At 73.0% G+C, this 55,233-nt stretch carries 54 protein-coding genes (2 of these 54 running past the window's edge); 24 read left to right on the top strand and 30 right to left on the bottom strand.

Annotated elements, in window-relative coordinates; genetic code table 11:
- The 4 genes from ACIQGQ_RS32480 to ACIQGQ_RS32465 all read left to right on the top strand — a co-directional run.
- A protein-coding gene (locus tag ACIQGQ_RS32480; RefSeq protein WP_402402754.1) for a FecCD family ABC transporter permease crosses the window boundary here: on the top strand, window positions 1-598 show its 3' portion. The gene continues 467 nt to the left of window position 1, outside the view; only the last 598 of its 1,065 coding nucleotides appear in the window; the start codon falls outside the window, past its left edge; its stop codon occupies window positions 596-598.
- A 156-nt stretch (window positions 599-754) separates the two neighbouring features.
- Window positions 755-1,633, top strand: a complete 879-nt coding sequence (locus tag ACIQGQ_RS32475; RefSeq protein ID WP_402402752.1) for a YndJ family protein — start codon at window positions 755-757, stop codon at window positions 1,631-1,633.
- The gene (locus ACIQGQ_RS32470; RefSeq protein WP_402402749.1) at window positions 1,630-2,133 is read left to right on the top strand and encodes a DUF1990 family protein; all 504 of its coding nucleotides are present in this window, start codon (window positions 1,630-1,632) and stop codon (window positions 2,131-2,133) included. The genes ACIQGQ_RS32475 and ACIQGQ_RS32470 overlap by 4 nt, the downstream gene beginning before the upstream one ends.
- Before the next feature lie 37 nt (window positions 2,134-2,170).
- On the top strand, window positions 2,171-3,607 hold the full coding sequence (locus tag ACIQGQ_RS32465) for a lipase maturation factor family protein (RefSeq protein WP_402402747.1): 1,437 nt from the start codon (window positions 2,171-2,173) through the stop codon (window positions 3,605-3,607).
- Between the two features lie 15 nt (window positions 3,608-3,622).
- Here the strand turns inward: ACIQGQ_RS32465 and ACIQGQ_RS32460 are convergent, their stop codons facing one another.
- Genes ACIQGQ_RS32460 through ACIQGQ_RS32420 form a run of 9 tightly spaced genes read right to left on the bottom strand, consistent with a single transcriptional unit; the run spans window position 3,623 to window position 11,765 of the window.
- Window positions 3,623-4,972, bottom strand: a complete 1,350-nt coding sequence (locus ACIQGQ_RS32460; RefSeq protein WP_402402744.1) for an ammonium transporter — start codon at window positions 4,970-4,972, stop codon at window positions 3,623-3,625.
- A gap of 27 nt (window positions 4,973-4,999) precedes the next feature.
- Window positions 5,000-5,959 (bottom strand): urease accessory protein UreD, encoded by a 960-nt coding sequence (locus ACIQGQ_RS32455; RefSeq protein WP_402402741.1) that lies wholly within the window; start codon window positions 5,957-5,959, stop codon window positions 5,000-5,002.
- A gap of 1 nt (window position 5,960) precedes the next feature.
- Window positions 5,961-6,581 carry an urease accessory protein UreG gene (gene ureG / locus ACIQGQ_RS32450; RefSeq protein ID WP_352274564.1) on the bottom strand — a complete coding sequence of 207 codons (621 nt, stop codon included), beginning with the start codon at window positions 6,579-6,581 and terminating at the stop codon, window positions 5,961-5,963.
- Between the two features lie 42 nt (window positions 6,582-6,623).
- Window positions 6,624-7,400 carry an urease accessory protein UreF gene (locus tag ACIQGQ_RS32445; RefSeq protein ID WP_402402738.1) on the bottom strand — a complete coding sequence of 259 codons (777 nt, stop codon included), beginning with the start codon at window positions 7,398-7,400 and terminating at the stop codon, window positions 6,624-6,626.
- Between the two features lie 18 nt (window positions 7,401-7,418).
- Complete coding sequence (gene ureC / locus ACIQGQ_RS32440) at window positions 7,419-9,143, bottom strand: urease subunit alpha (protein WP_402402734.1); 1,725 nt, start codon at window positions 9,141-9,143, stop codon at window positions 7,419-7,421.
- Window positions 9,143-9,613 (bottom strand): urease subunit beta, encoded by a 471-nt coding sequence (locus ACIQGQ_RS32435; protein WP_402402731.1) that lies wholly within the window; start codon window positions 9,611-9,613, stop codon window positions 9,143-9,145. The genes ureC and ACIQGQ_RS32435 overlap by 1 nt, the downstream gene beginning before the upstream one ends.
- Complete coding sequence (locus ACIQGQ_RS32430; protein WP_402402728.1) at window positions 9,610-10,455, bottom strand: cobalamin biosynthesis protein CbiX; 846 nt, start codon at window positions 10,453-10,455, stop codon at window positions 9,610-9,612. The genes ACIQGQ_RS32435 and ACIQGQ_RS32430 overlap by 4 nt, the downstream gene beginning before the upstream one ends.
- Before the next feature lie 5 nt (window positions 10,456-10,460).
- Complete coding sequence (locus ACIQGQ_RS32425) at window positions 10,461-10,766, bottom strand: urease subunit gamma (protein ID WP_376688282.1); 306 nt, start codon at window positions 10,764-10,766, stop codon at window positions 10,461-10,463.
- A 36-nt stretch (window positions 10,767-10,802) separates the two neighbouring features.
- Window positions 10,803-11,765 (bottom strand): urea transporter, encoded by a 963-nt coding sequence (locus ACIQGQ_RS32420; protein ID WP_402402725.1) that lies wholly within the window; start codon window positions 11,763-11,765, stop codon window positions 10,803-10,805.
- 179 nt (window positions 11,766-11,944) lie between these two features.
- On the opposite strand from ACIQGQ_RS32420, the gene ACIQGQ_RS32415 reads away from it, so the two are divergent.
- Window positions 11,945-12,421 carry a fluoride efflux transporter FluC gene (locus ACIQGQ_RS32415; protein ID WP_402402723.1) on the top strand — a complete coding sequence of 159 codons (477 nt, stop codon included), beginning with the start codon at window positions 11,945-11,947 and terminating at the stop codon, window positions 12,419-12,421.
- Window positions 12,418-12,792, top strand: coding sequence for a fluoride efflux transporter FluC (locus ACIQGQ_RS32410; protein WP_402402720.1), 375 nt, complete (start codon window positions 12,418-12,420; stop codon window positions 12,790-12,792). Before ACIQGQ_RS32415 ends, ACIQGQ_RS32410 begins: the two co-directional genes overlap by 4 nt.
- A 146-nt stretch (window positions 12,793-12,938) precedes the next feature.
- Here ACIQGQ_RS32410 and ACIQGQ_RS32405 read toward each other — a convergent pair whose 3' ends face one another.
- Window positions 12,939-13,115, bottom strand: coding sequence for a hypothetical protein (locus ACIQGQ_RS32405; RefSeq protein WP_352274572.1), 177 nt, complete (start codon window positions 13,113-13,115; stop codon window positions 12,939-12,941).
- A gap of 442 nt (window positions 13,116-13,557) precedes the next feature.
- The gene (locus ACIQGQ_RS32400; protein WP_402402717.1) at window positions 13,558-15,042 is read right to left on the bottom strand and encodes an SDR family NAD(P)-dependent oxidoreductase; all 1,485 of its coding nucleotides are present in this window, start codon (window positions 15,040-15,042) and stop codon (window positions 13,558-13,560) included.
- Window positions 15,043-15,331: 289 nt separating this feature from the next.
- Here ACIQGQ_RS32400 and ACIQGQ_RS32395 point away from each other — a divergent pair, with 289 nt between their 5' ends.
- Entirely contained in the window at window positions 15,332-15,787 is a 456-nt protein-coding gene (locus ACIQGQ_RS32395; RefSeq protein WP_402402715.1) for an ATP-binding protein, read from the top strand.
- Between the two features lie 34 nt (window positions 15,788-15,821).
- On the opposite strand, the gene ACIQGQ_RS32390 is transcribed toward ACIQGQ_RS32395, so the two are convergent.
- Complete coding sequence (locus ACIQGQ_RS32390; RefSeq protein WP_402402713.1) at window positions 15,822-16,502, bottom strand: (2Fe-2S)-binding protein; 681 nt, start codon at window positions 16,500-16,502, stop codon at window positions 15,822-15,824.
- A gap of 209 nt (window positions 16,503-16,711) precedes the next feature.
- Here ACIQGQ_RS32390 and ACIQGQ_RS32385 point away from each other — a divergent pair, with 209 nt between their 5' ends.
- A complete protein-coding gene (locus tag ACIQGQ_RS32385; protein ID WP_402402710.1) occupies window positions 16,712-17,755 on the top strand; it encodes a DMT family transporter in 1,044 nt (347 codons plus the stop codon).
- On the opposite strand, the gene ACIQGQ_RS32380 is transcribed toward ACIQGQ_RS32385, so the two are convergent.
- The 3 genes from ACIQGQ_RS32380 to eat all read right to left on the bottom strand — a co-directional run bounded on the left by ACIQGQ_RS32380 (window position 17,745) and on the right by eat (window position 21,453).
- Window positions 17,745-19,094, bottom strand: coding sequence for a transglycosylase family protein (locus ACIQGQ_RS32380; protein WP_402402707.1), 1,350 nt, complete (start codon window positions 19,092-19,094; stop codon window positions 17,745-17,747). The two genes, ACIQGQ_RS32385 and ACIQGQ_RS32380, sit on opposite strands and share 11 nt — an antisense overlap.
- Window positions 19,095-19,229: 135 nt before the next feature.
- Window positions 19,230-19,949, bottom strand: coding sequence for a gamma-glutamyl-gamma-aminobutyrate hydrolase family protein (locus tag ACIQGQ_RS32375; protein WP_402402704.1), 720 nt, complete (start codon window positions 19,947-19,949; stop codon window positions 19,230-19,232).
- Between the two features lie 46 nt (window positions 19,950-19,995).
- Window positions 19,996-21,453 (bottom strand): ethanolamine permease, encoded by a 1,458-nt coding sequence (gene eat / locus ACIQGQ_RS32370; RefSeq protein WP_402402702.1) that lies wholly within the window; start codon window positions 21,451-21,453, stop codon window positions 19,996-19,998.
- A gap of 328 nt (window positions 21,454-21,781) precedes the next feature.
- Between eat and ACIQGQ_RS32365 the strand changes: the two genes are divergently transcribed.
- The 4 genes from ACIQGQ_RS32365 (at window position 21,782) to ACIQGQ_RS32350 (ending at window position 26,049) form a co-directional block, all read left to right on the top strand.
- A complete protein-coding gene (locus ACIQGQ_RS32365; protein WP_402402699.1) occupies window positions 21,782-23,146 on the top strand; it encodes a glutamine synthetase family protein in 1,365 nt (454 codons plus the stop codon).
- A 44-nt stretch (window positions 23,147-23,190) separates the two neighbouring features.
- On the top strand, window positions 23,191-24,600 hold the full coding sequence (locus tag ACIQGQ_RS32360) for an aldehyde dehydrogenase family protein (protein WP_402402696.1): 1,410 nt from the start codon (window positions 23,191-23,193) through the stop codon (window positions 24,598-24,600).
- A gap of 5 nt (window positions 24,601-24,605) precedes the next feature.
- A complete protein-coding gene (locus ACIQGQ_RS32355) occupies window positions 24,606-25,391 on the top strand; it encodes a 3-oxoacyl-ACP reductase (protein WP_402402693.1) in 786 nt (261 codons plus the stop codon).
- A gap of 148 nt (window positions 25,392-25,539) precedes the next feature.
- Window positions 25,540-26,049 carry a hypothetical protein gene (locus tag ACIQGQ_RS32350; RefSeq protein WP_402402690.1) on the top strand — a complete coding sequence of 170 codons (510 nt, stop codon included), beginning with the start codon at window positions 25,540-25,542 and terminating at the stop codon, window positions 26,047-26,049.
- A gap of 22 nt (window positions 26,050-26,071) precedes the next feature.
- On the opposite strand, the gene ACIQGQ_RS32345 is transcribed toward ACIQGQ_RS32350, so the two are convergent.
- Window positions 26,072-27,082, bottom strand: a complete 1,011-nt coding sequence (locus ACIQGQ_RS32345; protein ID WP_402402779.1) for a hypothetical protein — start codon at window positions 27,080-27,082, stop codon at window positions 26,072-26,074.
- A 116-nt stretch (window positions 27,083-27,198) separates the two neighbouring features.
- Between ACIQGQ_RS32345 and ACIQGQ_RS32340 the strand changes: the two genes are divergently transcribed.
- On the top strand, window positions 27,199-27,837 hold the full coding sequence (locus ACIQGQ_RS32340; protein ID WP_402402687.1) for a TetR/AcrR family transcriptional regulator: 639 nt from the start codon (window positions 27,199-27,201) through the stop codon (window positions 27,835-27,837).
- A gap of 73 nt (window positions 27,838-27,910) precedes the next feature.
- Here ACIQGQ_RS32340 and ACIQGQ_RS32335 read toward each other — a convergent pair whose 3' ends face one another.
- The 5 genes from ACIQGQ_RS32335 to ACIQGQ_RS32315 form a co-directional block, all read right to left on the bottom strand.
- Window positions 27,911-29,056 (bottom strand): glycosyltransferase family 4 protein, encoded by a 1,146-nt coding sequence (locus ACIQGQ_RS32335; protein ID WP_402402684.1) that lies wholly within the window; start codon window positions 29,054-29,056, stop codon window positions 27,911-27,913.
- A gap of 204 nt (window positions 29,057-29,260) precedes the next feature.
- On the bottom strand, window positions 29,261-29,929 hold the full coding sequence (locus ACIQGQ_RS32330; RefSeq protein WP_402402682.1) for a response regulator: 669 nt from the start codon (window positions 29,927-29,929) through the stop codon (window positions 29,261-29,263).
- Complete coding sequence (locus tag ACIQGQ_RS32325) at window positions 29,926-31,290, bottom strand: sensor histidine kinase (RefSeq protein ID WP_402402679.1); 1,365 nt, start codon at window positions 31,288-31,290, stop codon at window positions 29,926-29,928. Before ACIQGQ_RS32325 ends, ACIQGQ_RS32330 begins: the two co-directional genes overlap by 4 nt.
- Before the next feature lie 25 nt (window positions 31,291-31,315).
- Window positions 31,316-32,476 (bottom strand): acyltransferase, encoded by a 1,161-nt coding sequence (locus tag ACIQGQ_RS32320; RefSeq protein ID WP_402402676.1) that lies wholly within the window; start codon window positions 32,474-32,476, stop codon window positions 31,316-31,318.
- The gene (locus ACIQGQ_RS32315; RefSeq protein WP_402402673.1) at window positions 32,469-33,446 is read right to left on the bottom strand and encodes an alpha/beta hydrolase; all 978 of its coding nucleotides are present in this window, start codon (window positions 33,444-33,446) and stop codon (window positions 32,469-32,471) included. Before ACIQGQ_RS32315 ends, ACIQGQ_RS32320 begins: the two co-directional genes overlap by 8 nt.
- A gap of 254 nt (window positions 33,447-33,700) precedes the next feature.
- Here ACIQGQ_RS32315 and ACIQGQ_RS32310 point away from each other — a divergent pair, with 254 nt between their 5' ends.
- Window positions 33,701-34,186: an Lrp/AsnC family transcriptional regulator gene (locus ACIQGQ_RS32310; protein ID WP_402402671.1), complete on the top strand. Its 486-nt coding sequence runs from the start codon at window positions 33,701-33,703 to the stop codon at window positions 34,184-34,186.
- A gap of 226 nt (window positions 34,187-34,412) precedes the next feature.
- Entirely contained in the window at window positions 34,413-35,645 is a 1,233-nt protein-coding gene (locus ACIQGQ_RS32305; protein ID WP_402402776.1) for a serine/threonine-protein kinase, read from the top strand.
- Window positions 35,646-35,664: 19 nt separating this feature from the next.
- On the opposite strand, the gene ACIQGQ_RS32300 is transcribed toward ACIQGQ_RS32305, so the two are convergent.
- The 3 genes from ACIQGQ_RS32300 to ACIQGQ_RS32290 all read right to left on the bottom strand — a co-directional run bounded on the left by ACIQGQ_RS32300 (window position 35,665) and on the right by ACIQGQ_RS32290 (window position 36,978).
- The gene (locus tag ACIQGQ_RS32300) at window positions 35,665-35,856 is read right to left on the bottom strand and encodes a hypothetical protein (protein WP_402402668.1); all 192 of its coding nucleotides are present in this window, start codon (window positions 35,854-35,856) and stop codon (window positions 35,665-35,667) included.
- A gap of 5 nt (window positions 35,857-35,861) precedes the next feature.
- Entirely contained in the window at window positions 35,862-36,089 is a 228-nt protein-coding gene (locus ACIQGQ_RS32295) for a hypothetical protein (RefSeq protein ID WP_402402665.1), read from the bottom strand.
- Window positions 36,090-36,474: 385 nt separating this feature from the next.
- Complete coding sequence (locus ACIQGQ_RS32290) at window positions 36,475-36,978, bottom strand: DUF6924 domain-containing protein (RefSeq protein WP_402402662.1); 504 nt, start codon at window positions 36,976-36,978, stop codon at window positions 36,475-36,477.
- A gap of 206 nt (window positions 36,979-37,184) precedes the next feature.
- On the opposite strand from ACIQGQ_RS32290, the gene ACIQGQ_RS32285 reads away from it, so the two are divergent.
- The 3 genes from ACIQGQ_RS32285 (at window position 37,185) to ACIQGQ_RS32275 (ending at window position 42,440) form a co-directional block, all read left to right on the top strand.
- Entirely contained in the window at window positions 37,185-37,694 is a 510-nt protein-coding gene (locus ACIQGQ_RS32285; RefSeq protein ID WP_402402659.1) for a GNAT family N-acetyltransferase, read from the top strand.
- 476 nt (window positions 37,695-38,170) lie between these two features.
- Window positions 38,171-38,716 (top strand): hypothetical protein, encoded by a 546-nt coding sequence (locus ACIQGQ_RS32280; RefSeq protein ID WP_402402656.1) that lies wholly within the window; start codon window positions 38,171-38,173, stop codon window positions 38,714-38,716.
- A 238-nt stretch (window positions 38,717-38,954) separates the two neighbouring features.
- The gene (locus ACIQGQ_RS32275; protein ID WP_402402773.1) at window positions 38,955-42,440 is read left to right on the top strand and encodes a M28 family peptidase; all 3,486 of its coding nucleotides are present in this window, start codon (window positions 38,955-38,957) and stop codon (window positions 42,438-42,440) included.
- Window positions 42,441-42,510: 70 nt separating this feature from the next.
- Here ACIQGQ_RS32275 and ACIQGQ_RS32270 read toward each other — a convergent pair whose 3' ends face one another.
- Window positions 42,511-43,956, bottom strand: a complete 1,446-nt coding sequence (locus tag ACIQGQ_RS32270) for a helix-turn-helix domain-containing protein (RefSeq protein WP_402402653.1) — start codon at window positions 43,954-43,956, stop codon at window positions 42,511-42,513.
- A 542-nt stretch (window positions 43,957-44,498) separates the two neighbouring features.
- Between ACIQGQ_RS32270 and ACIQGQ_RS32265 the strand changes: the two genes are divergently transcribed.
- Together ACIQGQ_RS32265 and ACIQGQ_RS32260 are read left to right on the top strand one after the other, a co-directional pair.
- Window positions 44,499-45,452, top strand: coding sequence for a DUF3048 domain-containing protein (locus tag ACIQGQ_RS32265; RefSeq protein ID WP_402402650.1), 954 nt, complete (start codon window positions 44,499-44,501; stop codon window positions 45,450-45,452).
- A 399-nt stretch (window positions 45,453-45,851) separates the two neighbouring features.
- Window positions 45,852-47,183, top strand: coding sequence for a geranylgeranyl reductase family protein (locus ACIQGQ_RS32260; protein ID WP_402402647.1), 1,332 nt, complete (start codon window positions 45,852-45,854; stop codon window positions 47,181-47,183).
- 51 nt (window positions 47,184-47,234) lie between these two features.
- Here ACIQGQ_RS32260 and ACIQGQ_RS32255 read toward each other — a convergent pair whose 3' ends face one another.
- Window positions 47,235-48,023: a LysR family substrate-binding domain-containing protein gene (locus tag ACIQGQ_RS32255; RefSeq protein ID WP_402402644.1), complete on the bottom strand. Its 789-nt coding sequence runs from the start codon at window positions 48,021-48,023 to the stop codon at window positions 47,235-47,237.
- 58 nt (window positions 48,024-48,081) lie between these two features.
- Here ACIQGQ_RS32255 and ACIQGQ_RS32250 point away from each other — a divergent pair, with 58 nt between their 5' ends.
- Entirely contained in the window at window positions 48,082-48,486 is a 405-nt protein-coding gene (locus ACIQGQ_RS32250; protein ID WP_402402641.1) for a DUF5997 family protein, read from the top strand.
- 95 nt (window positions 48,487-48,581) lie between these two features.
- Here ACIQGQ_RS32250 and ACIQGQ_RS32245 read toward each other — a convergent pair whose 3' ends face one another.
- Window positions 48,582-49,103, bottom strand: coding sequence for a nucleoside deaminase (locus tag ACIQGQ_RS32245; protein WP_402402638.1), 522 nt, complete (start codon window positions 49,101-49,103; stop codon window positions 48,582-48,584).
- Window positions 49,104-49,171: 68 nt separating this feature from the next.
- On the opposite strand from ACIQGQ_RS32245, the gene ACIQGQ_RS32240 reads away from it, so the two are divergent.
- On the top strand, window positions 49,172-50,440 hold the full coding sequence (locus ACIQGQ_RS32240) for an MFS transporter (RefSeq protein ID WP_402402636.1): 1,269 nt from the start codon (window positions 49,172-49,174) through the stop codon (window positions 50,438-50,440).
- Window positions 50,441-50,469: 29 nt separating this feature from the next.
- Window positions 50,470-51,657 (top strand): amidohydrolase, encoded by a 1,188-nt coding sequence (locus ACIQGQ_RS32235; protein WP_402402633.1) that lies wholly within the window; start codon window positions 50,470-50,472, stop codon window positions 51,655-51,657.
- Window positions 51,658-51,894: 237 nt separating this feature from the next.
- Here ACIQGQ_RS32235 and ACIQGQ_RS32230 read toward each other — a convergent pair whose 3' ends face one another.
- From ACIQGQ_RS32230 to ACIQGQ_RS32220, 3 genes are all read right to left on the bottom strand, one after another.
- Window positions 51,895-53,178 (bottom strand): MFS transporter, encoded by a 1,284-nt coding sequence (locus ACIQGQ_RS32230; RefSeq protein WP_402402630.1) that lies wholly within the window; start codon window positions 53,176-53,178, stop codon window positions 51,895-51,897.
- A 158-nt stretch (window positions 53,179-53,336) separates the two neighbouring features.
- Window positions 53,337-53,957 (bottom strand): L-threonylcarbamoyladenylate synthase, encoded by a 621-nt coding sequence (locus tag ACIQGQ_RS32225; RefSeq protein WP_402402627.1) that lies wholly within the window; start codon window positions 53,955-53,957, stop codon window positions 53,337-53,339.
- 62 nt (window positions 53,958-54,019) lie between these two features.
- Entirely contained in the window at window positions 54,020-54,652 is a 633-nt protein-coding gene (locus ACIQGQ_RS32220; protein WP_402402624.1) for a TetR/AcrR family transcriptional regulator, read from the bottom strand.
- An 89-nt stretch (window positions 54,653-54,741) separates the two neighbouring features.
- Between ACIQGQ_RS32220 and ACIQGQ_RS32215 the strand changes: the two genes are divergently transcribed.
- Window positions 54,742-55,233 carry the start of a purine-cytosine permease family protein gene (locus tag ACIQGQ_RS32215; RefSeq protein WP_402402621.1) on the top strand. The gene runs 942 nt beyond the window's last position, so only the first 492 of its 1,434 coding nucleotides appear in the window; the start codon lies at window positions 54,742-54,744; its stop codon lies off the right edge, out of view.

Here is a 55,233-nt window from a genome sequence, read left to right as displayed (position 1 = left end):
CGTGTCGACCGGCACCGGCTTCCGCGACCCGGCCCGGCTGGTGATCGCGGGCATCGGGGTGGCCGCGATCGGCACCGCGATCACCCAGTACGTCGTGTACGCGATGGAGCGGGACCGGGCGGCCGTCCTCACCGCCTATGTCAACGGCAGCCTGTCCGCGCGGTCCTGGACCGACGCCGCGACGATCGGTCTGGTGCTGCTGGCCGTCGCCCCGTGCGCCGCGCTGGTCTCGCGGCGGCTGGACATCGGGGAGATGGGCGACGACATCGCGCACGCGCTGGGGGCGCGGCCGCGTGCCACGAAGACCGTGGCCGTGGTCCTGGCGATCGTGCTCTCGGCCGGAGCGGTGAGTGTCGCCGGACCGATCGCGTTCGTCGCGCTGACGGCTCCGCAGATCGCCCGGCGGATCACCCGGCTCCCCGGCCCGCATCTGACGCTGTCGGCGCTGACCGGTGCGGTGCTGCTGGTGCTGGCCGATCTGTGCGCCCAGCAGTCGCCGCTCTTCGGCAATCTGCCGGTCGGCATCTACACGATGGCCGTCGGCGGGGCGTACCTGGGCTGGCTACTGGTCCGGGAGTGGCGCCGAGGGGCTCTCTGACCCCGCCCGGAGCAGCCGGAAGGGGGTGGTCCCGCGAGCCGGGACCGCCCCCTTCCGGCTGCCCGCCCACCCCCTTCTTGAACACGTTCAAAAGAAGCCGTAGAGTCACCGCCAGACGGACTTGAACACGTTCAAGTCGAAGGGGGCGGTGCGGCGATGTCGTCGTTGGTCAACGCGATCGTGATGCTGGGCATGCTGGTGGTGGTCCCGATGGGACTGCGGCTGGTGGGGGCGCCCGAACTGGACCGGATACGGCGGCTGTGGCCGCTGTTCGCGATGCCCGGCGCCGTCGCCCTGTGGCTGCCGCGCGGACCGGCGGCCACCGCGCTCGCCGCCTGCTACGCCCTCGGGACCGTACTGCTCGCGCTGCACGCACCGGCGCGGCTGCTGCGCGAACCCCGGGCCCGCCGGGCACCGGCCGAGATCGCCCTGCTCACCGCCCTGGTCATGCCGTCGATCGCGGCCACGGCCCTGGTCGCCGAGCGCTCGGGCCACCGGCTCTTCGGCTTCGGGCTCGGCATCCTCGCGCTGACCGTGCCACACTTCCACTTCGCGGGCTTCGCCGCGGCCCTGGTCTCCGGGCTCGTCTGCCGGATCGCCGACACCCCGGCGGGCCGGTTCGCCGCGCTGAGCGTGCCGCTGGGCACCCTGCTCGTCCTGGGCGGCTACTTCGTCGGCGACTGGGCCGAGCTGGCCGGTGCGCTCGTGCTGACCGCGGGGATGTGGGCCGTCGCCCTGCTCACCTGGCGTGCGGTCCGCGGGCCCGACCGGGACCGGACCACCCGGCTGCTGCTCGCGGTCTCCTCCGGCGTACTCGCCGTCACCATGGTCCTCGCGCTGAGCTGGGCGCTCGGCGAGGCCACCGGAATCCCCCATCCCACCCTGGGCTGGATGGCCGCCACCCACGGCCTCGGCAACGCGCTGGGCTTCGCGCTCTGCTCGCTGCTCGCCTGGCGAAGGCTCCGGGAGACACCGGCCGCCCGCGGCCGGACGGTCCCCCGGCACGACACCCACCACGAAGGACGGACCGCGTGAACGCATTCTCCTACCCGGAGGTCGGGACCACCCGGCTCGGCCCGCTGCCCGACGGGTACCACCACCTCCACCACCGGACCCGGGTCGGCCGCGGCCGGACCGACCTCGAAACGGTCGGCGCCGCCATCACCGGCTGGGGCATGCACCGCGGCTCCGGGGCCCGGGTCGAGACCTCGGCGGACCGGGCCGAGCCGGGGACCGCCCTGACCGTCTCACTCGGGATCGGACCGCTCCGCTTCCACGCCCCCTGCCGGGTCGTCTGGACCGCGTACGAGCCCGACCGGATCGGGTTCGCGTACGGGACGGCCCCCGGACACCCCGAGTCCGGCGAGGAGTCCTTCGTGGCGGAGCTGGCGGACGACGGGACGGTGTGGTTCACCGTCACGGCGTTCAGCCGGCCGGTCGCCTGGTACGCCCGGCTCGCGGGGCCGGTCGTACCGGTCCTCCAGCGCTGGTACGCCCGCCGTCTCGGAGCCACGCTGCGCCGGGCCGCCGCCTGAGAGCCTGCCGGGCGGCCTCTGACCGATACTGGAGGCGATGCAGTGGTTCACCGCGGACGGGTACTGGCTCAGCCGGCTGGTCTTCCAGCGGGCGCTGGCCTCCGTGTACCTCGTCGCCTTCCTGGCCGCCGCGCTCCAGTTCAGGGCGCTGATCGGCGAGCGCGGCATGCTGCCGGTGCCGGCGTTCCTGCGGCGCACCGACTGGCGCGACGGCCCCGGCCTCTTCCGGCTGCACTACAGCGACCGCTTCTTCGCCGCGACCGCCTGGACCGGCTGCGCGGTCGCCGTGGCGCTGCTCGCCGGGGCCGACGCGTACCTGCCGCTCTGGGCGGGGATGGCGCTCTGGGCGGTGCCCTGGGCGCTGTACCTGTCGATCGTCCAGGTGGGGCAGACCTGGTACGGCTTCGGCTGGGAGTCGCTGCTGCTGGAGACCGGCTTCCTCGCAGTCTTCCTCGGCACCGGGCACACCGCCCCGCCGGTGCTGGTGCTGTGGCTGCTGCGCTGGGTGCTGTTCCGGGTCGAGTTCGGCGCCGGTCTGATCAAGATCCGCGGTGACGCCTGCTGGCGGAAGCTGACCTGTCTCTACTTCCACCACGAGACCCAGCCGATGCCGGGGCCGCTGAGCTGGTTCTTCCACCGGCTGCCCCGGCCCCTGCACCGGGCCGAGGTCGCGGCCAACCATGTCACCCAGCTGCTGGTGCCGGTGCTGCTCTTCACACCGCAGCCGGTGGCGAGCGTGGCGGCCGGGCTGATGGTGGTCACCCAGCTGTGGCTGGTCCTCTCGGGCAACTTCGCCTGGCTGAACTGGCTGACGATCACGCTGGCCCTGTCCGTCGTCGACTGGTCGCCCCTCGTCACGCCGCCCGCCCAGACCGTGCCGCCGCTCTGGTACGAGGTGGTGGTACTGGCCGTGACCGCGCTGGTGCTGTTCCTCAGCTACCGCCCGGCCCGCAACCTGGTCTCCCGCCGCCAGGTGATGAACCGCTCGTTCGACCCGTTGCACCTGGTCAACACGTACGGCGCGTTCGGCAGCGTCAGCCGGGTCCGGCTGGAGGTGGTGGTGGAGGGCACGGACGAGCGGGTCCTGCACGAGGGCACGCGCTGGCAGGAGTACGGTTTCCGCGGCAAACCGGGCGACCCGCGCCGGCTGCCCCGCCAGTTCGCCCCGTACCATCTGCGGCTGGACTGGCTGATGTGGTTCGCGGCGCTCTCCCCCGCGTACGCCCGGCCGTGGTTCGGGCCGTTCGCGGAGCGGCTGCTGGAGAACGACCGGGACACCCTGCGGCTGCTGCGGCACAATCCGTTCCCCGACGCCCCGCCCACGCACGTCCGCGCCCGGGTGTACCACTACCGGTACACCACCTGGCGCGAGCTGCGGGCGACCGGACGCTGGTGGCACCGGACCTACGTGCGCGAGTTCATGCCACCGGTCTCGCTCGGCCCGGCCCGGACCGGACCGGCCCGGCGGTCCTGAGCCTCCGGGCACGGGTCACTTGGACTCCTCCCGGGCCCGCAGCAGCCGGGTGATCTGCTTGACGAGCTCGTCGTCGCTGGTCACCCGCTTGCCGGAGACCAGGGCGCCGAGGCGTTCGGCCGTCTGGAAGTCGTAGGCGCGCTCCCGCTCCGTGCCGGGGACCTTCTCGTACTCGTCCTTCGCCCGGAAGCCGACGGCCACGTCGACCAGTTTCGCGATGATCCAGGTGAGCAGGAAGGAGAACGCGATCACGCAGACGACGGCGAGGAGCTGCTTGCCCAGCAGTCCCCAGCCGCCGCCGTAGAACAGCCCCTTCTTGCCGCTGATCCGCGCGGTGGCGAACAGCCCGACCATGATCAGCCCGACCAGTCCGCCGACCCCGTGCACCCCCACCACGTCGAGGGTGTCGTCCACGGAGAACCGGTACTTGAGCGTGATCGCGAAGGCGCAGACCGCGCCGACCACCAGTCCGGTGACGACCGCGCCCAGGGGGTCGACCTCGCCGCAGGCCGGGGTGATGGCGACCATGCCCGCGACGGCCGAGGAGACCACGCCCATGGTGGTGACGGTGCCGGTGCGCCACTTCTCCACCAGCGGCCAGGTGACCATGGCGCCCGCGGCACCCAGCTGGGTGTTGAGGAACGCGGCACTGGCGGCGCCCTGGGTGGTGAGCGCCGAGCCGGAGTTGAAGCCGAACCAGCCGAACCACAACAGCCCGACGCCGATCACCACGAGCGGGATGTTGTTCGGGCGCTCCTCCCGGCGGGCGAAGTCGCGCGGGGCCCGCAGCACCAGGGCGACGGCCAGTCCGGAGACCCCGGAGTTGAGCTCCACCGGCAGCCCGCCCGCGAAGTCCAGCGCCCCCAGGTGCTTGACGATCCACCCGTCCTGGTCGAACACCCAGTGCGCGAGCGGGACGTAGACGACGAGCAGCCACAGCGGGACGAAGACGAGCCAGCCCCGCATGGTGGCGCGGTCCGCGATCGAGCCGCTGATCAGGGCGACCGTGATGATCGCGAAGCCCATCTGGAAGGTGCTGTAGACATAGGTGGGGATGTGGCCGGTGAGGGTGGTCAGCCCGATGTCGTGCATGAACACGTGGTCGAGGTTGCCGATGAGTCCGGCGCCGCCGACGTCCGGCCCGAAGGCCAGCGAGTAGCCGATGATCCACCAGACGAGCGTGCCGAAGGCGAGTGCGGCGAAGCTCATCTTGATCATCATCAGGATGTGCTGGGTGCGCACCATACCGCCGTAGAAGAACGCCAGTCCCGGCGTCATCAGCAGCACCATGGCGGTGGAGGCGAGCAGCCAGGCGGTGTCACCGGAGTCGTACGCCGGCGGCATCGGTGCGGGGGCGAAGTTCATCGGCGGATCCCTCGTCGTGGTGGGGTGTCAGGGCTTGCGCAGGGCGGGGGCCGGGTGGCCGGTGAGCAGCCGGCGTACGGCGTCCCAGGCGGCGTTGTGCGCGGCGGCGACCCGTACCGGGCTGTCGTCCAGCAGCCGCAGCCAGGCGCCGCAGTCCCGGGGCAGCACGCTGACCCCGTACAGGACGCCGAGCCCGGCGAGCGCGGTGTGCAGGGTGTCGGCCAGCTCGCCGGCCGGGGCCCGGTCGGTGACGACGAAGAGCGAGGCGACGTGGTCGTGCCCGGCGAACACCCCGGGGCCGAGGACGCCGCCGTCCGCGGCGCCCGGCGTCAGGCGCAGGGTGTCGAGGGCGAGGAGGGTGCCGTCGGGGCGGGTGACACGCAGATCGGTGGCGAGCGTCCGGTAGGCGTGGCGCTCGCCGCGGGCGAGCCGCCCGGCGGTCACGGTGTCGCCGAGGAGCACGGTGGCGCCGGGGGCGACGGTGACCTCGGTGCGCTGGTAGAAGCGGGAGTCCGCGAACGGGATCAGCGGGTCGGGCAGGTACTCCACGTAGGCGCCGTCCTCCGCCGTGATGTGCACGCGCTGGCTGGCGTAGTCGTGCTCCATCCGGAAGATCTTGGTCGCCGCCTGGGTGGTCAGGTGGACCTGGGTGCCCGGCCCGCAGCGGAAGTCCGTGCGGTAGCGGTCGGCCTGGGCGACCCCGCCTCCGGTGGCCATCAGGTAGACGTAGCTCATGCCGGGCATCGCCGGGTCGATCCAGAGCGGCCGCATGATCTGGAGCGGGGTCTTCTGGTAGCGCTCCACGAGTTCGGTGCGCCCACCCCGTACGGCGAAGGCCAGGTCGAGGATGCCGACCTTGGCCGGTGCGCCGGGCCCCAGCGTGTCGGGCACGGACGCCAGGGCCGCCACCTCCGGGGGGAGGCGGTCCACGGTGTAGTGGCCGGGGGCGAGCCGGTCCGGCCGGGGCGGTGACGGGGTGGGCCGCATCTCAGATCAGCGCCTTGCGGCGGGATTCCAGGTAGCCGGCGACGTCCTCGACCCCGATGCCGGTGAGGCAGTCGGTGAGGACGACCGGTCCTTCGCCGCGCACCCGGTGGGCGTCGGACTCCATGACGCCGATGTCGGTGCGCACGTACTTCGCGATGTCGATCTTGTTGATGACGAGCAGGTCGGAGTCGGTGATGCCGGGGCCCCGTTTGCGCGGCATCTTCTCGCCCTCGGCGGTGTCCAGGACGAAGACGAAGAGGTCGACGAGGGCCGGGCTGAACGTGAGGGTGAGGTTGTCGCCGCCGGACTCGTAGAGCAGGGTGTCGGTGTCCGGGAAGCGTTCCAGCATCTCGGCCCCGGCGGCCAGGTTCATCGTGGGGTCGTCGCGGACGGCGGTGTGCGGGCAGGCTCCCGTCTCCACGCCGACGACGCGCTCCGGTTCGAGGACCCCGGCGAGGGTGCGGCGGATGTGCTGGGCGTCCTCCTGGGTGTAGATGTCGTTGGTGATGACGCTCGGGCGGTGGCCGCGTTCGATGAGCACCGGCACCAGCGCCTCGATGAGCGCGGTCTTGCCGGAACCGACCGGTCCGCCGATGCCGACCCGCAGTACGTTGTCGTCCATGGTGTTCCCTTTTCCTCGCGTCGTTGGGGGGTGGGGTGGGGATCAGCTGGCGAACAGCCGGGCCTCGGCACGTTCGTGACGGCCCGACATGATGTCCGAGGCGAAGACGGTGGCGCCGACGTCGGCCAGTTCGCGCCGGAGCGCCGCCTCGGTGGTCTCCTCGACGACGGGTGCGGCGTTCCGCAGCAGGACCTGGGCCCCACGGTGGTCGGTGAGCCGCAGCCGCAGCGCGGCGCCCGCGAAGCTCGCGCAGAACGCGAACAGGTCGCAGGCCACCGCCTGGCGGACCGGGACCCCGGCCGCCGCGTGGACCACTCCGGCGGCCACCGCCTGGGTGCCGGGCGACTCGCCCCGTACGACCCGGCCGAAGTGCTCGGTGATCTCCGGCCGGTCGAACACCTCGGCGGCGAGGTCGAGGAGCTGCCGCCCGGTCCGGGTGGCGGCCTGGCGCATCTCGCGCCCGAGTTTGGTGGCGAACAGGTGCTCGTCGATCCGGACGACGGCCGCCGCGTCGCCCGCCCGGGTGGCCCGGTGGGCGAGCGCGAGCGCGGTGGCGTCGGCCGGGCCGACCCCGTGCCGCAGCAGGTCCGCCAGCAGCGCCGGGAGGCTCTGCCGGTCGACCGCCCCGGCCTGCGCGAACCCCTCCAGGCTGTGCGAGAGCGTGTAGAAGCCGCTGGGGAACGCCGAGTCGGTCAGCTGGAGGCCGACCAGCAGCGGCCCGAGCGCCGGTCCGGCCTCCGCCCCCGTCTTCGTCCTCGCCTTCACCTTCGCCGGGGCGGGCGCCGTCCCGCCCCGGATCTCTTCCTCGTCCTGGTACACGGCCGCGGTCCTCGCGCCCTAGACCAGGAAGTACAGATGGTTGAGCGGGAGCTCCTCGGCCGGGTCGATGGTGGCGACCTTGCCGTTGAGGGTGACCTTGAACGTCTCGGGGTCGACCTTGATGTCGGGCAGGGCGTCGTTGCGCACCATGTTGTGCTTTCCGATGGTCCGGGTGCGCCGGACCGGCAGCACCTTGCGCTCCAGGCCCAGTTCGGCCGGGACCCCGGCGGCGATCCCGGCCTGGGACATGAAGGTGACGTGGGTGCTGGCCTGGGCCTTGCCGTACTGCCCGAACATCGGCCGGTAGATCACCGGCTGCGGGGTCGGCAGCGAGGCGTTGGGATCGCCCATCTGCGCCCAGGCGATGATGCCGCCCTTGATGATCATCTTCGGCTTGGCGCCGAAGGAGTGCATGGGCCAGAGCACGATGTCGGCGAGCTTGCCCTTCTCGATGGAGCCGACGTGGTCGGAGATCCCGGTCGCGATGGCCGGGTTGATGGTGACCTTCGCGAGGTAGCGCAGCACCCGCTGGTTGTCGTTGCGGGCGGAGTCGCCCTCCAGGGTGCCGAGCTTGTCCTTGCAGTGGTGGGCGATCTGGAAGCACCGGGTGACGGACTCGCCGACCCGGCCCATCGCCTGCGAGTCCGACGAGATCATGCTGATCACGCCGAGGTCGTGCAGGACCGACTCGGCGGCGATGGTCTCGGCCCGCACCCGGCTGTCGGCGAAGGACACGTCCTCGGGGATGTCGTGGCTCAGGTGGTGGCAGACCATGACCATGTCGAGGAGTTCGTCGACCGAGTTCCTGGTGTACGGGAGCGTCGGGTTGGTGGAGGACGGCAGGATGTTGGGCTCCCCGGCGACCCGCAGGATGTCCGGGGCGTGTCCGCCGCCCGCGCCCTCGCTGTGGAAGGTGTGGATGGTGCGGCCGTCGATCGCGGAGCGGGTGTCCTCGAAGAATCCGCTCTCGTTGAGGCTGTCGGTGTGGATGGCCACCTGGATGTCGTGCCGGTCGGCGACCTTGAGCGCGTTGTCGATGACGGCGGGCGTCGCGCCCCAGTCCTCGTGGACCTTCAGCGCGCAGACCCCGGCCCGGACCTGCTCCTCCAGCGCCTCGGGGAGGCTGCCGTTGCCCTTGCCCATGATGCCGAGGTTGATGGGGACGCCCTCGGCCGCCTGGAGGAAGCGGGCGATGTTGAAGGGGCCGGGCGTACAGGTGGTGCCGTTGGTGCCGTCGGAGGGGCCGGTGCCGCCGCCGATGAGGGTGGTGATGCCGTTGGTGAGCGCCTGCTCGGCCTGTTGCGGTGCGATCAGGTGGACGTGGGTGTCGATGGCGCCCGCCGTGGCGATGAGGTGCTCACCGGCGATGGCCTCGGTGCCGGGGCCGACGACCAGGTCCGGGTGGACGTTGTTCTGCGTCTGCGGGTTGCCGGACTTGCCGATGCCCGCGATGAAGCCGTCCTTGATGCCGATGTCGCACTTGACGATGCCGACGACGGGGTCCATGACCACCACGTTGGTGATGACGGTGTCGAGCGCTCCCTGGGCGGCGGTGGCCTGCGGGTCGGCGGCCATGCCGTCGCGCATGGTCTTGCCGCCGCCGTAGACGACCTCGTCGCCGTAGAGGCCCTCGCTGTAGTCCTTCTCGACCTCGACGACGAGGTTGGTGTCGGCGAGGTGGAAGCGGTCGCCGACCGTCGGGCCGAACATGTCGGTGTACTGCTTGCGCGGCAGGATGGGCATCAGCGCGAACCCTTCTTCTTTTCCTTGGCGTCCTTCGCGGCCTTGGCGCTCTTGGCGTCCTTGGTGTTCTTGGTGCTCCTGGCGCCCCCGGCCTTCTCCTGGGCCCCGGCGAAGCCCAGCTCGATCGCCCTGCGGACCGCCTCGATCCGCACCGGTTGCGAGGCGAGGCTGCCGTTGAACAGCCCGCTGAAGCCGACGAGCCGGCCCGTGCCGGCGTACGCGCACAGCTCCACCTCGCGCGTGCCGCCGGGCTCGATGCGCACCGAGGTGCCCGCGGGGATGTCGAGGTGCATGCCGAGCGCCTGCTGCCGGTCGAACGAGAGCGCCGAGTTGACCTCGAAGAAGTGGTAGTGCGAACCGACCTGGACGGCCCGGTCCCCGGTGTTGCGGACGGTGAGCTTCACCCGGCGGCGCCCGGCGTTGATCTCGATCGGTTCCTTGCCGTAGATGTACCTCTGGCGGGGTGTCATGCGGTGCTCCTGATGACTCGGCCCGCACCGTGGACATGCGGGTGCGGATGCGGGTGCGTGTGCACGGCCCCGTGGGGGTGGCCGTGCCCGTGGCCATGGGGGTGGCCCTCGCCCGGGGGGTGGGTGTGGGCGTGGCCGTGGTGGTCGGCGGCGGTCAGCCCGGCCGCGATGCCGTCGTCGCCGTGCTCGGCCCGGTGGCGCCGGGCGTCGGCCACCCGCTCGGCGAGCACCCGGCCCAGCGCCGCCGGGGAGAGCAGTGGACCGCCGTCCGTGATCCGCGCGCCGGGTACGTCCGGCAGCGGCGGCCGGGCGAACGCGGCCGGGACCAGCACCACCTCGCGGGCGCCGAGCAGCAGGCAGCGCCGGACGCCCTCGGCGGGGCCGGGGTCTCCCCCGGTGAACGCGACCTCGACCAGTTCGTGGCTGCCGTAACGGCGCACCAGGCTGGCGACGCGGTACAGCTCGGCGTCCTCGAAGGGGTCCCCGGCCGGGGCGGTGACCAGCAGTGCGGCCGCTCCGGGGGCCCGGCCGGCCGCCGCGCGGAGCCAGGCGGTCAGGTGCTGCGCGGTGCCGAACGGCTCGGTCAGCAGGGTGCGGGCACGGGCGGCGGGCGGCAGCGCGCGCAGGGTGCGGGCGGTGTCGGCGACGAGTTCCGGGTCGCGGCCGAGGGTCATCGGTACGACACAGCTCTCCTCGCCGCGGCGGGCGAGGGCGGTGACCGTCCTGAAGAGGCCGCGCCCGTCCCGTACGACGGTGGTCCCGGTCTCCGCGAGATCGTGCAGGGCGGCGCCGTACGCGGCTTCGTGGCCGCAGACGGCGATCACCCGGCGGTTCGCGTCCACCGGGTTCAGCCGCCGATGGGGTCGTGGCAGGAGACCAGCTTGGTGCCGTCCACGAACGACGCCTCGATCTGGAGCAGGCCGAGCATCTCCCGTACGCCGGGCATGGTGTCGTCCTCGCCGACGACATGGCGGCCGAGCTCCATGCAGTCGGCGACGCTCCTGCCGTCGCGGGCCGCTTCCAGGATCGCCTCGCTGATCAGTGCCACGGCCTCGCTGTAGTTGAGCTTGAGGCCGCGGCCCTGGCGCTTGCGGGCCAGGTCGGCCACGACGTAGACCAGCAGTTTGTCGATCTCGCGGGGGGCGAGGTTCATCGTCAGTACCTCTCTGGGGTGAGGGGGAACGGGCGGTCAGCCGCTTTTCCGGAACCGGGGCAGCAGCGGCACCGCCGCCATGAACGCCCAGGTCACGAGGATGAAAGGCCAGGTGAAGGTGTGGCCGCCGAAGGGTTTGAAGAACGAGGTCAGGGAGGCCGTGAGGCCCGTGGAGGCGGCGGCGCCGAAGAGCGCGTACGCCCCGTTCCACACCGTCGGGGTGAGGAAGACCGCGCCGATGGCGATGGCGACGAGCACGGCGTTGTATCCGTAGATCCCGTTCGCGATCAGTGCGCTGGGGGCGCCCAGCAGCCAGGCGGCGAGGATCCCGACGACGCTGCCCCCGGCCGCGAAGAGCACCACCCGCACCCCGGCGCAGGCCAGGCCGACGAGCATGATGAGCCCGACGTACCAGGCGTCGACCAGGAAGATCTGCGAGACGTTGGTGAAGAACCCGTGCCACAGATCGCTCCAGGAGAGCGCGGTGGCGCCGCTGGTGGTGCTGGACACCTCCTTCGGGGCACCGTGCCAGACCCGCGCGAAGGACGGCGCGCCGAGCACCATGACGCCGGAGACCAGGCAGAACGGTGCCGTGAGCGCGGTCAGTCCGTACGGCTTCAGCAGGGTCGTCAGTGCCATCGTCAGCACGGTGCACATGATCGAGCCGATCACCGCGAGGACGTAGGTGGCGGGGTGGTTGCCCAGCGAGGTGACCAGGGCGATGCCGGTGAGACAGCCGGAATACCCGTGCAGGCCGAGGGCGATGGAGGCGCGGTCGACGCCGAACGCGTAGGCGGTCAGCGTCGAGAGGGCGGTGCCCAGGGTGGCGAAGAGACCGATCTGCCAGCCGGCCGCCCAGAGCCCGGCGAGGATGAACGCCCCGGTCCACAGGCACGACTGGAGGTCGACCTGCCCGACCCCCCGGATCGTGGCCAGCAGGAACGCGGTCGGCTGCCGGTTCTCCAGCCTGCGGACGGCGGTCGGCTCGGCGAGGGACAAGGGGGACTCCAGCGCATAGCGGATCAGGGGCGGAACGCTGCTCGCGGTCTGCCGCCATCAACGCACAGGACGGCGGGCTCTTCTCGCGGTGCGGCGTCCGGCTCCGCTGTTGGGGTCGTGAACTGCGCCATTGAGCGTGGGAAACGAGGATGTCCGGACCGGCTCGTTAGCTTCGGTGGATGTCCCCGCAGATGCGCCTGCACCATCGCACCCACCCCGATCACCACCCCGGGGCCCAGCCCGCCGTCGTGGCGGCGGTCGCGGTCGGCGGCGCCGTCGGCGCACTGGCCCGCTACGCCGCCGAGCGCCTCTGGCCCAACGGCCCCGAGGCGTTCCCCTGGACGGTGCTCCTGATCAACGCCGTGGGCTGTTTCCTCATGGGCATCCTGATGGTGACCCTGAAACTGCGGTTCCCCGGCGCGCCCCGGCTGATCAGTCCGCTGCTGGGCACCGGGGTGCTCGGCGGGTTCACCACGTTCTCGCACTACACGGACGGGGTGCGGCAGCTCTTCACGGAGGGCCGGACCGGTGACGCGGTCGGCTGTCTGCTGCTGACCGTCGTGGCGGCGCTGGCCGCGGTGACGGCGGGTGCCTTCGCCGCGCATCTGGTGCTCGGGCGGCGCGGTTACGCACAAGAGCCGGAGAGTGCCCGATGACCGACTGGCTCCTGGTGCTCGTCGGCGGGATGGTCGGCGCTCCGCTCCGCTACCTGCTCGGGGTGGACGCGAAGTTCCGCCTGCACACCGCCTTCCCGTGGGGCACGTTCGCGGCCAACGCGGGGGCGGCGTTCTTCCTCGGCTACGTCTCCGAGGCGGTGACCGACGGGGAGCTCGGGCCCCGCCTCCAGCTGCTGCTGGCCACCGGATTCTGCGGGGCCCTGTCGACCTGGTCGACGTTCTCGTACGAGCTGCTGACCTTCGCCTCGGCCCGCCGGACGGCGCTGGCCGCCGGGTATCTGACGCTCACCGTCGCGGCGGGCATGGGGCTTTCCTTCGCCGGGGCGGCCCTGGCGGACGCGGTCCGATGAGCGCGGGCGCGGCGGGGAGGGCGCGGGCGGCGACCGGTCCGCTCGTCGGCGGGGCACGGCCGGACAACGGGTTCGGCCTCGGCCCGCGCGGAGCGGACCGAGGCCGAAAAGAGTTGGTTCCCCCGGGGTACCGGGGTGGAGCGGGGTCAGTCGATACCGGGGAGGATGTGCGGCTCGGCGAGGTCGTCCTCGTAGCCGGCCAGCCGGATCGGGGCGGACCGTGCCCACACCTCGATGTTGCGGAGCTTCTCGGGCCTGCGGGCCGGGCCCGTGTGCCGATCGGCAGGGCGCTTCTCGTGCTTCGTCAGTTCCGGTGTCGTCACCGCGCACTCCTTTGTGTCGCATAGCCCCGGACGTCGCCGAAGCTCCGGTCTCACTGCCGGAATCGGCCGCCCGTGCGGGGCAGGGGCAGAGAATAGCTCGGTCGCGGTGGCGCCGGGTACGGGGCGGGACGGCGACCTGGTTGACAAGTCTGTCCCGGGACGGTCGAGGAGGGTTTGTGGACTTCTCGATGACGTCCGTTCACATCAGAGTAACCAAATGAGCGCTTCCGCGCTCGATAGAACGTGTGCAGTAGGTCACTTTCAGCCACTCCGCAGGGAAAAGACCCGTCCGCGATCACGGCCCGGAGAGCGGCCGTGACGGACAGCATGGCACCGCGCCCCGCGCGTCCGGGACGGCATGTCAGGAAGCTGCCGGTTGCCCGCCGGGCGAAGCCGCACCACACGGCCCGCCCCGGGGCGGGCCCGGGGCGGATCCGGACGGCTACCAGTTGGCCGGGGCGTAGTCCTTGAGGAAGCAGCCGTAGAGGTCCTCGCCGGCCTCGCCGCGCACGATCGGGTCGTAGACCCGGGCGGCACCGTCGACCAGGTCGAGCGGGGCGTGGAAGCCCTCCTCCGCCAGACGGATCTTGTCGGGGTGCGGGCGCTCGTCGGTGATCCAGCCGGTGTCGACGGCGGTCATCAGGATGCCGTCGTTCTGGAACATCTCCTGCGCGCTGGTGCGGGTGAGCATGTTCAGGGCGGCCTTGGCCATGTTGGTGTGCGGGTGACCGGCGCCCTTGTAGCCGCGGCTGAAAACGCCCTCCATCGCGGAGACGTTGACGACGTAGGCCCGCTTGGCCGCCGTGGCCGCCATGGCCGGGCGTAGCCGGCTGATGAGGATGAACGGGGCGGTCGAGTTGCAGAGCTGGACCTCCAGCAGCTCGATCGGCCCGACCTCGTCGACCGTCTGCACCCAGCTGTTCGTGTCGTGCAGGTCGGGGACGAGCCCGCCCGCGTCGATCGCGGTCCCGGCGGCGATCCGCTCCAGCGAGGCGGAGCCGGTGACCAGGGCGAGCTCGGTGACGTCCTGGGCGCTCAGCCCCTCCTTGCGGGCGGACGGCAGGGCGGCCACCCGGTCGACGGTGCCGCTGCCGAAGGTGCCGATGACCTCGGCGGCGGGCAGCTCGCCCGCCGGGAGCGGCGCGGACTCGGCGTTGACCAGCTCGCTGTAGGCGTTGGCGGAGCGGCGCACCGTCTGGGCCGCGTTGTTGATCAGGATGTCCAGCGGGCCCTCGGCGGCCACCGAGTCGGCGAGGGCGACGACCTGGGCGGGGTCGCGCAGGTCGATGCCGACGATCTTCAGCCGGTGGATCCACTCGTCGCTGTCCGGCATCGCCTTGAAGCGGCGGATCGCGTCGTTGGGGAAGCGGGTGGTGACGGTGGTGTGGGCGCCGTCGCGCAGCAGCCGCAGCGCGATGTACATGCCGATCTTGGCCCGGCCGCCGGTCAGCAGGGCCCGCTTGCCCGTGAGGTCCGTCCTGGCGTCGCGACGGGTGCGGTTCTCCTGCGCGCACGACTGGCAGAGCTGGTGGTAGAACGCGTCCACCTCGACGTACCGGGTCTTGCAGATGTAGCAGGACCGGGGGCGCTGGAGCACGCCCGCGATCTCGCCGCGGCTGGACGACGACGGCAGGACGCCCTGGGTCTCGTCGTCGATCCGGTCGGCCGAGCCGGTCGCGGTGGCCTCGGTGACCGCCTTGTCGTGGGCGGTCTTGGCGGCGCGGCGCTCCTGACGGCGGCGCTGCTTCACCGTCCGGTAGATCCCGGCGGTGGCACGGCGTACGGCGACGGCGTCGGGGTGGTCGACCTCGATGCGGTCGAGCTCGTCGAGCACACTGAGGCAGACGGCAAGCCGCTCCGGGTCGATCCCGGGGCCGAACTCCTCCGTACCAAGAGCGAGCTCCTGGCTGTCCTCTGTCACCGTCATCGCCGTTCCTCTGCCGTCCGTCTCTCGTGGCGGCCGACCGCCGTACCTGCTTGTGCCGGGCCGAAACGCCCCGGTCAAGTCTGCCATGCACCCGATGCTGCTCCGTTCGCGTGATGTGGTGGCACCGGCCGTACCCGGGGGCGGTACTCTTCGCTGCGGCGTCGTGGCCGACCGGTGCGGTGGTGGCCGGGAACTGCCGGGTTTCCGCCGGAGTGGGACCGTGGTTCGCGGGTAGGCGGACACCGAGAAGCCGTCACCGAACACCCCTGCGTCGCCCTGGCTGGAGCACATGAACGAACAGGTCACCTCACGACCGGTCGACGGGCCGTGCCCGGACCGGCCCCCGGAGGTTCTGCACAGCGCCGAGGTGTTCGACGGCGAGCCGGGCTGCATCGCACAGGCCCGCGCGCTGGCCGACCGCTTCCTCGTCCGGCTGGCCGCCGAGTGGCTCGCGGTCCTGGGCGAGCGCACCCGCGGCGATCTGCTGCTGGCGGTGAGCGAACTGGTCACCAACGCCGACCGCTACAGCCAGGGCCCGTACCTGCTGGAGCTGGAGGGCACCGCGGAGCGCGTCAGTGTGACGGTGTACGACTCCAGCACCGCGCTTCCGCTCTTCTACTCCCCCGACCCGGCACGCCCCGGTGGCCACGGCATGGAGATCGTGGTGGCGTTGTGCGACCGGCTGACCGCCGAGCGCGTGCCGGTGGGCAAACGCATCCGGGCCGAGTTCGAGCTGAGCAGCTGAGCCGCCGGGCACCCGGACCGTGGGGCGGGCGGGGTCAGCGGCGTTCGAAGACGCAGTCGCCGCACAGTCCGCCCGCCGGGAGGCGGTAGTAGAGGCAGCAGCTGCGCCGGCGGAACGCCGTGTCGTGCGGGGCGCCGGTGGTCCGCAGGTCCGGGTGGTCGAGGAGTTCGGCGGTCAGGGCGCGGGCCCGCGCCGCCGCGTCGGGGCGGCGGTGGGTCCCCGCCCAGGAGACCAGCTGGCGCAGGGCCCCGGCGAGCGCCGAGCCTGCGTTGCCCCACAGCAGCCGGTCGGAGAGCCGCCCGTCCCGGTGGACCGCCTCGGCGAGCGGTACGAGGTGCCCGTACTGGACGGTCTCGCGGATACGGTCGGCGGTTGCGGGCAGCGAGCCGGTGCCGTCCAGCCACAGGTCGTCGGGGGACGACTGCCCCGGGTCCCAGTGGAGGGAACCGGCCGACAGGTCGGGGAAGCGGCCGGTCACCGCAGCCGGTCCGAGCGCCGTCGACCAGAGGCGGGCGGCCAGCCCCAGGTGTGCGATCGAGGCGGCCACCCGGCGCTCGTCGGTGCCCAGCCGGGCCGCGACCGTGTCGATGCGGGCCGTCAGCGGGGCCTGCTCCCCCGCGTACAGCCGTGCCAGGGGGCGGTGTTCCCCACCGGCCGGTGCGACGGTCCGCAGTGCGAAGAACCCCTCCGCCGGGCCCTGTGCGGACTCGTCCATGGGCTGTGCTCCTTCCCGGCGCCCCGTCTCCTCGGCGTGGAGCGGCCCCGCCCACCGTAGACCCGTGGGCGGAGGGGCGACGGCACCGGGTGGAAGGGCTACCGCCCGGGGGCGGAGACCTGGGCCACCCCTGTACTACTGGAGCAGTACGTCCGATTGCCCTCTCAGGGACGACGACGCGGCGCCGCCGGAGCGACATGGTGGTGTACATGAGCTCCCTCGCGCTTTCCGTGCTGCTTTCCCTGGTCTCGGCGGTCGCCTACGCGGCCGGGGCGATCGTCCAGGAGCGCGTGGCGGCCACCGGTGGCGGCGGTGCGTTCGCCCCGCTGCGCGACCGGGTCTGGTGGGCCGCCGTGGCCCTGAACGGGGTGGGGGCGCTCCTCCATGTCGTGGCGCTGGCCTGCGGTCCGCTCAGTCTCGTCCAGCCGCTCGGCGCGCTGACCATCGTCTTCGCCCTGCCGATGGCGGCGCTCCTCGTCCGCCGCCGGGCCGGGGCCACCGCTTGGCGGGGTGCGGTGATGGCGGCCGCGGGGCTGTCGGGGCTGCTCGCGCTGACGGGGCACGCCAAGTCCCATGCGCTGCGCGGGCCCGATCAGTTGGTGCTCGCCGGGGTGGCGCTGGGCGCGGTCGCGCTGCTCGCCCTGGTCGCCGCCGCGGGGGTGCGCCGTCCGGTGGTGCGGAGCGTGGTCCTGGCCGGGGCGGCGGGCATCGCGTTCGGGATCGCCTCGGTGTTCATAAAGACGGTGGCGGTGGCGTGGACCTCGGGGGCGGTGGTGCTCGGGCTGGTGGCGATCGCCGTGTTCGCGGCCGCCGGGACGCTGCTCTCCCAGGCGGCGTACCGGGGCGCCGGGCTGACCGCGCCGCTGGCGACGGTGACGGTGGCGAATCCGGTGGTGGCGGCGGTCGTCGGCATCACGCTGTTCGGGGAGCGGTTCCGTTACGGCACGGCCGGGACGGTGCTCGCGCTGGGCTGCGCGGTGGTCGCCGCGGGCGGTCTGGTCCTGCTCGTGACGGAGCGGCTGGGCGCCGAGCGGAACGGGGCGGCGGACGGCGGCCTCCCCGGAGCGGACGGCGGTCCGGGGGCGGCCGGGGCCCCGGTGCCCGTGGAGCCGGTGGCGCGTCCGCTGCCCCCGGTCCTGCCTCTGGAGCGCCTGGACCGGGTGACGTTCGGTACGGGGAACCCCGTCGGGCCCCGGGCGGCCGGGCGGGGCCCGACGGGCCGCCCGGTCCGTACCCCGCCGTTCAGACCTTGACGCCGCCCGCCCTCAGGTAGGCCAGCGGGTCGACGTCCGATCCGTAGCCGGGGCCGGTGCGGATCTCGAAGTGCAGGTGCGGTCCCGTGACGTTGCCGGTGGCTCCGGACCGGGCGATGCGCTGCCCCGCCGTGACATGCCGGCCCTCGCGCACATGGAGCGCGGACAGATGGGCGTACTGGCTGTACTTGCCGTCGCTGTGCCGGATCACGACCTGGTAGCCGTACGCCCCGCCCCAGCCCGCCGAGACGACCGTGCCGGAGGCGATCGCCCGGATCGACGTGCCGGTGGGCACCGGGAAGTCGACCCCGGTGTGGTAGCCGCTCGCCCAGGAACCGGGCTTGTGGTACGGGGTGCCCAGGCCGGCCGCCACGGGGGCGACGAGAGCGGGGCGGTGCGCCGTCTCCTTCGGGTGGGGCTCGGCCTGCTCGTGGTGGGGCTTCGGCCGGGTCGTCGGCTTGGTCCTGGCGGGCTCGCGCGTCCCGGGCTTCGCGGACTCCTGGTGGGGCTTGGCCGCCTGCCGCTTGGGGGCGGCGGCCCGGTCGTGCCGGTCGGTGTTCGCGGCCTCGGTCCGCTGCGGCGTCGCGGCCTTCGCCGTCCCGGTCCCGGTCTTCTTCGGTGCGATGGTCTCCTGGCGCTTCGGTGTGGTCGCGGGGGTGGAGCGCTTCTGCGGACGGGACGCGCGGGTGGTGTCCAGGCTGAGCCGCTGCCCGGGAAGGATGAGGTCGGGGTCGTCGCCCACCACGTCGCGGTTGCGCTCGTAGAGGTGCTGCCAGCCGCCCTTGAGGCGCTTGTTCGCCGCGATCGCGGAGAGCGAGTCCCCGCGCGCCACGGTGTACGACTCCCGCTTGCCGGGCACGGTGGTCGGGGTGGCGGGAGCGGCGGCGGGGCGCGTGCCCGGCTGCCCGGTCGCCGCTTTCCGGGTGGTCTGCGACTGGGGGGCGACGTCGGGTTCCTGCCCGTCGCGGGTCAGCCCCGCGCGCGTGGAACAGGTCGGCCAGGCACCGGGCCCCTGGGCGTCGAGCACCTTCTCCGCGACGGCGATCTGCTGTTGCCTGGTGGCCAGGTCGGCGCGCGGGGCGTAGGCCGTACCGCCGTAGGCGGACCAGGTGGAGCGGGTGAACTGGAGCCCGCCGAAGTGGCCGTTGCCGTTGTTGATCTGCCAGTTGCCGGTGGACTCGCAGGCGGCGACCTTCTCCCAGACGTCCGTCGGGGCGGCCTGGGCCGGTACCGCGGCGATGAGCGGGAGCGCGATGCCCGCACCGCCGATGGTGACCGTGAGCGAGGCGCGGTTGATCCGGCCGGGCTGGTACTTGCGGTGCCGTCCGTTCGCGGCCATGACTTGGCTCCCCCACTGGCATAGGACACGTCGCAATCGCCCAACTTATGGGCAGGTGGCGGGAGATGACAAGGGAGCGAGGGGGCGCACGGGGCATCGGGGGCGCACCCGCGCCGCCCCGCCGCGGCCGGTGCGTCAGGGCGTCGGCACGCCCGTCCGGGTGGCGGAGCGGTGCCGGGCCGCTGCCACGAGCGCGGCCATGACCCGGGTGTCCTCGCCCGCCTCGGGGTGCCACTGGACCCCGAGCACCAGGCCGGTGCGGCCGGTCAGTTCGATCGCCTCCACGGTTCCGTCGGCCGCGTGGGCACTCGCCGTGAGCCCGGTCCCCAGCCGGTCCACGGCCTGGTGGTGGTAGGTCGGCACCGCGGCCGGCCCCGCGACGGCTTCGGCGTACCGGGTGCCGGGTACGGGGGTGACGGTGTGTTCGCCGAAGACGCCGGTGCCTCCGGTGTGCCCGTCCAGGTGCTGGTGCAGGGTGCCGCCGAGGGCGACGTTGAGCAGCTGCATGCCCCGGCAGATGCCGAGCAGCGGGACGCCCCGGTCGATCGCCGCCCCGATCAGCGCCAGTTCCCAGGTGTCACGGGCGCGGCAGGGCGGGCCGGTGCGGGGGTCGGGGCGCGCGCCGTAGCGGGCCGGTTCGACGTCGGCGCCGCCCGCGACGACCAGGCCGTCCAGCGCGTCGACGGCCTCCCGGGCCGCGTCGGCGGTGTCGTCGGGCGGCAGCAGCACCGCCAGCCCGCCCGCCGCCCGGACCAGGCGGGGGTAGCCGGCGGGCAGCAGGGCGGCGGGCATCTCCCACACGCCCCACCGGGCCGGTTCCTGGTAGGTGCTGATGCCGATGACGGGCCGGGCCATGGGGCTCCTCCGGTTTCTCCCGGGCTTCCTTGCCGGTCGGGGGTGTTCAGTCGCGTGACAGTTCGGCCTCGGCCGCCGCCAGGGCGGCGAACTCCTCCTCCGGGGCGCCCGCGACCAGGCGGTGGCGGCTGTAGAACGCGAAGTAGGCCAGCGCCACCGCGTACACGCCGAGGGCGATGAACGCCGCGTCCCGGTCCACCAGGAAGGTCGCCACCAGCGCCGAGCATGCCAGGACGAACGCCACGGAGGAGGTGAGCGCGCCGCCCGGGGTGCGGTAGGGGCGTTCGAGCGCGGGTTCGCGGCGGCGCAGCACGATGTGGGAGAGCGCCATCAGGGCGTAGCTGATGGTGGCGCCGAAGACGGCGACGTTCAGGATCCGGCCGCCGTTGCCGATCCAGGCGGCCAGGGTGAAGCCGATCGCGCCGGGGATCAGCAGGCCGAGGTAGGGGGACTTGCGGCGGTTGGTCAGCGAGAGGAAGCGCGGCAGGTAGCCGGCCCGGGAGAGCGCGAACAGCTGGCGGGAACCGGCGTAGATCAGCGAGAAGAAGGACGCCACCAGCCCGGCGAGGCCCGCGTAGTTGACGAAGCGGCTCAGGCCGGTGGGTCCGCCCTCGCCCTCCAGCGCGACCACCAGCGGGTTGCCCGCCTCCTGGATGGCGCGGGCGCCCTGGGCCCCGGTGGCGGCGAGGAAGGTGAGTACCGCCAGCCCCACCAGTACGGTCAGCGAGATGGCCAGCGCCCTCGGCATCGACCTGACCGGGTCCCTGGCCTCCTCGGCGGCGAGCGGTACGCCCTCGACGCCGAGGAAGAACCACATGCCGAAGGGGAAGGCGGCCCAGATGCCGAGCAGCCCGAAGGGCAGCCAGCTCGACGCCCCGAAGGCACCGTGGTCCACCGGGATGTCGTCGAGCCCGCCGGCGTCGAAGTCGGTGAGCGCGCCGACGGCGAAGACGAGCAGCGCGGCCACCGCGACGGCGGTCACGACCAGGCTGAACCGCAGCGCCTCGCCGACGCCCCAGAGGTGGATGCCGATGAACAGGGCGAAGCAGACGAGGTAGACGGGCCATCCCGAGGTGAGCCCGAACAGGCCGAGGGATTCGACGTAGTCGCCGATGAACAGCGAGATGGCGGCGGGGGCGAGGATGTACTCGATGAGGATGGCCGTTCCGGTCAGGAAGCCGCCCCAGGTGCCGAGTGCCCGGCGGGCGAAGCCGTAACCGCCGCCCGCGGTGGGCAGGATGGCGGAGAGTTCGGCCAGCGCGAAGACCAGGCAGGCGTACATCAGGCCCATCAGCACCATGGCCGCCGCGAGTCCGCCGAAGCCGCCCTTGGACAGGCCGATGTTCCAGCCCGAGTAGTCGCCGGAGACGACGTACGCGACGCCGAGCCCGGTGAGCAGCAGCCAGCCCGCGCTGCCCCGGCGCAGGGTGCGGCGGTGCAGGTAGGCGTCGGTGCCGGACGGTTCGCCGGGTGGGCTGGTGGGGGTGTCGGTTCCCTGGGCCATGGGCGCTCCAGACGTGTGACGACGGCTCCGCGTCCAGGCGGAGTCGCGGGGAGACGAGGAAACGGGGAAACGGGGAGGGGAGACGGACCGGTCTTCGATCAAAGGTTCAACCGCACACCTTTGTGGAACACCCGGTGAAACACAAGAGGCGGGCACCGAACGGCGACACGGATGCCTCAATCTCCCGCCCCAACGGCCACGAAGACTTCCGCACCTGCCCGCCACGAGCGGCCGGAACACCGGTCCGGCAACCACGGCCGGGCCCTCTTCCCAATCAATGGTCGCCTGTCATACCTTACGGATTCCGGTGCACCCAAGGAGGAATCCCGTGGCAGACCGCACACCCCCGCTGACCGTCGAGAAGCTGCGCGCGCTCGTCGCGGACGGGTCCGTCGACACCGTCGTGCTGGCCTTCCCGGACATGCAGGGGCGGCTCCAGGGCAAGCGGTTCGCCGCGGACTTCTTCCTCGCCGAGGTGCTGGAGCACGGCACCGAGGGCTGCAACTACCTGCTCGCGGTGGACACCGAGATGAACACCGTCGACGGGTACGCGATGTCCTCCTGGGAGCGCGGTTACGGCGACTTCGCGATGCTCCCGGACCTGGCGACGCTGCGGCCGGCGCCCTGGCACCAGGGCACCGTGATGCTGCTGGCGGACCTCGCCTGGGACGACGGCCGCCCGGTCGCCGCCGCACCGCGCCAGGTGCTGCGCCGCCAGCTGGACCGGCTGGCCGCCCTCGGGCTCCGCGCCCAGGTGGGGACGGAGCTGGAGTTCATCGTCTTCAAGGACAGTTACGAGCAGGCCTGGGACCGCGGCTACCGGGGGCTGACCCCGGCCAACCAGTACAACATCGACTACTCCATCCTCGGCACCGGCCGCGTCGAACCGCTGCTGCGCCGCATCCGCAACGAGATGCGGGGCGCCGGGCTGACCGTCGAGTCCGCCAAGGGCGAGTGCAACCTCGGGCAGCACGAGATCGCCTTCCGCTACGACGAGGCGCTGGTCACCTGCGACCAGCACGCCGTCTACAAGACGGGCGCCAAGGAGATCGCCGCGCAGGAGGGCGTCGCGCTCACCTTCATGGCCAAGTACGACGAGCGCGAGGGCAACTCCTGCCACATCCACCTCTCGCTCACCGACGCCGAGGGCGTGAACGCCATGGCCGGCAACGGGCCGGACGGCATGTCGGAGCTGATGCGCCACTTCCTCGCCGGGCAGCTCGCCGCGCTGCGCGACTTCTCCCTGCTGTACGCGCCGAACATCAACTCCTACAAGCGGTTCCAGCCCGGTTCCTTCGCGCCGACCGCCGTCGCCTGGGGGCACGACAACCGCACCTGCGCGCTGCGCGTGGTCGGGCACGGCGGCTCCCGCCGCTTCGAGAACCGGCTGCCCGGTGGCGACGTCAACCCGTACCTCGCCACCGCCGGGCTGGTCGCCGCCGGGCTGTACGGCGTCGAGAAGGGGCTGGCGCTCCCGGAGCCCTGCACGGGCAACGCCTACACCGCCGGGTACGAACAGGTGCCCACCACCCTGCGCGAGGCCGCCGACCTGTGGGAGGCCAGCCCCATCGCCAAGGAGGTGTTCGGCGAGGAGGTCGTCGCGCACTACCTGAACATGGCCCGCGTCGAACTGGCCGCCTACGATGCCGCCGTCACCGACTGGGAGCTCCGGCGCTCCTTCGAACGCCTCTGACCTCCTCCTCCGCCCCGTCCGCCACTCCCGATCGAGGCCCGTACGTGTCCCACCCGAACGCAGCACCCACCACGGACGCACGACCGACCCTGGACGTCCTGAACCCGGCCACCGCCGAGGTCGTCGCCACCGTCCCGGCCGCCACCGCCGCCGATGTCGACGCGGCCGTCGTCCGCGCCGCGGCCGCCCAGCGCGTCTGGGCCGCCGCGGCACCCGCCGACCGCGCCCGGCTGCTCCGCCGGTTCGCCTCCGCCGTCGACGCGCACGTCGAGGAGCTGGCCCTGACCGAGGTCCGCGAAGCCGGTCACACCCTCGGCAACGCCCGCTGGGAGGCGGGCAACGTACGCGACCTCCTCGACTACTGCGCGGGCGGTGTCGAGCGGCTGCTGGGCCGTCAGATCCCGGTCGCCGGAGGCATCGACTTCACCCTGCTGGAGCCGCTGGGCGTCGTCGGCGTCATCGCGCCCTGGAACTTCCCGATGCCGATCGCCGCCTGGGGCACGGCGCCCGCGCTCGCCGCCGGCAACGCCGTCCTGCTCAAGCCTGCCGAGACCACCCCGCTGACCGCGCTGCGCCTGGCAGAACTGGCCCTGGAGGCCGGGCTGCCCGAGGGGCTCCTCCAGGTGCTGCCGGGCGAGGGGCCGGTGGCCGGTGCCGCCCTGGTGGAGCATCCCGGCGTCGCCAAGATCGTCTTCACCGGTTCCACCCGGACCGGCAAACACATCATGGCCCGCTGCGCCGCCCGCGTGAAGCGGCTCACCCTGGAGCTCGGCGGCAAGAGCCCCAACGTGGTCTTCGCCGACGCCGACCTGCCGGCCGCGGCCGCCGCCGCCCCCATGTCCTTCCTGGACAACGCGGGCCAGGACTGCTGCGCCCGCACCCGCATCCTGGTCGAACGGTCGGTCCACGACCGCTTCCTGGAGCTGCTGGCGCCGGCCGTCGCCGCCGTGGTGGTCGGCGACCCCTCGGACGAGAAGACGGCGATGGGGCCGCTGATCTCGGCCGCCCAGCGGGACCGGGTGCGCTCCTACGTGGCCGGCGCGCCGGCGGCCGGGGCGGAGACGATCCTCGGCTCGGCGCCCGAGGGCCCGGGGTTCTGGTACCCGCCGACCGTCCTCGTCGGGGTGGATCCCGATGCTCCGGTCGCCGTCGAGGAGGTCTTCGGCCCGGTCGCCGTGGTGCTGCCCTTCGACGACGAGGCGGACGCCGTACGGCTGGCGAACGCGACGGAGTACGGGCTGTCCGGTTCCGTGTGGACCCGGGACGTGGGCCGTGCGCTGCGGGTCGGCCAGGGGCTGCGGGCCGGGAACCTCTCGGTCAACTCGCACTCCAGCGTCCGGTACGCCACCCCCTTCGGCGGCTACCGGCAGTCCGGGCTGGGCCGCGAGCTCGGCCCCGACGCCCTCACCGCGTTCACCGAGACCAAGAACATCTTCATCAGCACGGAGGACTGAGCAGCATGACCGACACCACCAGCGTCTGCCGCCGCCTGACCGGCCGCACCGCCGTCGTCACCGGGGCCGGAAGCGGCATCGGCCTGGCCACCGCACGGCGGCTGGCCGCCGAGGGCGCGCACGTCGTCTGCGCCGATGTGGACGAGGAGCACGGCAAGGCCGCCGCCGAGGAGGTCGGCGGCCTCTTCGTCCGTACCGACGTGACCGACGCCGAGCAGGTGGAGGCCCTGTTCAAGGCGGCGTTCGACACCTACGGCTCGGTCGACATCGCCTTCAACAACGCGGGGATCTCGCCGCCCGAGGACGACTCCATCCTGGAGACCGGGCTCGACGCCTGGCGCCGGGTGCAGGAGGTCAACCTCACCTCCGTCTACCTGTGCTGCAAGGCGGCCATCCCGTACATGCGCCGCCAGGGCAGGGGCTCCATCATCAACACGGCGTCCTTCGTGGCCAGGATGGGCGCGGCCACCTCGCAGATCTCGTACACCGCGTCCAAGGGCGGGGTGCTGGCGATGTCGCGGGAGCTGGGCGTGCAGTTCGCGCGGGAGGGCATCCGGGTCAACGCGCTCTGCCCCGGGCCGGTCAACACCCCGCTGCTCCAGGAGCTGTTCGCGAAGGACCCGGAGCGGGCCGCCCGCAGGCTGGTGCACATCCCGGTCGGCCGCTTCGCCGAGGCCACCGAGATCGCCGCCGCCGTGGCCTTCCTCGCCAGCGACGACTCCTCCTTCGTCAACGCCACCGACTTCCTGGTGGACGGCGGCATCTCCGGCGCGTACGTCACGCCGCTCTAGAGCATTGCCCCATACCCCTGTTGAACGCGTTCAACAGGGGTATGGGAGTCTGCTTCCCGACGGTCCGGCCGGTACGGACCGCATACGGGAGGTCCTGATGGCGGGTGGGCACGGGCCACGCACACGGCGGACCCTTCTCGGAACCCTGATGATCGCCGCGACGGCCGTTGCGGCGACGGCGTGCGCAGGGCCCTATCAGTACTACGACGGAACCGGGCTCCACGACGCCACGTCGGCGGAGCTCGCCGGGAACTGGAAGTGCGTCGAGGGGACCCGCGTCGCCCTCCGCCAGGACGGCACGGCCGTTGTGGAGAAACTCGACGGACACGACTTCGACTTCGACGACGGCTGGCGCCTCTCCGGCCGGGGGACCTGGCGGCTGGCCGACAGCAGTGGCGGGCAGACCGTCCGGCTCAGGCTGACGGACCGGACACGGGTGGACCGGCGTCCTCCCGGGACGTCCACCGGCACCCCGGCCCCCACCGCCCCGACCTCCACCGCCCCGGACTCCGGCACTTCGGACACCGACGCCCCGTCGACGTACTCGTGGAGCTTCTACGTGGACCGCGACAAGCGCGACGCGCCGGTGCTGTTCTTCTTCTACGGCGACCCCGACATCGGGAACACCTATGTGATGGAGCGCGAGCCGGCGTCGTAGCCGGGCGCCGCACGCGGGGGCGTCACCGCCGGTACCGCCGCGCCACCGCCGCGAAGGCCTCCTTGGGCTCCCACTCCATGTCGGGATAGGTGTGCCCGCGACGGCCTTCGAGGAGTTTGACGATGCCGAGCCCGGCCCGGTCCAGGTCGTCCCGGGGGTCGCCGTCCGGGCGGTGCGGGTAGCCGGACAGGGCGAACAGGAACACGAACGCGCTGTCCACGCCCTCGGCCTCGAAGACCTCCAGCAGTTCGTCCAGGTAGGCGGCCTGACCGGCCTCGTCGCGCTCGTACACGCCGTCGAGCCGCACCGGCGCACCGGTCTCCGGATCGCGCTCCACCACTTCCAGCACACGCCCGCCGCGGTCCCCCGCGCCGAGGTAGGCCGCGGTGCCGAACCCGGTCATGGCGAGCGGCTTCGGCCCCTGGGCCAGGGTGCGCACCGCGTCCCGGAACAGATGGGCGATCCCGGCGGAGCGGATCAGCTCGAACGTCGTGATGTCGAAGGGGTCCCAGTCGATCCGCTCGAACTGGATGGCCGCGTAGGTGAGCCGTCCCCCGAACCGCTCGCGGACGGTGGCCGCGGCCTCGCGGAGGAACGCGTTGATACGGACGCCGAGTTCACCCATCGCCTCACCCCGCCGCCCGGGCCGTCCCATCAGCCCCTCGACCCGCTCCTCGGGGCTCGCGCCGGGCAGGAAGCCTCGGTTCATCACGCTCAGCTCGACCCCCGCGACGAACACGACGTCGGCGCCCCGCCGCCGGATCCGTTCGGCCCGCTCGGCGCAGTCGGCGAAGAGCGCGAGGATCCGCTCCGGTTCCAGCTCCAGCGGGTAGGGCGAGAACCAGACCTCCAGACCGAGCTCCGCGGCGATCCCGGCGGCCAGCTCCAGCCGTTCCGGGTCGCCGCCGATGATCTGCACGGCGTTGCAGTGCAGGTCGTCGCGGATGACGGCGAGTTCGCGCCGGACCACTTCGGGGTCGAGCCACTCCCGGGCCGTCCGTCCGTGCACGACGAATCCGGTGTCGTAGGTCATTCCTCTTGCTCGCACGGTGGCGTCCTCCCTCTCGTTCCCGGAGGCACCGAGACTGACGCAGAAAATGCGTACACGCAAGTTTGCGTGCACGCATCATTAGGTGGGAGGCTGTCGCCATGACGACACCACCACCGGGTCTGCGGGAACGGAAGAAGCAGGCCACTCGTGCGGCGTTGCGCGAGGCGGCGCTGCGCCTGGCCATGGAGCGCGGACCGGACCAGGTACGGGTCGAGGACATCGCCGAGGCGGCCGGGGTCTCGCCGCGCACCTACAACAACTACTTCGCCAGCCGCGAGCAGGCGATCGTCTCCGCCGTCACCGCGGACCGGGAGACCCGGATCGCGGCGGCGGTCGCGGCCCGGCCGGCCGGAGTGCCGCTGGCCGACGCCGTCACCGAGGCGGTGGTCGGGCAGTACACCGACACCGGCGAGCAGGCGCCCCGGGCGCTGCTGCTGATCACCACACGGACCGCGCTGCGCGAGGCGTTCCTCGGGAGCACCGCCGCCATCGAACCGCCGCTCGCGGCGGTGATCGCCGAACGGCTGGGCGGCACCGGAGCGCAGACGGCCCGTGTCCTCGCGGCGAGCGTGGCGGCGGCGGTCCGCATCGCGCTGGAGGAGTGGCTGCGGCCCGCCGGGAGCCCCGGGGACGGAGGGCTGGTCGTCCCCTCCGGCCCCCTGGCCGGCCGGCTCCGCTCGGCACTGGCCCCGCTCGCGCCCGCGCTGGACGCCGCCGAACGGGCCGCCCGGCCGTGAATCCGCGCCCGCCGAGCCCGTACGGCCGACCGGACTCCCGGCGCAGCGGTGCCCGGCTCCCGGCGGGTTCCGCTCACACGGTGCCCGGCGGCTCCTCGTCGACGGGGGTCAGCAACCGGGTGAGATGGCGGGCCGACGCGTCCCAGGACCACGACTCCTCGACCCAGGTACGGCCGGCGGCGCCCATCGCGGCCCGGTCCGGGTCGAGGAGGACACCGGTCAGCGCCTCGGCCACGGCCCCGGTGTCGGTGCCGTCCACCACCCGGCCGGTCCGGCCGTCGAGGACGGTGTCCGGGGCGCCGCCCGAGTCGCCGACGACCACCGGCAGTCCGCTCGCCGCCGCCTCCAGGAAGACGATGCCGAGTCCCTCCGCCTCCAGACCGGCCCGCCGGGTGCGGCAGGGCATCGCGAAGACGTCCGCGGCGGCGTAGTAGGACGGTGTGCCGCTGTGCGGGACCCCGCCCACGAAGTGGACGGCCCCCTCGCCGTGCCGGGCCGCCAGCTTGCGCAGCCGCGCCTCGTCGGGCCCCTTCCCCACCACCAGCAGCACCGCGTCGGGCACCTGCCGCCGGATCAGCGGCAGCGCCCGGATGAGGGTGTCCTGTCCCTTGCGGGGCACCAGTCTGGCCACGCAGAGGATGATGCGCGCGTCCCGCAGCCCGAGCGCGGTGCGCGGGTCCGGTCCGGCGTCGGTGCGGGGGCGGTACGCCTCGGGGTCGACCCCGGGAACCAGCCGGCTCATGCTTGCCCGGGGACCGAGCGCGGGCTCGATCCGGGCTCGGGTGTACTTCCCCAGGTAGGTGACCACGTCGACGCCGGTGCCTATTCGGCGCATGAGCTGGCGCGCGCCGGGCGTCCTGGCCCACCAGATCTCGTGGCCGTGGGTGGTGGCCACGATGCGCCGCACCCCGGCCCGTCGCAGAGCCGGCGCCATCAGGGCCAGCGGGGCGGCGGCACCGAACCAGACCCGGTCGCAGCCGTGCGCCTCGGCTATCTCGACGGCCCTGCGGGTCGCCCGCCCGGTCGGCAGCAGCGTCCGGGCCGGGTCGCGCACCACGGGGAACGGCAGGCCCGCGTCGTAGGCGGCGTCACCGGGCTCGTGCGAGGTGTAGACGACCACGTCGTCGTCGGGGACGCGGGTGGCCATCGCGTGCACGAACGTCTCGATACCGCCCTGACGCGGCGGGAAGTCGTTGGTGATGACGAGGGTGGAGCCCATGGGGTTCTCGGTTTCCTTCGGCAGGCGGGGAACGGTCGGATTCATACGGAAACGGGCAGCCCTGAACCCGGTCACGAGCATGACTGCTCACCGGGTCGGCCCAGGGGGCGTCCGGTCACCGGTGCGATGAGGGTGCGGGCGGGACGGTACCCGGCAGTACGCTACCCGGAGGAGGCGGCCAACTGCCGTGCGAGAGGCGGTTGTTCAGTATCCGGTGGGGCGCACCAGACCGGTTTCGAAGGCGTGGACCGCGGCCTGGGTCCGGTCGCGCAGCCCGAGCTTGGCCAGGATCCGGCCCACATGGGTCTTCACGGTCTGCTCGGCCACCACGAGCCGTCCGGCGATCTCGGTGTTGGACAGCCCCTGGGCGATCAGCGCCAGGACCTCGGTCTCGCGCTCCGTCAGCTCCCCCGCCCGCCCGGCCGGGGCGCGCGGGGCGGCGCTCACCCGGGCGAACTCGGCGATCAGCCGCTTGGTGATGTTGGGGGCGAGCAGTGCGTCGCCCTCGGCCACCACCCTTACCGCGTGGGCGAGTTCACCGGCCGAGGCGTCCTTCAGGAGAAAGCCGGAGGCCCCGGCGCGCAGTGCCTCGTAGACGTACTCGTCGAGATCGAAGGTGGTCAGGACCAGGACCTTGGCGGTGGCGCCGTCGGCCCCGGTGACGGCACGGGTCGCCTCGATGCCGCCGAGCCGGGGCATCCGTATGTCCATCAGGACCACGTCCGGGGCGAGTTCGGCCACCTTCTCCACCGCGTCGGCGCCGTCCACGGCCTGGCCGACCACCTCGATTCCGGGTTCGGCGTTCAGCAGCACCGTGAAGCCCTGGCGGACCATCATCTGGTCGTCGGCGATCAGGACGCGGATGTCCGTCATCGGGGATCCTCTGCGGGGTCGGCGGGGCGGACGGGGCGGACGGGCTCCGCCGGGGGCAGTGCGGGAAGTATCGCGGTGACGTCGAATCCCCCGTCGGGGGTGGCTCCGGTGGCGAGTTCGCCGCCCAGCATCGCGGTGCGCTCGCGCATCCCGAGCAGGCCGTGGCCCCCGTCGCGGGCGAGCGGGGCGGTCCGGTCCGGTCTGGTGTTGGTGACCCGGACCACGACTGCGTCCCGCTGGTGGCCGATCTCCACCCGGACCCGGGCGCCGGGGGCGTGCCGGATCGCGTTGCTGAGCGCCTCCTGCACGATGCGGAAGGCCGACAGTTCGACGCCCGGGGACAGCGGGCGCCGCTCCCCGGTGACCGTGGCGGTGACGTCGAGTCCGGCGGCGCGCGCGTTGCCGACGAGGGCGTCGAGCCGGTCGAGGGTGGGTTGCGGGGCGTGCCGGTCGGCCTGCGGGAGGGGGTCCTCGGAGCGCAGTACCCCGAGGACGCGGCGGAGTTCGGTGAGGGCGTCGACCGCGTTGCGGCGGATGCCCTCGACGTTCTCCCGGAGCTCGTCGGAGGGGTTGTCGACCAGGTGCGGGACGACCTGGGCCTGGATGGAGATGACGGACATGTGGTGGGCGACCACGTCGTGGAGTTCGCGGGCGATGCGGTTGCGTTCCTCCAGCAGGGTGCGCCGGGCGCGCTCCTCGGCGGTCAGCCCCTCCTGCACGACCAGCCGGGTCCGGGCCACGGACAGGCCGCGCAGGGCGGCGCCCAGCATCGTGACGACGACGAGGACGGCGAGGGCGAGGCGGGGGCCGGGGCCGTTGCCCCAGGAGACCGCCGCGTCGCAGGCGAGTCCCACCAGTACGGTGATCGCCAGGGCTTCGGCGGCGACCCTGGGCCGTACCCTCAGGGCGAGCAGGAAGAGCACCCCGGCCTGCACCGCGACACAGGTCGCGTTCCAGGGGTACGCCGAGGGCTCGGGACCGGCGAACGAAGGGGCCCCGAACCGGAATTCCTCCGGTCCGGAGGCGGAGTTGGCGGCGAACGGGGTGACCACCACCGTCACGATCAGCGACGCCCACCAGGCCGGGACCGGGCGGTACAGGACGGCGAGGAGCGCCACCGCCTGGACCACGGCGAAGAGGAGGCCGAGCTGGATGCCCGCGCCGAACTGGAAGGCGTACAGGTTGGTGTCGGCGACGAGCAGGCCCACCGCGACCATCACCAGCGGCACCATGATGACCGGCCGCCAGTCCAGCCAACGCGGCTTCCCATAGCCCCCGTTCGGGCCCTCCCGCATGGTCAGGAGGTCCTCGCGCAGCGTACGGGGCAGGGCCCGCAGCCACCGTACCGAACGCCTCACCATGTCTCCCCCGTTCACAGATGGCACCTTAGACACCTCGGGCCGCCGTCCGTCGGGGGCGTCCCTCGCGGACGACCAGGCTCTTTCCGCGCGGGCGCCGCCGCTCGTACCCGTGGAAGGCCGCCCGGCAGAGTGCCAGCGCGACGGCGAACACCGGCAGCCAGGCCAGCCGGGCGAGCACCCAGCCGGGGTGGTCGGGCGGGGTGTGCAGGCCCGGCAGGGGGGTTCCGGCCGCCAGGCCGAGCGCGGTGACCGCGATCATCGCGGTCTGGTGCCACAGGAACACCGTCATGGCGGAGAGGTTGAGCACGGCGACCACGGCCCAGAGGGCGGGGCGCCGCAGCATCCGGCGCAGCGGGCCGAGCAGGAGCAGCGCCGCGCCGCACTGCGCGAGGCCGAAGGTGACCACCGCGAGGGTCGGCGGGTCGAGGTTGGAGATCTCCGTGCCGGGCACGCCGACCATGGACGCGGGGTAGCCGCCCCAGCGGACGAGCACGGCGGTGGCCGCGGCCCCGCCGAGCAGCAGGGTCCAGCCGGTGCGACGGCCGCACAGTTCGCCGCGCGCCCAGGCCGCGCCGAGGCAGTACGGCACCAGCCAGCCGGCCGCCACGTTGACCGAGGCGAACGCGGTGGGGACGTCCAGGCCGAAGCGGTACAGGTCGACGACGAGCACGACGGCGAACGGCCAGAGCGGATGGAGCCGTGCCACCAGAGGGGTGGCGGCCGTGAGGCCCATGAGGACCGCGACGAACCACAGCGGTGACCAGACCAGTTTGCCCAGGGCCCGCACGGTGTCCGGGTCGGTGCCGGATGCGAGCAGGGTGAGCGCCACGGCGGCCCATACGGCGAGGAGCACGGCGGTCGGGCGCAGCAGCCGGACGGTCCGGGCCCGCAGCCAGCGGCCGTAGCTCTCGCCCCGGGCACGGGCCGTGGCATGGCTGCGCGCCCCGACCACCCCGCCGACCAGGAAGAAGACCGCGAGGGTCTGGAACAGCCAGGTGGCCGGGGTGAGTTCGGGGAGGTCGCGCAGCGGGCTCGCGCCGTGCACGGTGCCGCTGTCGGTGACCAGGGCGGTCACCAGCCAGTGACCGAGGACGACGCCGAGGATGGCGAGGGCGCGCAGGGCGTCGAGGGCGCGGTCGCGGTCGGCGGGGGTGGCGGATTCGATCCGCCGGGCGAGGTCACGCATGGCGCTCTCCCGGGGCCGGTACTGATCCGGCCCGGCCGGCCACGATCCGGGCGATGTTCCGCAGTGGTTCGGAGCCGCTCCTCAGGTAGTCGCCGTGGCCGCCGTCGCCCGCCGCGAAGATCCGGGCGCCGAACCGGGGTGAGACGGGGTCGGTGCCGAACCCCAGCTCCAGGAAGGGCAGCCGCAGCCGGACGTGCGGCACGTCGGCGATCCAGTCGCCGCCGGCGCGGCCCGCCCAGACGGTCGCCCCGGTGCGCAGGGCGGCGGCGTCCGGGTAGCCGGTTCCCGGGCTGCCGTACAGGACGATGTCGGCGGCCCGTGCTCCGTGCGCGGCCCGCGCGCAGACCACGGTGCCGTAGGAGTGGCAGAGCAGCACGGTCCGCGCACCGGGCTTGAGCCGTTCCAGCTCATGGGTGAAATCGACGAGCCCGGGGGCCGCCCCGATGGCGCGGTCCGGGGTGACGGAGCCGGCGCTCACCGTGTCCGGGGTCCGGTATCCGAGCCAGGCGATCACCGCGGTGCGGCCGCCCAGTTCGTGGAGCAGGGCGCGCGATCCGTCGCGCAGCCGCCAGTAGTGGTCGAGGCCGATGCCCGCGCCGGGGACGAGTACGGCGATCCGTTCCGCCCGCGCCAGGTCGCCGAAGACCTCGGCGGAGCGGCCGCCGTCGCGCCCGTCGAAGGTGAGGAAGGTGCGGGCGGGGTCGGCCATCTCGTGGAGCGCGGCGGCCCGTACGCGGTCCCCGTGGCCGGCCGCCGCGCGTTCGGCGGCGACGATGTCGGTCCGGGTGGCCGCGTACCGCTCGGCGAGGGCCGCGGGGGCGGCGGTGCCCAGCGGGGTCCGGGCGGCCGGTGCGGGCGCCGGGACTGCCTCGGGGCGTGCCATGCCGGAGACCGGCACGGCGACCGAGGCGGCCACGAGCGCGGCGAGCAGACCGCGGCGCGGTCGGCCGGTGCGTGGTGGGGACGGCATGACGAGGTGGTTCCTTCCGTGCCTGGCGGCTTCGGGGAGGGACGGTCGGGGCGAGTGGTACCGAAGCTAGGGACCGGGCCGGGTAGTCGGCGTCCCACCGGGGTGTGAACCTGATCCGTAGCTCTGCGGGACTACGGGTATGACCGACGGTCAGGGGCGATAAGGGGGAGATCGGACGGTCGACAACAGGTCCGAACTGTGCCGTTGGTACAGTCAAAGACCGAATTGCCGGACCAGGAAGAGGCCAGCGGACCATGGCGGTGGACGATCTCGACACCCGTATCCTCCGGCTGTTGATCGAGCAGCCGCGCACCAGCGTCCGCGAGTACGCGCGCATCCTCTCCGTCGCCCGGGGCACCCTCCAGGCCCGGATCGACCGGCTGGAGCGGAACGGTGTGATCACCGGCACGGGTCCGGTGCTGTCCCCGGCGGCGCTGGGCCATCCGGTGCTGGCCTTCGTCCATCTCGAAGTGACCCAGGGGCATCTGGACGAGGTCGGCGAGGCGCTCGCCGAGGTGCCTGAGATCGTGGAGGCGTTCTCGACGACGGGCGGCGGGGACCTGCTGGCCCGGGTGGTGGCCCGCGACAACGGACATCTGGAGGATGTGATCCAGCGGCTGATCCAGCTGCCCGGCGTGGTCCGGACGCGTACGGAGGTGGCGTTGCGCGAGCGGGTGGCGCACCGGCTGTTGCCGCTGGTCGAATCGGTGGGCCGGACGGCGGCGGCCGACCGGAGGTGATCAGGGTCGGGCATGCCGGGCATGCCGGACGGCGATGCCGCTCGGCGGTCCTCGGAGCTCGGCGGACCGATATCCTGATCTTGCCGCGCGCCCCCCACCCTCGCCCCGGTTGCTATCGGGTCGCCGCCGTGGCATCAGATGCAGAAGCGGCCCACGATCCGAGAATGGTGTACAGGTGCTGGTAGCAGGTCGGTACCGGTTGATATCCCCCATCGGCCGCGGCGGCATGGGCGAGGTGTGGCGCGCCGCCGACGAAGTGCTCGGCAGGGCCGTCGCGGTGAAGCTGCTGCTGGGCGACCACGCGGACGAGTCGGCGACCGCCCGGTTCCGGCTGGAGGCTCAGACCGCGGCCCGGCTGAGCCACCCCCACTTGGTGGCGGTGTTCGACTTCGGTGCCTGGGAGGACCGCTTCTACCTGGTGATGGAGCTCATCGAGGGCCGGAGCCTGGGTGCCGTCCTCGCGGCGGAGGAGCGGCTCGGCGCCGAGTGGGTCGCCCGGATCGCCGGGCAGGCGGCCGCGGGGCTCGCCGCCGCCCACCGCCAGGGCATCGTGCACCGCGACATCAAGCCCGGGAACCTGATGCTGGACGCCGAGGGCGCGGTCAAGATCGGCGACTTCGGGATCGCCCAGTTCGTCGACGACCCGTCCGCGGCGCTGACCACCACGGGGCAGATCGTCGGCACCAGCCTCTATCTCGCCCCGGAGCGGGCTCTTGGACGCACGGCCGGTTCGGCGTCCGACATGTACTCCCTCGGCTGTGTCATCTACCAACTCCTACTGGGAGAGCCGCCGTTCCGCTCGGACACGGCGACCGCGACGCTCTATCAACATGTCGACACCGCACCCGTGCCGCTCCGGCAGCGGGGCGTGGACCTGCCCCCGGCCTTCGACTCCTACCTCCTCGGACTGCTCGCCAAGCAGCCGGAGGACCGGCCCAGCGCCCAGGACGTCGCCGAGTGGTTCCAGAGCGACGCGTGGCGGGGGCAGCCGGAACCGCTGCCGATGTACGCCCCCGCCCCGCATCCGGCCACCGGGCCCGCCCCGGCGATGCCGGGGCTCCCGCACGCACCGGCCGCCGTTCCTCCGTACGGCGCGGCCCCGCCCCCGCCCGGCGCGGCCGAGCAGGGCGCGGGCCAGGCGACGTACCGGCTGCCGCAGTCCGGCGGGCACCGACGCCGCCAGCCGGACCGGTCCGCGCCCACCCGGATCACCAGCACCAGCGCCCGGGAAGCGATCCGGCGGCGCCCCCGGGTGGCGAGCGCCATCGCCGGTACGGTCGCCTTCATCGCGGCCGTGTACCTGGGGATGACCTTGTTCTCCCCGGACTCCGACGACTCCGGCACCCCGGACCCCGCCCCGTCCGCGACGAGTGACACACGGCAGCAGGACGCGTCCACCGCCCCACTGCCGCCCGCGCAGGGGTCGGAGGACGGCGACCAGGGTGATCAGGACGACTAGACGAGCCATTCCGACGTGATCAGTGGTGACAAGCGGTCAAGGACCGCATAACGGGCTGGCCGGTCTTGCGGTTGCGCCAGATCGCGCCGGCCATCGCGAGGACGCGTTGGGCAACACGGACGGCGACACCTTCGAAGGTCCGGCCACCATGCTGTTCCAGGCCGAGTTGGCCTTCGAGGGTGTCATTGACCGACTCGATCAACTGCCGCACCGACTTCAGGAGACTCTCCCCCTGCGCTTCTTCTCCCGATTGAAGGGAGGCCGCAGCAACTCCGTTCCCCGGAAGGCCAGATCGGCCTCGAACCCCTTGGAGGCGAAGCCCTTGGCCGCGATCACCAGCAGGCTCGGCCGGTCCGCGGTCAGGTGCGGTTCGCGGTCCAGCACCGCCGACAGCACCTCCCGCTCGTCCGGCTCCGGGTTCGCCAGTGCCCACAGGATGGGCATCCCGGGTCGGGGCGCACACCAGGAACAGGCGAAGGCCCCGGAAGAGCCGGGAGTGCGAGGCGCAGTACCCGTATCCGGCCCAGCCGGCGCAGGATGGTGGCCAATGTCGAGGACGACGGGGCTCCTGATCAGCCGCCCTGATCCCACGATCTCGTGACGTACCCGGCCGGGTACGGGGCGGCCACCGTGTGATCATTGCCGTGGGCCACAACACAGACCCTGCCCGCCCTCGGATGGTGTTCGACCAGGTCACGGCCCGGATCACGGGCCGCTTCGGTCGAGTTGGACCGAGGGCGAGTGCCCGCGCCCCCCTGCGCATCACTCAACGACATGCCCCAACGAGCGACTCGGTATCTGCCGAGGCAACGGCCGCCCGCCATTCCGGTCAGATGGGCCGCAGCACCTGATCAGGCTCTTCGGAAGCAGCCCCGGCGCACTCCGCGAAGCCCACGTTGCCGAGCGCCAGCTCCACCTGGACGCCGTGCACCGCGGCGGGCACAACTCGAAACTCCCTGGGCTCCGGCGACTCGATGAGCTCCTGGTAGTAGACGGGGTCGAGCTCGCTGTTGTCCTCCCAGACGGTCGACAGAGCCAGCAACGCCCGCGTCGGCGACTGCATCGTTTCGCGGTCAGCAAGGAAGACGACGCTCAGGTCCTCATCCACCGCGGCGGCAAGAACCTCATCGGCCGTCGCCCCTGCCCAAGCGGGCGCATCGACCAGCTGCACGCTCGCGGGAAACTCAGCACCCGGCCCCCACGGCCGACGCAACTCCTCCACCACCGCACTCCACGATTCGTCGTCGCTGAAGTCGGTCCTGATGACGAGAACGTCGAACACGTCGCGTCCGATCGCGGGCAGCACTCGCTCAAGGTTCTCTGGCAGCATCATGCCCAGGACTCTCCCACCCCTCACTGACAACCAGCCCCTGCGAGAGTGATCCCGAAGGAACGTCATGACCGCACTGTTCCAGCTCGCCACCGAACTGCCCGTCGACGTCACACGGCAGTCAGCCGCCGGGGACCGGGGCGCCTACGCGGCCGAGGCCGGCCACCGTCACGATGGCGCCTGAACCCAGAAGCGAGGGAGCAACACACATGCTGCTACGTGATGTCGAGTACGGCGACGTCGACGCCTACGTCCGGATGCGATGCGATCCGGTCATGATGGCCGAACTGGGCGGACCGCTGCCTCGTGAAAGCATGGAGACGAAGGTCCAACGTGATGTTCGACGCGTGGCAGCGGACACCGACTGGACCAAGATGATCGTGCCCGACGAGGCCGAGCCGGACGCGGTCGCGGGAACCGTGACCCTGTGGCCCCACGACGCGGGCGGCGAACGCATCTCCGAGATCGGCTGGATGGTCCTGCCGGAGTACCAAGGACGGGGACTCGGGAAGCAGGGCGTCCGCAGGCTGCTTGAGCTGGCCCGCGACGACGGCCGGTGGGGGCTGATACACGCGTTCCCCGCGACGACCAACACCCCGTCCAACGGCATCTGCCGCGCGCTCGGCTTCCGGTTCCTGGACGAACAAGACGTACCCTTCGCCGGCCGGGTCCTGCGAGCCAACCACTGGGCCATCGACCCCCGCACCGACCTGACCTGATACCGGTCCACGGCCCGCCGGATCCCTGCGCGAAGCTTCGGTGGCCGAAGGGAGGACACCTGTTCCCGGTCGTGGATGCGGCGTGTGGGGGCGCCCCCCTCATGGCCCGCATCGCCGCGACGCCGACTCCATGACCTGGGAAGCCTTTGAGCAACCTCATCGCAAGGCCCGCGACTACGTGGCATTCGGTACGTTCCGCTCGGCCGTCACCCATACGATCACGCTTTGCGGGCCCTGAGTGCGGTGACCGGCTCCGACAACGACGGCACGCACGCCTGAGCGCCACCAGGCTCGGCCCGCCCCGCCTCCGCTGGTACAGGACGTCATGATCCGCCGGACAGGCCTTGGGGCGCATTCCGGGAGGCGGACCTCCGCGCCCCGCCCGGCGTCAAACAACCGTCAGGACCGGACACCTCGACGTCAGCGGTCCGTCAACGGGGGCCGGGGGCGCCGCTGTCCCGCCTAGCGTCGCCGTCATGCGACACCACCTCCCCCGTACCGGGCCGCGTCCGGTACGTTCCGGCACGCTCGCCCATGACCTCGACTGGGCCGCCGACCTGCGGTTCGCGGTGCACTGCTCGGTGGTCCTGCTCGTGCTGCTGCTGGGGGTCGACGGGGCGGCCCGGCACCTCACCTGGCCGCGCGTGCTGTTGTGGACCGGGCTGGCGGCTCTGTTGTGCGCGGTGCTGGTGCCGCCCCGGGTCCGTGCGGGTGCCGGGTGGCTGTCGTGCCGGGGGCTGCTGCGCGAGCGGACCGTGCGCACCGACCGGCTCGTCGCGGTGTGCCGGCCAGACGGTGTCGCCCAGCGGGTGGTGTTCCGGGACGCCGGGGGCTCGCGGGTCGAAGTCGATCCGGAGGTGTTCCTGGCCAATCCGGCGTTGTGGCACCGGGTGGACACGGACGCCCGGGGCAGTGCGGAGCGCGGGACCCTGCAGTGCGGGGCGACGACGCTGCGCCGTCTGTCCGAGCAGGTCGACAGCAGGCACGCGCTACGCGTGTTCACCCTCTCCGGGCTGGAGTGACCGGCTTCGTACGGTCGTTGTGCGATCCCACCAGCACGGCTTGACCAAACTTGCCAACTCCCGCCACCAGCACCGCAGTTCATTGACGCGACCATGACCACGTGTGAGTGTTCGGTCGCTCGATCACGGACACCGGGGCGCGGGCGGTCGGCGACGGCCGGGCATGTGCGCCGTGGTACGCGGCTGCCCGTGGTCGAGGCCCCCACCGATTCAAGGAGCCTCGATGAATCTCAGACCGATGACGGCCGGGACGACCCTGGCCGTCCTCGCCGCAATGCTGGTGGCGACGGGTGCCCCCTCGGCGTCCGCCGAACCGTCCCCGCCGCCCGCCCCGAGCGCGCTCACGGCCGCCGTCACGGCCGCCGACCGGGCAGCCGCCAGTGGTCTCGACACCCTGGCGAAGGGGCCCGAGGAGCGGTACGAGCGGCAGATGGTGACCCCGTGGATCAAGGGTCTGTACTCCGTCGCGTACCAGCGCACCTACCGCGGCCTGCCGGTCGTCGGCGGGGACGCCGTCGTGGTGGCCGACTCGAAGGGCCGGGTGCGCGGCACCCAGTCCGCGGTCTCCCGGCGGATCAACGTGCCGACCACACCGACCGTCTCCGCCAAGGCGGCCGAGAAGACCTCCCGCAAGAAGCTGCGCACCGTGCAGCGGGTGGAGTCCCACCGGCTCGTCGTCCGCGCCACCGGGAAGAACTCCCGGCTCGCCTGGGAGACGGTCCTGGCCGGGCGCACCGCGAAGGCGCCCAGCCGGCTCCATGTCTTCGTCGACGCGGGGACCGGCAAGGTCCTCGACAGCTACGACGACGTCAAGGCGGGCACCGGCAACAGCCAGTGGAACGGCCCGTCCCCGCTGGCCATCGACACCACCTCGTCGGGCGGCAGCTTCTCGCTGCGCGACCCGAACCGGTCCGGCCTGAGCTGCGCCGATTACAGCACCGGCGGAGTCTTCACCAAGTCGACGGACTCCTGGGGCACCGGCAACGCCTCCAGCAAGGAGACCGGCTGCGTCGACGTGATGTGGGCGGCGCAGCACGAGTGGAACATGCTCAAGGACTGGCTGGGCCGCAACGGGCACAACGGCAACGGCGGCAGCTGGCCGGTGAAGGTCGGGCTGAACGACGTCAACGCCTACTGGGACGGTTCCTCGGTCTCCATCGGCCACAACAACGCCAACCAGTGGATCGGCGCGATGGACGTCGTCGGCCACGAGTTCGGCCACGGCATCGACCAGTACACCCCGGGCGGTGCCAACAACGAGTCCGGGCTCGGCGAGGCCACCGGCGACATCATGGGTGCCCTGACCGAGGCGTACACCAATGAGCCGGCCCCGTACGACGACCCCGATTACACCGTCGGCGAGAAGATCAACCTGGTCGGCAACGGGCCGATCCGGATCATGTACAACCCGGGCCAGATCGGTGACCCGAACTGCTACAGCGCCTCGATACCCAACACCGAGGAGCACGCCGCGGCCGGGCCGCTCAACCACTGGTTCTACCTGCTGGCCGAGGGCTCGAACCCCGGCGGGGGCAAGCCGACCAGCCCGACCTGCAACAGTTCCTCCGTCACGGGCATCGGCATCCAGAACGCCGGCAAGGTCTTCTACGGCGGCATGCTGCTGAAGACGAGCGGGATGACGTACAAGCGGTACCGCACGGCCACGCTGACCGCCGCGAAGAACCTCGACCCGAGCTGTGTCTTCTTCGACCGGGCCAAGGCCGCCTGGGACGCCATCAGCGTCCCCGCCCAGACCGGCGACCCGACCTGTACGCCGAGCGGCAACAACGACTTCACACTGTCCCTGGACCCGTCGTCCGGCACGGTGAAGGCGGGCGCCTCGGTGACGTCCACGGTGCGGACCACGGTCAGCTCCGGGAGCGCGCAGACGGTCACCCTGTCGGCGAGCGGTCTGCCGAGCGGGGTCACCGCGACCTTCAGCCCCGCCTCGGTGCAGGCCGGTGCCACCTCGACGATGACCGTGTCGGCGTCCTCCGGCGCCGCGCCCGGCCCGTACACCTTCACGGTGAAGGGTGACGGCACCCAGAGCCACACCGCGCAGTACACCCTGACCGTCAGCGGCGGGGGCGGCAACCCGGGCGGCGGCGCGCCGAACATCGACGTCGCCAACATCCAGGCCCACCTCGCGCAGCTGAACACCATCGCGACCCAGAACGGCGGCCACCGCCGCGCCGGGAGCGCCGGTTACACGGCGTCCGTCGCCTATGTGAAGGGCAAGCTCCAGGCCGCCGGATACACCGTCAGCGAGCAGCCCTGCACCAGCTGCACCTACGGCGGCAACAACCTCATCGCCGACTGGCCGGGCGGCCCGTCCGACCAGACCGTCATGTTCGGCGCCCACCTGGACGGGGTCTCGGCCGGCCCCGGCATCAACGACAACGGCTCCGGTTCGGCGACGCTGCTGGAGAACGCGCTCGTCCTGGCCCAGCAGAACCCGACCATGACCAAGCACGTGCGCTTCGCCTGGTGGACCGGCGAGGAGCAGGGCATGCAGGGATCCGCCTACTACGTCGGTCAGTTGAGCTCCGCGCAGCGCAGCGCCGTCAAGGCGTACTACAACTTCGACATGGTCGCCTCGACCAACGCCGGTTACTTCATCAACAACGTCAACTCGGCCGCCTCGGCCCCGATGAAGGAGTACTGGGACTCGCTGAACCTCGCACCGGAGGAGGACGTCGAGGGCCAGGGCCGGTCCGACGACTACTCCTTCCAGCAGGTCGGCATCGCCACCTCCGGCTACGCGACCGGCGCCAGCGCCACCAAGACGTCGGCGCAGGCCGCCAAGTGGGGCGGGACCGCGGGCCGTTCCTACGACCCCTGCTACCACTCGTCCTGCGACACCACGTCCAACATCAACGCGACCGCCCTCGACCGCAGCGCGGACGGTGTGGCGTACACCCTGTGGAAGACAGCGGTCGGCACCACCGCGCCCGCCGACGACTTCTCCGTCTCGGTCAGCCCGGTCTCGGGCAGTGTCCAGCCGGGCGCCTCGGTGACCGCCACGGTCTCCACCGCCACGACCGCGGGCTCGGCGCAGTCCGTGCAGCTGACGGCCTCCGGCGCGCCGAGCGGGGTCACCGTCTCCTTCTCCCCGGCGTCCGTGCAGTCGGGTTCCTCCTCGACGATGACCGTCGCCGCCGGGGCCCAGCCCGCGGCCGGTACGTACACCCTGACGGTGACCGGCACCGGCAAGGCCACCCACGCCACCACGTACTCGCTGGTCGTGGGCGGTGGCGGCAGCTGCCAGCCGAAGCAGGTCGTCGGCAACGGCGGCTTCGAGAGCGGCACCACCCCGTGGACCCAGACGGACGGTGTGATCAACAACCGGACGTCGGAGAAGCCGGCCCACACGGGCGCGTACCAGGCCTGGCTCGGCGGCTGGGGCTCGACGCACTCCGACACGCTCTCGCAGTCGGTGGCGATCCCCTCGGGCTGCTCGGCGTACAAGCTGTCGTTCTACCTGCGCACCGACACCAGTGAGTCGGCGGGCGACCCGACGGCGTACGACACGCTGACCGTGAAGCTGGGCACCAGGACGCTCGCGACGTACTCCAACGCGGACGCGACGAGCTCCTACGTCCAGAAGACCTTCGACGTCGGCGACCTCGCCGGCCAGACGGTCACCCTCGGGTTCACCAGCAATGAGGACGCCTACCTCCAGACGAGCTTCGTCCTGGACGACGTGGCGCTCGACGCGAGCTGATCCGGGGTCTCTCCGGGCGGTTCACCAGCCGGGGCGGGGCGTGTGCGGACACGTCCCGCCTCCGGCGTTCTCAGCGGACGACGGCGGCCAGCCGTCTGATGAAGTCCTCGGTCTCCGGCCGGTTGTCGTGACCGGCCGCCAGCCGGACGTGCAGGCCGCGCAGTTCCTGGCCGAGCAGGGTCGACGCGTTGACCTCGGTGGTGTCGAGCACCGGCCCGGCGATGTCGATCGCCGCCTGCGGGTCGCGGGCGCAGGCGTGGGCGTCCGCCATCCGGGCGAGGAAGAGCATCCGCGCCGAGTGCATCCCGGGCGGGAGCAGCCCCAGCGCGGAGCGGGCCGCCCCGACCGCGCGCAGCGCCAGCCGGCGCTCCCCCGTCGCCGCGGCGAGGTCCCGCAGCGCCCCGGCGGCACCGGACTCCACGCGCAGCCGGACGGAGGCGACGGAGAGCCAGGGCGCCTCCGTCTCGTCCTGCTCGCCCACCCGGTCCAGCTGTGACCAGGCGCGGTCGATGTGGGCGAGGGTCTGGCGCGCGTCGCCCCGGACGGCGTGGCCGCGCGCCAGGTACAGATCGCTCATCGCACCCGCCCAGTACCGGCCCGCGGCGGCCTGCCGGATCGCTCCCCCGTAGGCGACGGCGGACGGGCCGTCGCCCTCCAGCCGGGCCAGGGTGCTCATGTCGCCGAGCGCGGCCACCTCCGTCCCGACGTGCCCGGCCAGTCCGGCCCAGCCCAGGGAGCGGTCGAGCCAGGCCATCGCGGTGGCGTTGCGGCCCCACAGCAGCCGCAGACAGCCCGCCGACTGCGCGTACTCCGCTGCCAGGGGCGCGAGTTGACGCTGGTAGGGCGCCGCGGGCAGGGCCATCCAGCGGAGCATCGCGTGCAGGGTGCGCTCGACCACGGCGGTCGCCCCGGGCCAGGCCCGTTCCTCGTCGGCGCGCAGGCAGGCGGCGAGCAGCGCCGTAAGGGCGTGCACCGTGTCGAGGTCCAGCGGCGGGGCGTCGACGGTGGCCGGGCCGAGCGCGCAGAAGGCGGCGTGCAGGGCGACGACGTCGGCGAGGACCGGGACGGTGCAGCCGCCCCGGCCGTGCACCGGGCACATCAGGCCGTAGCTGGGCAGGCGGGTGGGCAGGACGGTGTCCGGCGGCAGCATGGCGAGCAGGCCGGCGCCCGCGGGCTCGCCGGGCAGCGGGCCCCGGCGGGCGGGCCCGGGCGGCGGGAGCGCGGCCGGAGCCTCCTCGCCCGTGCCGCCCGTCCCGGCCGCCTCCGCCTCCTCGCAGGCGGCGAGGAGCGCCCCGTCCGCCGACATCAGCCCGTCCAGCCGACGGGCCAGCGGCAGCGGGGTGCGGCGGGTGCCGTGCTCCAGCTTGCTGATGGCCGTGTGGTCGTATCCGACGCGGGCCCCCACCTGCACCTGGGTGAGTCCGGCGCGTCTGCGCCACTGGCGCAGCCGGGTGCCGAAGACCCGCCACGCCTCGGCGGTACGGGCGTCCGGCGCGGGGCCGACGCCCTCGGTCACCCGGCGCTCCGCGGAGCCTCGCCGGACCCTCCACCCTTGCCGTGCTCATGACTCATGGCCGGGAGGATAGCGAGCGCGTGGCCGCGCTGTCCTCCGTGCGCCGGGAAGATGGCGTCTTCCCTTTCCCTCCCGTTCGGCGGCAGTCCGGCCGACCGGACACTCCGTCATATTCCCTCCTTCATATGACCGGTGGGGCGATTCGGCCGATCACGGCCGGTGGCCAGGCCCATCGGCGTGCGGCCGCATGAACGGTCCGCCCGCCGGGCATATGACGGATTACCGTCAGGAGGTGATGGCAGTGGGCCGCATCAGGATCGTCCGACGACCACAGACCCCGCACCGACCGCCGCCGCCGCTCGATCTGCGCACCCCGTCCGGCCGTCCCCTGCCCTACTGAGCCCGGCGCCCGCGCGGCGCGCCGCGTCACGGCCGGTGGAGCGCCCGGGGACCCGCTCCGCGTGATGATGAGGGCGGCGAGCCGTCGTGGCGCGCGGTGTCCGGCCCGGGGCGCCCGGCCGGCCGGCTCGGAAGGGACGGCCCTCATGCACGCAACCCGGCCGAGGAGACCGGTCGCCGCGGTGCCGGTCGCGCTGGCGCTGCTCCTTGCCGCCCTGGCCGGCTGCCAGGGCGGCAAGGGTGCCTCGTCCAGCGGCACGGCCTCGCCCACGTCCACCGGCGGGCGCGGCCATGTCCTCGCCGTGAAGGTCGACAACGTCGCCGCCGCGCGCCCGCAGTCCGGGCTGGACGAGGCGGACCTGGTCTACGTGGAGCAGGTTGAGGCCGGTCTCAGCCGCATCATGGCGGTCTACTCCTCCCGGCTCCCCTCCACGGTGGGCCCGGTGCGCAGCGCCCGGGAGACCGATCTGGAGCTGCTCCGCCAGTTCGACCGGCCGACGCTCGCCTTCTCCGGCGCGCAGTCGAAGCTCCTCCCGGTCATCGCCGCGGCCCCGCTGAACCGGCTGACCCCCGACAAGGACCCGGCCGCGTTCTACCGGGCCCAGGGCCGGGCGGCTCCGCACGACCTCTACCTGCGGCCGGGGAAGGCCCCGCGGGTCACCACGGGAGTGAACGCGGCCGAGGACCTCGGGCTGCGGTTCGCCGCCGCCGTGCCCGGTGGCCGGTCCGTGACCGGCCGCACGGTCCGCTATCCGGAGGCGAGTCTCGCCTTCACCTGGTCCGCCGGGGAGCGCCGTTGGCTGGTGTCCATGGACGGCACCCCGGCCCGTACGGCCGACGGGGCCCGGTTGCGCGCGGCCGATGTGGTGGTGCAGTACGTGACGGTGCGCCCGTCCGCGTACCGGGACAAGTGGGGCAGCACCTCCCCGTACACCGAGACCGTGGGGTCCGGCTCCGCGCTGGTGCTGCGGGACGGCAAGGAGTACGAGGCGCGCTGGTCGCGCCCCTCGGCCGGGGACACCACGGACTTCACCACCCCGGACGGCGAGCGGATGACCTTCGCGGCGGGGCAGGTCTGGTTCGTCCTCGCGCCGAAGTGACCGGGCACCGGTTCCGGTGGGTGGCGGGGACCGTGGTCGGACAGCGCCTGCGAGCGCCGGACGCGCCCTGTTCCGGGCACCGTACGACCGCACCGTCCCCGCTGGCCGGCCCCGGTACCCCGGACCACGACGGCTCCCGCCGTCCGGGCTCCCAACAGGCGGGGACCGCCGCCGTGGTGCGGTGGTTCCGCGCCCCGCGGTACGGACCCCGTCCGCGGTGCTGGTGCGCCTCGCGGTGACGGAAACGCGGACCGTCGCCGCTCCGGCCACTTCGCGTCCCGGCTCGCGCACCGGAGGGTGGAGGTTTCCCGGATCACCCACGGACCGGCCGTCCATGATCGATGATGTGCGGACGACTGCCGTCCCCGGTACGGCACCGGCTCCAGGAAGGGATTCCCGATGCGGGACACGACGCCAGAGCGGTCCACGTCACACGCGCGGTCCGAGCACGGCCCGGCCGAGGAGGCCCAGGTGATCGTGGTGGGGGCGGGGCCCGCGGGTTCGTCCGCCGCCTTCCATCTCGCCAGAGCCGGTGTCGACGTCCTGCTGCTGGAGAAGTCCCGTTTCCCCCGGGAGAAGGTGTGCGGGGACGGTCTGACCCCGCGCGCGGTGCACCAGCTCATCAGGATGGGCGTCGACATCAAGGCGCCGGGCTGGATGCGCTCACGCGGCATGCGCTGGATCGCCGGGAAGCACCAGGTGCACATCGACTGGCCCGCGCTGGGCCAGTACCCGGACTTCGGCCTCTCCCGCAGCAGGCACGACTTCGACGACATCCTGGCCCGGCACGCGGCCGGTGCCGGGGCCCGGCTGCGCACCGGCGTGAAGGTGACCGAGCCGCTGACCGACCGGGTCGGCCGGATCACGGGCGTCGCCGCCGTCACCGAGGAGAAGGAGCCGCTGGCCTTCCGCGCACCGGTCGTGATCGCCGCCGACGGCGCCTCGGCCCGGCTCGCCCTCGCCATGGGCGTCCAGCGCGACCCGGCCCGGCAGATCGCGACGGCCGCCCGCCGCTACTACCACAGCCCCGAGCGTTCGGCGGAGGAGTATCTGGAGCTCTGGGCCGACCTCACGTTCCCGAACAGCGACCGCTTCCTGCCCGGGTACGGCTGGATCTTCCCGATGGGCGACGGGCGCGTCAACGTCGGCCTCGGCGCGCTGCCGCACCGGCGGCACGGCAAGGCGGACCTGCGTGCCGTGCTGGACAGCTGGCTGGCCCGTACGCCGGAGTCCTGGGGACTGCGCGAGGAGAACGCGCAGGGGCCGGTCCGCAGCGCGGCCCTGCCGCTGGGCTTCAACCGCCACCCGCTCTACGCCCGCGGGCTGCTGCTCGTCGGCGACTCGGGCGGCATGGTCTCCCCCTGGAACGGGGAGGGCATCGCCCAGGCCATGGAGGCGGGCGAGGTCGCCGCGGAGTCCGTCACACTGGCCCTCGCGCTGCCCCGGGGCGCCCGCCGCGAGCGGGTGCTCGGCGGCTACCCGGTCGAGATGAACCGCCGCTGGGGACGCTACTACCGCCTCGGCAACACGGCCGCCGACCTCGTCTTCAGCCGCTCCGGCTTCCAGCCGGTCCTCAACCGGTACGTGATGGGTTCGCCGTTCCTGCTCAACACCATGGCCCGGCTGCTGACCAACCTCACGGACAAGCCCTCGCACGACCTGATCGACCATCTCCTCAACGGCGCCGTGCGGCTCGTACCGGAGCCGAAGGTGCGGCTCCGGCGGCGCTGAGGCCGTGCCCGGCGGACGGGGGCCGGGCGCACCTCGGGGCGGGCCCGCCGGTCAGGACCGGCGGCGCGGCCTGCCCCGCTTGGCGGCCTTGGCCTGCTTGGCCCCGCCGGTGCCGGTCCGCGGCTTCCGGGCGCCGGACGAGCCGCCGCCCTGCTTCCCGGCCGCCCGGCCGGCGGCGGGCTTGCGCCGCGCACCGTCCTGCTTCTTCTCCGGTTCCACGCGGGAGCGCGGCCGGCCCCGGGTGGAGTTGACGGTCCGCCCCCGGACGATGCCGATGAACTCCTCCACCAGGTCGGTGGTCTCCTCCTCCGGCCAGGACAGCACCACGCTCGACTCGGGGGCGTCCAGCACCGGCCGGTAGGTGAGGTCCTTGCGGTGGTGGAGGCGGGCGAGCGACTGCGGGACGACGAGCACCCCGATCCCCGCCGCCACCAGCTCGACGGCGTCCGCCGTGGTGGCCGGGCGCTCGATCGCGGGCCGCCCCGGAAGCCGCTCCCAGCCGAGGGTGTCGTCGAGCGGGTGCAGCACGATCTCGTCGGCCAGGTCGGCCGCAGCGATCTCCTCGGCCGAGGCGACGGCGTGGTCCTTCGGGACGATCACCACGGTCGTCTCGGTGTAGAGCGGAATGGCGCTCAGGACCGTCCGGTCGACCGGCAGCCGTACCAGCCCCGCGTCGGCGGCACGCTCCCGCAGCGCGTCGGACGCCTCGGCGGCCTCCACGGCCACGAGGGTCAGCGGGACGTCCGGCAGCCGCTCGTTCCAGATGCGCACCCACTTGCCGGGGGTCACCCCGGGAACGTACGCGAGCCGGAACGACGGGGTTTCTTCCGAGCTTGTCACTCCGCCAGGTTACCGGCCCTGGTCAGGGCCGGTGCACATGCTCGATACCCTGGTACGCATGACGTCGCACAAGACCGCCCAGACGATGAAGCCCGCGACCGCGGCGAAGAAGCTGGGTGTGTACCTAGAGGCCACCCCCGCCGAGTTCCAGGAGGGTGTCGTCTCGCGCACCGAGTTCAACGCGCTCCAGGCCGATCCGCCCGAGTGGCTGCGCGAGCTGCGACGCAACGGCCCGCACCCCCGGCCGGTCGTCGCCGCCAAGCTCGGCGTCTCCATCTCGGGCCTCGCCCGCGGCGGGGTCACCGAGGCGCTCACCACCGAGCAGATCGACGCGCTCAAGCAGGAGGACCCGGAGTGGCTCCGCCAGGAGCGCACCACCCAGGCCGAGGTCCGCAAGGAGGCCGTGCGCATCAAGAAGAAGCACGCGGCCCGAGCGGCCCGGGCCGAGGACGCCCAGTCCTGATCCCTTCCGTTTCCGTCGCCGCCCCCAGGAGCTTTTCGGCTTCCGGGGGCGGCGACGGCGTTTCGGCGGGCCGTACGGGGATGCTCCGGCGGCCCTCAGGCCACGCCCAGCATCCGGGCGTGCAGGGCCCGGACCTCCTCGGCGAGCACCGGGTCGGGGCCCGAGACCGGTACGCCGGGGGCGACGACGTGCACCGGCAGCGCCGCGACCGGTCCCGCGTCGAAGCCCCAGCCCTGCCGCCAGGCGACCAGCTGCCCGCAGCCCGACGCGTACACGATGCGGCCCAGGCCGACCCAGGCGTGGGCCGCGCTGCACATCGGGCAGTGCTCGCCCGAGGTGTAGACGACGCTCGTCCGCCGCTCCTCGGGCGAGAGGTTCTCGGCGGCCCAGCGGGCGATCTCGAACTCCGGGTGCCGGGTGGCGTCGCCGTCCTTGACCCGGTTGCGGTCCTCGAACCGGACCGTGCCGTGCCCGTCCACGAGCAGCGAGCCGAACGGCTCGTCACCGGCGTCGAGCGCCTCGCGGGCGAGCTCGACGCAGCGGCGGAGGAAGGTCCGGTCCGTCTCCGTGACCGGCTCCACGACGCCTTCCGCACCCGTCCCGTTCTCCGTGCTCATAGCCACTCTCCGTACTTGTTCTTCCAGGCTCACAGTCCTGCGATATTCGGTATACCATTCATGATTCCATGGCCGTTCACGCCGCGGCCCCCCACCTCACCGCATGCCGGTCCGGCGACGGCGACATGGAGGCCCGGCCAGTGAACAACGCCCCGACGAACAGCATCGCGCACACACCGGTGTCGGTGTGGAAGGCGCCGGGCATGCCCGCCCTGCTGCTCCTGACGGCCGCCGGGTTCTCGGGTTTCGCGGTACTGCTGCCCACCGCGCCGCTCTGGGCGGTGCGCGGCGGCGCGGACACCGCCGGGGCCGGTTCGGTCAACGCGGTCCTGATGCTGTGCACCGTGTGCGCGCAGACCCTGGTCCCGGCCACGATCCGGCGTCTGGGCTGGCGGGCCACCCTGGTCGCCGGGGCGGTCCTGCTCGGCGCCCCCTCGCTCGCGCACCCGTCGGCCACCGGGCTGGGCGCGGTGCTGGCCCTGGCCGCGGTACGGGGGCTCGGCTTCGGGGTGCTCACGGTCTGCGGCGCCACCGCCGTCGCCGAACTCGTCGGGCCGGAGCGGCGCGGGAAGGCGGTCGGGGCGTACGGACTGGCCATCGCGGGACCGCAGTTCATCCTGGTCTCGACCGCCCCGTGGGCCGCGGAGAACATCGGGTTCACGGCCGTGTTCGCGGTCGGGGCGCTGCCTCTGCTGGGGGTGGTGCCCGCGCTGCGGCTGACCCGCCGGCTGGACGGGCGCCCGGCCGGGACCGACCGCCCGCAGGACCGGGCCGCCGTCGCGCGCACCACGTACCTGCCGCTGTTGCGCCCGATGCTGCTCCTGCTCGGGGCCACGACGGCCGGGGGCGCCCTGATCACCTTCGCCCCGCAGATGAGCGACGACCCCGCCGCGACGCTGGCCGCGCTGTTGCTGCTGACCGGGACGGCGGCCGTCGCGCGCTGGCGGTTCGGGGCGGCTGCCGACCGGTACGGCACCCGGCCGTTCCTCTGGCCACTGGTGGCCGCCACCGCCGTCGGGCTCGCGCTGACCGCCTGGGCGGTGGCCACACCGGGAGAGACCCGGGTGGTGCCGCTGCTGACCGGGACGGCCCTGGTCGGCGTCTGCTACGGCGGACTCCAGAACCTGACCCTGGTGGACTCCTTCGCCGCCGTCGACCCCCGGTCCAGCGGGGTGGCGAGCGCGGTGTGGAACATCGGCTTCGACGGCGGGACGGGGCTGGGCGCCCTCCTCGTCGGGTTCCTCGCGACGGGCACCTCCTTCTCCGTCGCCCTTCTGGTCACCGCCGCGCTCTCGCTCGCCACCCTTCCGCTCGCGCTGACCCGCCGGAACGGCTGACGCACCACCCTTTGGCATACCATCCGGTCATGGCTGATGTGATTCTGACGAACGTCCGTCCCTGGGGCGGGGCGCCCGCGGACATCGTGGTGTCCGGCGGCGAGATCCGCTCCGTACTGCCCGCCGGCACGGCCCCCGAGGACGGCGACCACCTCGACGGAGGCGGCCTCCTGGCCCTGCCCGGCTTCATCAACGCGCACGCCCATGTCGACAAGAGCTGGTGGGGGCAGCCCTGGGTGTCCTACGGCGGCGAGGCCACGACCCAGGGGCGCATCTCCCACGAACGCGCCGAACGCGACGCACTCGGTATCCCAAGCACGGACTCGACCACGGCCGTCCTACGCGAGTTCCTCCGGCACGGCACGACGGCGGTGCGCAGCCATGTGGACGTGGACCTCGGCGTCGGGCTGCGCGGGATCGAGGTGGTCCGCGAGGCGGTGGCCGCGCTCGACGGCGCGGTCGAGGTGGAGATCGTGGCCTTCCCGCAGGACGGTGTGGTGCGCCGCCCCGGCGTACTGGATCTCCTGGACCGGGCCGCGGCGGCGGGGGCGACCTCGATCGGCGGGCTCGACCCGGCCTCGATCGACCGCGACCCGGTGGCACAGCTCGACGGCCTGTTCTCCATCGCCGAGCGGCGCGGGGTGGGGCTCGACATCCATCTGCACGACCGGGGCGAGCTCGGCGCCTTCCAGTTCGAGCTCATCATCGACCGCACCCTGCGCACCGGGCTGCGCGGCAGGGTGACGGTCTCGCACGGCTTCGCCCTGGGCGAGCTCCCGGCCGACCGGCAGCTGCGCCTGGTCGAGGCCTGCGCGGAGGCCGGCGTCTCCTGGGCGACCGTGGCCCCGGTCCGCACCGCGCCGCTGCCCTGGCGGGGGATGCGGGAGCACGGTGTCCCGATCGGCCTCGGCACCGACGGGATCCGGGACCTGTGGTCGCCGTACGGTGACGGCGACATCCTCCGCGTCGCGCTCGGCTTCGCCCGGCTGCACGGCCTGCGCACGGATGAGGAGCTGGCCCACGCGGTGGAGCTGGCCACCACCCGCGCGGCGGGCTTCGTCCACCGCGCGGCCCACGACCTCGTGGCGGGGGCGCGGGCGGACATCGTGCTGCTGGACGCCGAGAACGTCCAGGACGCGCTGGTCCGCGCACCGCGCCGCCAACTGGTGCTCGCCGGCGGCCGCGTGGTGGTCCGGGACGGCGAACTGCGGGTCTGACCCTCTCGGGTCACCGCCGGTCCCGCACTCCACGACCGGGGGAGCGCGGGACCGGCGGCCCTCCCCGCCCCACCCGCGCCCCGTAGCCCGTCGGCGTGACCCTCCGCACTTCCCTCAAGACCTCCCTCAAGCGCCCCGGGACCGCGCCCGTAGCCGCCGATGCGCCGCAGGGTCTCTCCGCGGACCGTCTCGCCGGCCCCGTCGACCGGGTCGTCGCCCTGTCGGGCCGACGACGCCTCAGGAGGCGTCCACCCCGCTGTACCGGACCAGTTGCGGGACCCTGGCCGCGAGGGTCAGCAGCACGACGACCAGCAGGAGTCCGCTGAGGAACGCGGTGGCCTGGACCCCGACCAGCTCGGCGGCCGCCCCGAGTCCCAGTGAGGCGACCGGCATGACGCCGATGGCGAGCTCCTGGAGGCCGAGGGCCCGGCCGCGCACCTCGGGCGCGGTCGTCATCAGCAGCAGGGTGGTCTGGAGCACCCCGAACGAGGCGCTCATCAGGCCGATGCAGGCCATCAGGGCGAACGAGAGCGGCACGCTCCGGGACAGCGCGAACAGGGACCACAGGGCGCCCCAGGCCGCCGTGCCGAGCACGAACAGGCCGCCCTTGAAGGTGAAGTCGCCGAGCATCGCGATGACCAGCGAGCCCACCAGACCGCCCAGGCCGCTGCAGGTCAGGAGCCAGCCCAGCCCGGCGGCGTCCAGCCCCAGGGCGTCCTTCGCGAAGACCGGCATGAACCCCTGGTAGACGGGCCACAGCAGAACGTTGGCCGCCAGGGTGACGAACAGGACGGCGGCGGTGAGCCGACTGGTCAGGACGGTGCGGAACCCGCTGACGAGCATCCCGAGCACCGGCTCCGGACGGCCCTGCTCGGCCCGGCCGGCGCCGCGCAGCGGCCAGAGCGCCAGCAGGGAGACCGCGTACCAGGTCGTGGAGATCCACAGGGCGGCGGGCGCGCCGAAGGCGCTGATCATCGCCCCGCCGATCGCCGGGCCGACGACCTGCGTCATGTTCATCGCCAGCGCGTTCAGGGCGTTGGCGTTGCTGAGGTTCTCCCGTCCGACGAGATCGAGGACGAGCGAGCCGCGCGCGGGCTGGGACGGGGACTGGGCCAGGCCGATCGCCAGTCCCCCGGCGACCAGCGCCCCGTACGACACCTGGCCCGCGGACGCCATGGCCGCCACGACGACGACGGCGCACAGCGCCCACAGGCAGGCGATCATGAGCAGCCGGACCCGGTCGTACCGGTCGGAGAGCACTCCGGCGAAGGGGCCGAGGAGCATGGGGGCGAGCCGTACGGCGGTGAACACGGCGAGCAGGAACTCGGAGTCGGTGGTGTCGAAGACCAGCCAGCCCAGCACCATGGTCTGGGTCCAGGCCCCGCCGTAGAAGAACAGGTTCGAGACCCACAGCAGCCGGAATCCCGGGCTGCCGCGGAGCGAGGCGACCGCCTGCCCGGCCCGCGCCGCCCGCGGTCTCCCCGCTTTCGGTGGTGCCTCCACCGGTTCCTCGCGCGACAACGGGCCCCTCCTCGTCCGACGACACGAAAATGGTATACCGAATGTGTCGGACGATGGTCACGCACCTTCCGGGCGAGGGTTTGCCCCGATGTGCTCCTCGCGGCCGGCCGTGCGGGCGGTCAGCGCCTCCCGGGGCGGCGGCGCCCCGGGCCGCGCCGCTACTCGAAGCGGGTGACGTCGCCCGCGCCCCGGCGGACGATCTCCGGCCCGCCGCCGGAGAAGTCGACGACCGTGGTGGGCTCGGTGCCGCAGTCGCCGGAGTCGACCACGGCGTCCACCACGTGGTCGAGCCGCTCCTTGATCTCCCAGCCCTGGGTCATCGGCTCGTCCTCGTCGGGCAGGAGCAGCGTGCTGGAGAGCAGCGGCTCGCCGAGTTCGGCGAGGAGGGCCTGGGCCACGACGTGGTCGGGGATCCGCACGCCGACGGTCTTCTTCTTCGGGTGCAGCAGCTGGCGCGGCACCTCCTTGGTCGCGGGGAGGATGAAGGTGTAACTGCCCGGGGTCGCCGCCTTGATGGCCCGGAACACGTCGTTGTCGATCTGCACGAACTGGCCGAGCTGCGCGAAGTTCTGGCAGACGAGCGTGAAGTGGTGGCGGTCGTCGAGCTGCCGGATCGACCGGATGCGGCCGATGCCGTCCCGGCTGCCGATCCGGCACCCGAGGGCGTAGCAGGAATCCGTCGGGTACGCGACGAGCGCGCCGGAGCGGATGCTGTCGGCCACGGTGCTGATGGTGCGCCGCTGGGGGTTCTCGGGGTGCACATCGAAGTATTTCGCCATTCGCGGAGTCTAAGGGCTGTCCCGCGGCCCCCGGGGGGACCGGCGTCCGCGCCCGGGCCGCGTCAGACCCGGGCGCGGAGGGTGGCGGGGGCGAGGCCGAGGAGGCGTTCGGCCGTCGCGATGGCCATGTCCTCCAGCACCGGGTGGTCCAGCTGCGCGTCGTCGTTCGCGTACACGCCGAGGCCGTCGACGGTGACCAGGATGTGCAGGGCCGCGCCGAGCGCGTCGTCGGTGGTGAAGAGCCCGGCGCTCCGGCCGTCCTCGATGAGCCCGGCGAGGGCGTCGCGGGTCGCGGACTCCTCGGCGCGCACCGCCTCGCGCAGGCCGGGGCGGAACCTGCTGGCGTGCCGGGCGTTGAGCCAGAGCCGGCTGAGGTCGCGGTAGGCGCCGTCGGCGAGGCGGACGAGGAAGCGCGCGAGCCGTACGTCGGCTGGCAGTCCGCGCTCGGCGAGCGGCAGCAGCCCCTCGCGCTCCTCCGTCGCCGCGTGCGAGAACGCCTCGCTCACCAGCCGGTCCGCGGCCGGGAAGTAGTGGCCGATGAGTCCGGGGCGGACGCCCAGGTCGTCCGCGACGCGGCGGAGCGTCACGCGCTCCAGCCCCTCCTCCAGGGCGATGGCCGCCGCGGTCCGCAGGATCTCCGCGCGGCGCTCGCCGGGCTGTTTGCGAACTCTTGCCGGCCGGGGTCTTGACGTCATGGGGGACACGCTATTGGATGTGTGACCAACATGCAGTTGGCCAGTTGCCCAATAAAGGACCACGGCCGGCGGAACGCGAGAGGTCCTCGATGACGACGACACAAACCGGCTCCTCCGCGAGCCCCCTGGACGAACCCGGCTCCGAGCGCGCGGGACACGTCGAGACCAGGGGCATCGACCTGGTCCCGGAGGACGAGCGCGGCGGTCGGCCGCGTCAGCTGTTCGCCGTCTGGGCGGCGCCCAACGTCAGCTATCTGAGCTTCGTCGTCGGCGCGGCGCTGATCCTCATGGGCCTCACCCTCCCCCAGGCCCTCGGTGTGATCGCGGCCGGGAACCTGCTGTGGATCTGTACCGGCATCCTCGCGGCGAGCGGACCGGTCGCCGGGACGAGCGGATCGGTGATCAGCCGGGCGTTCTACGGGATCGTCGGCAACAAGGTGGTGCTGGTGGTGACCGGCTGGCTGATCGCCGCCGCCTACCTCGCGCTGAACTGGTCGGCCGCCTCGGTCGCCGGGATCGGCCTCGCGGGCCGGTTCGGCCTGCCGGACAACACGGCCGTCGACGCCACGGTCATCTGCCTG

This window comes from Streptomyces sp. NPDC092952 (assembly GCF_044754785.1).
Classification (GTDB): Bacteria; Actinomycetota; Actinomycetes; order Streptomycetales; family Streptomycetaceae; genus Streptomyces.
Note: the sequence above shows the minus strand (reverse complement) of the source record. Positions and strands in the feature narration are given on the sequence as shown.

Coding starts and splice junctions, on each gene's coding strand:
- ACIQGQ_RS32475 (WP_402402752.1), top strand. CDS start 755: ATGTCGTCGTTGGTCAACGCGATCGTGATGCTGGGCATGCTGGTGGTG.
- ACIQGQ_RS32465 (WP_402402747.1), top strand. CDS start 2,171: ATGCAGTGGTTCACCGCGGACGGGTACTGGCTCAGCCGGCTGGTCTTC.
- ACIQGQ_RS32460 (WP_402402744.1), bottom strand. CDS start 4,972: ATGAACTTCGCCCCCGCACCGATGCCGCCGGCGTACGACTCCGGTGAC.
- ACIQGQ_RS32455 (WP_402402741.1), bottom strand. CDS start 5,959: ATGCGGCCCACCCCGTCACCGCCCCGGCCGGACCGGCTCGCCCCCGGC.
- ureG (WP_352274564.1), bottom strand. CDS start 6,581: ATGGACGACAACGTACTGCGGGTCGGCATCGGCGGACCGGTCGGTTCC.
- ureC (WP_402402734.1), bottom strand. CDS start 9,143: ATGCCCATCCTGCCGCGCAAGCAGTACACCGACATGTTCGGCCCGACG.
- ACIQGQ_RS32435 (WP_402402731.1), bottom strand. CDS start 9,613: ATGACACCCCGCCAGAGGTACATCTACGGCAAGGAACCGATCGAGATC.
- ACIQGQ_RS32425 (WP_376688282.1), bottom strand. CDS start 10,766: ATGAACCTCGCCCCCCGCGAGATCGACAAACTGCTGGTCTACGTCGTG.
- ACIQGQ_RS32415 (WP_402402723.1), top strand. CDS start 11,945: ATGTCCCCGCAGATGCGCCTGCACCATCGCACCCACCCCGATCACCAC.
- ACIQGQ_RS32410 (WP_402402720.1), top strand. CDS start 12,418: ATGACCGACTGGCTCCTGGTGCTCGTCGGCGGGATGGTCGGCGCTCCG.
- ACIQGQ_RS32400 (WP_402402717.1), bottom strand. CDS start 15,042: ATGACGGTGACAGAGGACAGCCAGGAGCTCGCTCTTGGTACGGAGGAG.
- ACIQGQ_RS32395 (WP_402402715.1), top strand. CDS start 15,332: ATGAACGAACAGGTCACCTCACGACCGGTCGACGGGCCGTGCCCGGAC.
- ACIQGQ_RS32390 (WP_402402713.1), bottom strand. CDS start 16,502: ATGGACGAGTCCGCACAGGGCCCGGCGGAGGGGTTCTTCGCACTGCGG.
- ACIQGQ_RS32385 (WP_402402710.1), top strand. CDS start 16,712: ATGAGCTCCCTCGCGCTTTCCGTGCTGCTTTCCCTGGTCTCGGCGGTC.
- ACIQGQ_RS32380 (WP_402402707.1), bottom strand. CDS start 19,094: ATGGCCGCGAACGGACGGCACCGCAAGTACCAGCCCGGCCGGATCAAC.
- ACIQGQ_RS32375 (WP_402402704.1), bottom strand. CDS start 19,949: ATGGCCCGGCCCGTCATCGGCATCAGCACCTACCAGGAACCGGCCCGG.
- eat (WP_402402702.1), bottom strand. CDS start 21,453: ATGGCCCAGGGAACCGACACCCCCACCAGCCCACCCGGCGAACCGTCC.
- ACIQGQ_RS32355 (WP_402402693.1), top strand. CDS start 24,606: ATGACCGACACCACCAGCGTCTGCCGCCGCCTGACCGGCCGCACCGCC.
- ACIQGQ_RS32350 (WP_402402690.1), top strand. CDS start 25,540: ATGATCGCCGCGACGGCCGTTGCGGCGACGGCGTGCGCAGGGCCCTAT.
- ACIQGQ_RS32345 (WP_402402779.1), bottom strand. CDS start 27,082: ATGACCTACGACACCGGATTCGTCGTGCACGGACGGACGGCCCGGGAG.
- ACIQGQ_RS32340 (WP_402402687.1), top strand. CDS start 27,199: ATGACGACACCACCACCGGGTCTGCGGGAACGGAAGAAGCAGGCCACT.
- ACIQGQ_RS32335 (WP_402402684.1), bottom strand. CDS start 29,056: ATGGGCTCCACCCTCGTCATCACCAACGACTTCCCGCCGCGTCAGGGC.
- ACIQGQ_RS32330 (WP_402402682.1), bottom strand. CDS start 29,929: ATGACGGACATCCGCGTCCTGATCGCCGACGACCAGATGATGGTCCGC.
- ACIQGQ_RS32325 (WP_402402679.1), bottom strand. CDS start 31,290: ATGGTGAGGCGTTCGGTACGGTGGCTGCGGGCCCTGCCCCGTACGCTG.
- ACIQGQ_RS32320 (WP_402402676.1), bottom strand. CDS start 32,476: ATGCGTGACCTCGCCCGGCGGATCGAATCCGCCACCCCCGCCGACCGC.
- ACIQGQ_RS32315 (WP_402402673.1), bottom strand. CDS start 33,446: ATGCCGTCCCCACCACGCACCGGCCGACCGCGCCGCGGTCTGCTCGCC.
- ACIQGQ_RS32310 (WP_402402671.1), top strand. CDS start 33,701: ATGGCGGTGGACGATCTCGACACCCGTATCCTCCGGCTGTTGATCGAG.
- ACIQGQ_RS32305 (WP_402402776.1), top strand. CDS start 34,413: ATGGGCGAGGTGTGGCGCGCCGCCGACGAAGTGCTCGGCAGGGCCGTC.
- ACIQGQ_RS32295 (WP_402402665.1), bottom strand. CDS start 36,089: ATGCCCATCCTGTGGGCACTGGCGAACCCGGAGCCGGACGAGCGGGAG.
- ACIQGQ_RS32290 (WP_402402662.1), bottom strand. CDS start 36,978: ATGATGCTGCCAGAGAACCTTGAGCGAGTGCTGCCCGCGATCGGACGC.
- ACIQGQ_RS32285 (WP_402402659.1), top strand. CDS start 37,185: ATGCTGCTACGTGATGTCGAGTACGGCGACGTCGACGCCTACGTCCGG.
- ACIQGQ_RS32280 (WP_402402656.1), top strand. CDS start 38,171: ATGCGACACCACCTCCCCCGTACCGGGCCGCGTCCGGTACGTTCCGGC.
- ACIQGQ_RS32275 (WP_402402773.1), top strand. CDS start 38,955: ATGACGGCCGGGACGACCCTGGCCGTCCTCGCCGCAATGCTGGTGGCG.
- ACIQGQ_RS32265 (WP_402402650.1), top strand. CDS start 44,499: ATGCACGCAACCCGGCCGAGGAGACCGGTCGCCGCGGTGCCGGTCGCG.
- ACIQGQ_RS32260 (WP_402402647.1), top strand. CDS start 45,852: ATGCGGGACACGACGCCAGAGCGGTCCACGTCACACGCGCGGTCCGAG.
- ACIQGQ_RS32250 (WP_402402641.1), top strand. CDS start 48,082: ATGACGTCGCACAAGACCGCCCAGACGATGAAGCCCGCGACCGCGGCG.
- ACIQGQ_RS32245 (WP_402402638.1), bottom strand. CDS start 49,103: ATGAGCACGGAGAACGGGACGGGTGCGGAAGGCGTCGTGGAGCCGGTC.
- ACIQGQ_RS32240 (WP_402402636.1), top strand. CDS start 49,172: ATGGCCGTTCACGCCGCGGCCCCCCACCTCACCGCATGCCGGTCCGGC.
- ACIQGQ_RS32235 (WP_402402633.1), top strand. CDS start 50,470: ATGGCTGATGTGATTCTGACGAACGTCCGTCCCTGGGGCGGGGCGCCC.
- ACIQGQ_RS32225 (WP_402402627.1), bottom strand. CDS start 53,957: ATGGCGAAATACTTCGATGTGCACCCCGAGAACCCCCAGCGGCGCACC.
- ACIQGQ_RS32220 (WP_402402624.1), bottom strand. CDS start 54,652: ATGACGTCAAGACCCCGGCCGGCAAGAGTTCGCAAACAGCCCGGCGAG.